51 protein-coding genes and 2 pseudogenes (1 of these 53 only partly in view) are annotated in these 56,666 nt (G+C 70.2%); 18 read left to right on the forward strand and 35 right to left on the reverse strand.

The window, feature by feature from the left end:
* Positions 1–117: 117 nt before the first annotated feature.
* The 4 genes from IE263_RS21015 to IE263_RS21030 are packed head-to-tail and all read right to left on the reverse strand — an operon-like array spanning position 118 to position 3,714.
* Positions 118–1,209 (reverse strand): amidohydrolase family protein, encoded by a 1,092-nt coding sequence (locus IE263_RS21015; RefSeq protein WP_189938842.1) that lies wholly within the window; start codon positions 1,207–1,209, stop codon positions 118–120.
* A 14-nt stretch (positions 1,210–1,223) separates the two neighbouring features.
* Positions 1,224–2,036, reverse strand: a complete 813-nt coding sequence (locus IE263_RS21020) for an amino acid ABC transporter ATP-binding protein (RefSeq protein WP_189938844.1) — start codon at positions 2,034–2,036, stop codon at positions 1,224–1,226.
* On the reverse strand, positions 2,033–2,866 hold the full coding sequence (locus tag IE263_RS21025; protein WP_189938846.1) for an amino acid ABC transporter permease: 834 nt from the start codon (positions 2,864–2,866) through the stop codon (positions 2,033–2,035). The genes IE263_RS21020 and IE263_RS21025 overlap by 4 nt, the downstream gene beginning before the upstream one ends.
* A complete protein-coding gene (locus IE263_RS21030; RefSeq protein ID WP_189938848.1) occupies positions 2,863–3,714 on the reverse strand; it encodes a transporter substrate-binding domain-containing protein in 852 nt (283 codons plus the stop codon). The genes IE263_RS21025 and IE263_RS21030 overlap by 4 nt, the downstream gene beginning before the upstream one ends.
* Positions 3,715–3,899: 185 nt before the next feature.
* On the opposite strand from IE263_RS21030, the gene IE263_RS21035 reads away from it, so the two are divergent.
* The 6 genes from IE263_RS21035 to thpD all read left to right on the forward strand — a co-directional run bounded on the left by IE263_RS21035 (position 3,900) and on the right by thpD (position 9,175).
* A complete protein-coding gene (locus IE263_RS21035) occupies positions 3,900–5,000 on the forward strand; it encodes a pyridoxal-phosphate-dependent aminotransferase family protein (RefSeq protein ID WP_189938850.1) in 1,101 nt (366 codons plus the stop codon).
* A 132-nt stretch (positions 5,001–5,132) separates the two neighbouring features.
* A complete protein-coding gene (locus IE263_RS21040) occupies positions 5,133–5,645 on the forward strand; it encodes a DinB family protein (protein WP_189938852.1) in 513 nt (170 codons plus the stop codon).
* A 308-nt stretch (positions 5,646–5,953) separates the two neighbouring features.
* A complete protein-coding gene (ectA, locus tag IE263_RS21045; protein ID WP_189938854.1) occupies positions 5,954–6,463 on the forward strand; it encodes a diaminobutyrate acetyltransferase in 510 nt (169 codons plus the stop codon).
* Positions 6,464–6,525: 62 nt separating this feature from the next.
* Positions 6,526–7,797: a diaminobutyrate--2-oxoglutarate transaminase gene (gene ectB / locus IE263_RS21050; RefSeq protein WP_189938856.1), complete on the forward strand. Its 1,272-nt coding sequence runs from the start codon at positions 6,526–6,528 to the stop codon at positions 7,795–7,797.
* A 63-nt stretch (positions 7,798–7,860) separates the two neighbouring features.
* Positions 7,861–8,265, forward strand: coding sequence for an ectoine synthase (locus IE263_RS21055; protein ID WP_189938858.1), 405 nt, complete (start codon positions 7,861–7,863; stop codon positions 8,263–8,265).
* A 7-nt stretch (positions 8,266–8,272) separates the two neighbouring features.
* Positions 8,273–9,175, forward strand: a complete 903-nt coding sequence (gene thpD / locus IE263_RS21060) for an ectoine hydroxylase (RefSeq protein ID WP_189938860.1) — start codon at positions 8,273–8,275, stop codon at positions 9,173–9,175.
* Between the two features lie 61 nt (positions 9,176–9,236).
* Here the strand turns inward: thpD and IE263_RS21065 are convergent, their stop codons facing one another.
* The 5 genes from IE263_RS21065 to IE263_RS21085 form a co-directional block, all read right to left on the reverse strand.
* Positions 9,237–10,289 (reverse strand): aminotransferase class V-fold PLP-dependent enzyme, encoded by a 1,053-nt coding sequence (locus tag IE263_RS21065; RefSeq protein WP_189938862.1) that lies wholly within the window; start codon positions 10,287–10,289, stop codon positions 9,237–9,239.
* 115 nt (positions 10,290–10,404) lie between these two features.
* Entirely contained in the window at positions 10,405–11,121 is a 717-nt protein-coding gene (locus IE263_RS21070; RefSeq protein WP_189938864.1) for a DsbA family oxidoreductase, read from the reverse strand.
* 75 nt (positions 11,122–11,196) lie between these two features.
* Positions 11,197–11,700, reverse strand: a complete 504-nt coding sequence (locus tag IE263_RS21075; protein ID WP_189938866.1) for a GNAT family N-acetyltransferase — start codon at positions 11,698–11,700, stop codon at positions 11,197–11,199.
* A 76-nt stretch (positions 11,701–11,776) separates the two neighbouring features.
* Entirely contained in the window at positions 11,777–12,385 is a 609-nt protein-coding gene (locus tag IE263_RS21080) for a DUF1349 domain-containing protein (RefSeq protein ID WP_189938868.1), read from the reverse strand.
* Positions 12,386–12,431: 46 nt separating this feature from the next.
* Complete coding sequence (locus IE263_RS21085; protein ID WP_189938870.1) at positions 12,432–13,961, reverse strand: aldehyde dehydrogenase (NADP(+)); 1,530 nt, start codon at positions 13,959–13,961, stop codon at positions 12,432–12,434.
* A gap of 110 nt (positions 13,962–14,071) precedes the next feature.
* Here IE263_RS21085 and IE263_RS21090 point away from each other — a divergent pair, with 110 nt between their 5' ends.
* The 3 genes from IE263_RS21090 to IE263_RS21100 all read left to right on the forward strand — a co-directional run bounded on the left by IE263_RS21090 (position 14,072) and on the right by IE263_RS21100 (position 16,863).
* Positions 14,072–14,845 (forward strand): IclR family transcriptional regulator, encoded by a 774-nt coding sequence (locus tag IE263_RS21090; RefSeq protein ID WP_189938872.1) that lies wholly within the window; start codon positions 14,072–14,074, stop codon positions 14,843–14,845.
* A gap of 3 nt (positions 14,846–14,848) precedes the next feature.
* On the forward strand, positions 14,849–15,325 hold the full coding sequence (locus tag IE263_RS21095; protein WP_189938874.1) for a GNAT family N-acetyltransferase: 477 nt from the start codon (positions 14,849–14,851) through the stop codon (positions 15,323–15,325).
* An 86-nt stretch (positions 15,326–15,411) separates the two neighbouring features.
* Complete coding sequence (locus IE263_RS21100; RefSeq protein ID WP_189938876.1) at positions 15,412–16,863, forward strand: peptidoglycan D,D-transpeptidase FtsI family protein; 1,452 nt, start codon at positions 15,412–15,414, stop codon at positions 16,861–16,863.
* 39 nt (positions 16,864–16,902) lie between these two features.
* Here the strand turns inward: IE263_RS21100 and IE263_RS21105 are convergent, their stop codons facing one another.
* On the reverse strand, positions 16,903–18,354 hold the full coding sequence (locus IE263_RS21105; RefSeq protein ID WP_189938878.1) for an NCS2 family permease: 1,452 nt from the start codon (positions 18,352–18,354) through the stop codon (positions 16,903–16,905).
* A 273-nt stretch (positions 18,355–18,627) separates the two neighbouring features.
* Between IE263_RS21105 and IE263_RS21110 the strand changes: the two genes are divergently transcribed.
* From IE263_RS21110 to IE263_RS21125, 4 genes are all read left to right on the forward strand, one after another.
* Entirely contained in the window at positions 18,628–19,197 is a 570-nt protein-coding gene (locus IE263_RS21110) for a SigE family RNA polymerase sigma factor (protein WP_189938880.1), read from the forward strand.
* Positions 19,194–20,063 carry a hypothetical protein gene (locus tag IE263_RS21115; protein ID WP_189938882.1) on the forward strand — a complete coding sequence of 290 codons (870 nt, stop codon included), beginning with the start codon at positions 19,194–19,196 and terminating at the stop codon, positions 20,061–20,063. Before IE263_RS21110 ends, IE263_RS21115 begins: the two co-directional genes overlap by 4 nt.
* Before the next feature lie 112 nt (positions 20,064–20,175).
* Entirely contained in the window at positions 20,176–21,006 is an 831-nt protein-coding gene (locus IE263_RS21120) for a pectate lyase (protein ID WP_189938885.1), read from the forward strand.
* 32 nt (positions 21,007–21,038) lie between these two features.
* Positions 21,039–22,721 carry a rhamnogalacturonan lyase B N-terminal domain-containing protein gene (locus IE263_RS21125; protein ID WP_189938886.1) on the forward strand — a complete coding sequence of 561 codons (1,683 nt, stop codon included), beginning with the start codon at positions 21,039–21,041 and terminating at the stop codon, positions 22,719–22,721.
* Between the two features lie 63 nt (positions 22,722–22,784).
* On the opposite strand, the gene IE263_RS21130 is transcribed toward IE263_RS21125, so the two are convergent.
* From IE263_RS21130 to IE263_RS21140, 3 genes are all read right to left on the reverse strand, one after another.
* The gene (locus IE263_RS21130; protein ID WP_189938889.1) at positions 22,785–23,939 is read right to left on the reverse strand and encodes a right-handed parallel beta-helix repeat-containing protein; all 1,155 of its coding nucleotides are present in this window, start codon (positions 23,937–23,939) and stop codon (positions 22,785–22,787) included.
* 167 nt (positions 23,940–24,106) lie between these two features.
* Entirely contained in the window at positions 24,107–24,763 is a 657-nt protein-coding gene (locus tag IE263_RS21135) for a caspase, EACC1-associated type (RefSeq protein WP_189938891.1), read from the reverse strand.
* Positions 24,760–25,101, reverse strand: coding sequence for an effector-associated constant component EACC1 (locus tag IE263_RS21140; protein ID WP_189938893.1), 342 nt, complete (start codon positions 25,099–25,101; stop codon positions 24,760–24,762). The genes IE263_RS21135 and IE263_RS21140 overlap by 4 nt, the downstream gene beginning before the upstream one ends.
* Positions 25,102–25,217: 116 nt before the next feature.
* On the opposite strand from IE263_RS21140, the gene IE263_RS21145 reads away from it, so the two are divergent.
* On the forward strand, positions 25,218–27,428 hold the full coding sequence (locus IE263_RS21145) for a glycoside hydrolase family 43 protein (protein ID WP_189938895.1): 2,211 nt from the start codon (positions 25,218–25,220) through the stop codon (positions 27,426–27,428).
* A gap of 4 nt (positions 27,429–27,432) precedes the next feature.
* On the opposite strand, the pseudogene IE263_RS21150 reads toward IE263_RS21145, so the two are convergent.
* The 20 genes and pseudogenes from IE263_RS21150 to IE263_RS21245 form a co-directional block, all read right to left on the reverse strand.
* Positions 27,433–28,536: pseudogene (locus IE263_RS21150) on the reverse strand (right-handed parallel beta-helix repeat-containing protein).
* Between the two features lie 63 nt (positions 28,537–28,599).
* Positions 28,600–29,760 carry a dienelactone hydrolase family protein gene (locus tag IE263_RS21155; RefSeq protein ID WP_189938897.1) on the reverse strand — a complete coding sequence of 387 codons (1,161 nt, stop codon included), beginning with the start codon at positions 29,758–29,760 and terminating at the stop codon, positions 28,600–28,602.
* Positions 29,747–30,775, reverse strand: a complete 1,029-nt coding sequence (locus IE263_RS21160) for a pectinesterase family protein (protein WP_189938898.1) — start codon at positions 30,773–30,775, stop codon at positions 29,747–29,749. The genes IE263_RS21155 and IE263_RS21160 overlap by 14 nt, the downstream gene beginning before the upstream one ends.
* 1 nt (position 30,776) lies before the next feature.
* Positions 30,777–31,913, reverse strand: a complete 1,137-nt coding sequence (locus IE263_RS21165) for a pectinesterase family protein (RefSeq protein ID WP_189938900.1) — start codon at positions 31,911–31,913, stop codon at positions 30,777–30,779.
* A 105-nt stretch (positions 31,914–32,018) separates the two neighbouring features.
* Positions 32,019–33,329: a pectate lyase family protein gene (locus IE263_RS21170; RefSeq protein ID WP_189938902.1), complete on the reverse strand. Its 1,311-nt coding sequence runs from the start codon at positions 33,327–33,329 to the stop codon at positions 32,019–32,021.
* A gap of 36 nt (positions 33,330–33,365) precedes the next feature.
* Positions 33,366–34,163, reverse strand: a complete 798-nt coding sequence (locus tag IE263_RS21175; RefSeq protein WP_189938903.1) for a rhamnogalacturonan acetylesterase — start codon at positions 34,161–34,163, stop codon at positions 33,366–33,368.
* A gap of 145 nt (positions 34,164–34,308) precedes the next feature.
* Positions 34,309–35,652: an ABC transporter substrate-binding protein gene (locus IE263_RS21180; protein ID WP_189938905.1), complete on the reverse strand. Its 1,344-nt coding sequence runs from the start codon at positions 35,650–35,652 to the stop codon at positions 34,309–34,311.
* Positions 35,653–35,706: 54 nt separating this feature from the next.
* A complete protein-coding gene (locus IE263_RS21185) occupies positions 35,707–37,692 on the reverse strand; it encodes a pectinesterase family protein (protein ID WP_189938907.1) in 1,986 nt (661 codons plus the stop codon).
* A gap of 33 nt (positions 37,693–37,725) precedes the next feature.
* Positions 37,726–39,279: a glycoside hydrolase family 43 protein gene (locus tag IE263_RS21190; RefSeq protein WP_189938909.1), complete on the reverse strand. Its 1,554-nt coding sequence runs from the start codon at positions 39,277–39,279 to the stop codon at positions 37,726–37,728.
* Entirely contained in the window at positions 39,276–40,124 is an 849-nt protein-coding gene (locus tag IE263_RS21195) for a DUF6807 domain-containing protein (RefSeq protein ID WP_189938911.1), read from the reverse strand. Before IE263_RS21195 ends, IE263_RS21190 begins: the two co-directional genes overlap by 4 nt.
* The gene (locus tag IE263_RS21200) at positions 40,124–41,302 is read right to left on the reverse strand and encodes a Gfo/Idh/MocA family protein (protein ID WP_189938988.1); all 1,179 of its coding nucleotides are present in this window, start codon (positions 41,300–41,302) and stop codon (positions 40,124–40,126) included. Before IE263_RS21200 ends, IE263_RS21195 begins: the two co-directional genes overlap by 1 nt.
* Before the next feature lie 32 nt (positions 41,303–41,334).
* Positions 41,335–42,627, reverse strand: coding sequence for a pectate lyase family protein (locus IE263_RS21205; protein ID WP_189938913.1), 1,293 nt, complete (start codon positions 42,625–42,627; stop codon positions 41,335–41,337).
* On the reverse strand, positions 42,624–43,523 hold the full coding sequence (locus IE263_RS21210) for a carbohydrate ABC transporter permease (protein WP_189938914.1): 900 nt from the start codon (positions 43,521–43,523) through the stop codon (positions 42,624–42,626). Before IE263_RS21210 ends, IE263_RS21205 begins: the two co-directional genes overlap by 4 nt.
* A complete protein-coding gene (locus IE263_RS21215; protein WP_189938916.1) occupies positions 43,520–44,455 on the reverse strand; it encodes a carbohydrate ABC transporter permease in 936 nt (311 codons plus the stop codon). The genes IE263_RS21210 and IE263_RS21215 overlap by 4 nt, the downstream gene beginning before the upstream one ends.
* A 148-nt stretch (positions 44,456–44,603) precedes the next feature.
* Positions 44,604–46,346 (reverse strand): L-arabinonate dehydratase, encoded by a 1,743-nt coding sequence (araD, locus tag IE263_RS21220; protein ID WP_189938918.1) that lies wholly within the window; start codon positions 46,344–46,346, stop codon positions 44,604–44,606.
* Positions 46,343–47,254, reverse strand: a complete 912-nt coding sequence (locus tag IE263_RS21225) for a dihydrodipicolinate synthase family protein (protein ID WP_189938920.1) — start codon at positions 47,252–47,254, stop codon at positions 46,343–46,345. The genes araD and IE263_RS21225 overlap by 4 nt, the downstream gene beginning before the upstream one ends.
* Positions 47,251–47,919 carry a GntR family transcriptional regulator gene (locus tag IE263_RS21230; protein WP_189938922.1) on the reverse strand — a complete coding sequence of 223 codons (669 nt, stop codon included), beginning with the start codon at positions 47,917–47,919 and terminating at the stop codon, positions 47,251–47,253. Before IE263_RS21230 ends, IE263_RS21225 begins: the two co-directional genes overlap by 4 nt.
* Before the next feature lie 158 nt (positions 47,920–48,077).
* Complete coding sequence (locus IE263_RS21235; RefSeq protein WP_189938924.1) at positions 48,078–48,830, reverse strand: MBL fold metallo-hydrolase; 753 nt, start codon at positions 48,828–48,830, stop codon at positions 48,078–48,080.
* A gap of 74 nt (positions 48,831–48,904) precedes the next feature.
* Entirely contained in the window at positions 48,905–49,528 is a 624-nt protein-coding gene (locus IE263_RS21240) for a TIGR03086 family metal-binding protein (RefSeq protein ID WP_189938926.1), read from the reverse strand.
* Positions 49,529–49,575: 47 nt separating this feature from the next.
* Positions 49,576–50,020: pseudogene (locus tag IE263_RS21245) on the reverse strand (DUF6010 family protein).
* Positions 50,021–50,161: 141 nt separating this feature from the next.
* On the opposite strand from IE263_RS21245, the gene IE263_RS21250 reads away from it, so the two are divergent.
* On the forward strand, positions 50,162–51,394 hold the full coding sequence (locus IE263_RS21250; protein ID WP_189938928.1) for an MFS transporter: 1,233 nt from the start codon (positions 50,162–50,164) through the stop codon (positions 51,392–51,394).
* On the opposite strand, the gene IE263_RS21255 is transcribed toward IE263_RS21250, so the two are convergent.
* Both IE263_RS21255 and IE263_RS21260 read right to left on the reverse strand, forming a co-directional pair.
* Positions 51,331–52,503: a hypothetical protein gene (locus tag IE263_RS21255; RefSeq protein WP_189938930.1), complete on the reverse strand. Its 1,173-nt coding sequence runs from the start codon at positions 52,501–52,503 to the stop codon at positions 51,331–51,333. The genes IE263_RS21250 and IE263_RS21255 overlap by 64 nt on opposite strands.
* Positions 52,504–52,516: 13 nt before the next feature.
* Positions 52,517–53,458, reverse strand: a complete 942-nt coding sequence (locus IE263_RS21260; RefSeq protein ID WP_189938932.1) for a 5-dehydro-4-deoxyglucarate dehydratase — start codon at positions 53,456–53,458, stop codon at positions 52,517–52,519.
* A gap of 250 nt (positions 53,459–53,708) precedes the next feature.
* Between IE263_RS21260 and IE263_RS21265 the strand changes: the two genes are divergently transcribed.
* The 3 genes from IE263_RS21265 to IE263_RS21275 form a co-directional block, all read left to right on the forward strand.
* Entirely contained in the window at positions 53,709–54,518 is an 810-nt protein-coding gene (locus IE263_RS21265; RefSeq protein WP_189938934.1) for an NAD-dependent epimerase/dehydratase family protein, read from the forward strand.
* A gap of 280 nt (positions 54,519–54,798) precedes the next feature.
* A complete protein-coding gene (locus IE263_RS21270; protein ID WP_189938936.1) occupies positions 54,799–55,581 on the forward strand; it encodes a DeoR/GlpR family DNA-binding transcription regulator in 783 nt (260 codons plus the stop codon).
* An 85-nt stretch (positions 55,582–55,666) separates the two neighbouring features.
* Positions 55,667–56,666: the 5' portion of an ABC transporter substrate-binding protein gene (locus IE263_RS21275; protein WP_189938937.1), read on the forward strand. 371 nt of this gene lie beyond the right edge of the window; 1,000 of the gene's 1,371 nt are visible here — the first part of the coding sequence; it begins with the start codon at positions 55,667–55,669; its stop codon lies beyond the right edge, outside the window.

Below are 56,666 nucleotides of genomic sequence, written 5' to 3' on the forward strand. Positions count from 1 at the left end.
CGGGTCCCCCTCATGTCTCGGAGTCGAGTGAGAGGAAGTTAAAACGCTTTCATGGGTCGGTCAACAGCCCTGACAGAGAAGGGCCGTTGACCGTGTGTCGAAAGTTTTCGAGTGCCTCTAGTCGACGACGCGTCCGTCGAGCACCACGCGCCGGGGCGCCGCCAGGACCCGTACGTCCGCACGCGGATCGGTCTCACAGACGACGAGGTCCGCCGCGGCTCCCTCTTCCAGCCCGGGCCGGCCGAGCCACCTGCGGGCCGCCCAGGTCGTCGCCCCGAGGGCGTCGACCGGGGGGATGCCCGCCGTGACCAGTTCGGCGACCTCGGCTGCCACCAGGCCGTGCGGCAGGCTGCCGCCCGCGTCGGTGCCGACGTAGACCGGGATGCCGGCGTCGTAGGCGTTGCGGACGGTGTCGTAGCGGCGGGCGTGGAGGCGGCGCATGTGGGCGGACCAGGTCGGGTACTTGCTCTCGCCGCCGTCGGCCAGCTTGGGGAAGGTCGCGATGTTGACCAGCGTGGGGACGATCGCCACCCCGCGGGACGCGAAGAGCGGGATCAGGTCCTCGGTCAGGCCCGTCGCGTGTTCGATGCAGTCGATGCCGGACTCGACGAGGTCCTGCAGGGAGTCCTCCGAGAAGCAGTGGGCCGTCACCCTCGCCCCCAGGCGGTGGGCCTCCGTGATCGCCGCCTCGACGGCCTCGCGCGGCCAGCAGGCCGACAGGTCGCCCGTCTCGCGGTCGATCCAGTCGCCGACCAGCTTGACCCAGCCGTCGCCGCGCCGAGCCTCCTGGGCGACGTACGCGACCAGGTCCTCCGGTTCGATCTCCCAGGCGTAGCCGCGGATGTAGCGGCGGGTGCGGGCGATGTGCCGGCCCGCGCGGATGATCTTCGGGAGGTCCTCGCGGTCGTCGATCCAGCGGGTGTCGGAGGGGGAGCCCGCGTCGCGGATCAGCAGCGTCCCGGCCTCCCTGTCCGTCAGCGCCTGCTTCTCCGCGACGTCCTCCGGCACCGGCCCGTGCGGGCCGAGGCCCACATGGCAGTGGGCGTCGACCAGGCCGGGCAGCGCCCAGCCCCGCACCGTGCGGATGTCACGGGCGCCGACGGGACGGTCGTAGGAGATCCGGCCGTCGACGACCCACAGTTCGTCACGGACGTCGTCGGGTCCGACCAGGACCCTGCCCTTCACGTGCAGCACCGCTCGATCGCTCATGTACTGCACCTTAGTCAGGCGCCGCTGCCGCCGACCTGGTCCGAGGTCTCCTCCTCCACCTCGGCCATCGCCGGGTCGAGGAGACGGGAGAGGAAGTGGCGGGTGCGTTCGTGGCGGGGGTTGCCGATCACCTGCTCGGGGGTGCCGTCCTCGACGATCACACCGCCGTCCATGAAGACGACCCGGTCGGCGACCTCGCGGGCGAAGGTCATCTCATGGGTGACCACCATCATGGTCATCCCGTCCCGGGCGAGCATGCGCATGACCGCGAGGACGTCGCCCACCAGCTCCGGGTCGAGCGCCGAGGTCGGTTCGTCGAACAGCATCACCTCCGGGCCCATGGCGAGGGCACGGGCGATCGCCACCCGCTGCTGCTGCCCGCCGGAGAGGGAGGCGGGGTAGGCGCTCGCCTTCTCCGACAGACCGACACGCTCCAGGTTCTCCGCGGCCACCTTCGCGGCCTGCGCCTTGTCACGCCGGAGCACCCGACGCTGCGGCAGCGTCAGGTTCTCGGTCACCGTCAGGTGCGGGAAGAGGTTGAACTGCTGGAAGACCATGCCGATCCGGCGGCGTACGGCGTCGATGTCGACGTCGGGGTCGGTCAGCTCGGTGCCACCCACGAAGACCTGGCCCTTCGTGGGCTCCTCCAGGAGGTTCACGCAGCGCAGCAGCGTCGACTTGCCCGAACCCGACGGGCCGATGACACAGACGACCTCGCCCTGGTTGATCTCCAGGTCGATGCCCTTGAGGACCTCGTTGGCGCCGAAGGACTTGTGCAGGCCGCGTACGTCGATCTCCGGACGCGCCGCAAGAGACTTCTCGCTCATTTCACGGCCTCCTGGGCCTTCGCCTCCATGCGGCGTACGACGAAGCCGAGCGGGATCGTCACCAGCAGGTAGCACAGGCCGGCGACGAGGATCGGCGTGGAGTTGGCGGTGGTGCTGGCCAGGTCGCGGCCGAACTTGGACAGTTCGCGCTCCTCCAACGTGACGCCGAGGAGCAGCACGAGCGAGGAGTCCTTGAAGAGGATGATGAACTCGTTCGTCATCGGCGGGAGGATGATCCGGAACGCCTGGGGAATGATGATCGAGATCATGGCCCGGGCGGGCGAGAAGCCGAGCGAACGGGCAGCCTCCATCTGGCCCTTGGGCACCGCCTGGATGCCGGCTCGGAAGGTCTCCGCCAGGTACGCGGCCCCGACCAGACCGAGCGCGATGGCGGCCTTGCCGTATGTCCCACCGACGATCTCCGTGCCCGGGAAGGCCAGGGGGACCGCCACGCCGATGAAAATGAAGATCAGCAGGGCGGGCAGGCCGCGGAAGATCTCGATGTAGACGCCGGCGACCCAGCGGTACGGCCCGACGGACGACAGACGCATCAGAGCGATCACCAGCCCGAGCGTCAGAGCGAAGACGAACCCGGACACGGTGTACAGCACGGTGTTCTTCAGCGCCAGCGTGATGACGTCCGGGAACATCTGCCGCGCGACGTCCTTCTGCGCGAACTGGTTCTGCAGCCGGTCCCAGTCGGCCGCGAGCGCGAAGGCGACCACGGCCGCGACGAAGACGACGTACTGGAGACCCCGCGACAGACTGCGCTTCTGGCGCCGGGTGAGGCCCTTCCTCCTGGGCTGTACCTCTATGTCCGTGGCGGTCATGAGGCGGCCGGGGAGGCGGCGGACTCGTCGTAGGGGCCGATCCACTGCTCGTACAGCTTCTTGTACGTGCCGTCGGCCTTGGCGTCGGCGAGCGCCTTGTCGATGGCGGCGAGCAGCTTGGTGTTGCCCTTCTTCACCGTGAAGCCGTACTGCTCGCCGGTGTTGAGGTTGTCGACGACCTCGAACTTGTCGGCGGTGGCCTTGTCCTTCAGCCAGCCCTGGACGACCGGGTAGTCGATGACGACGGCCTTGACCTGGCCGGTGCGCAGGCCGTTGAGGACAGCGTCGGAGGACTCGAAGGAGACCGGGTCGAAGCCCTGCTTCTTCGCGTAGTCCTCGCCGGTGGTCTGCGCCTGGGCGCCGAGCTTGACGTTCTTGGACTTGACGTCGGCGAGGGAGTTCACGCCGGCGTTCTTGTCGACCAGGACGGCCTGGGTGGCGTCGAAGTACGGGTCGGAGAAGTCGACGTTCTTCTTGCGCTCCTCGGTGATGGTCATGCCGGCCGCGGCCAGGTCGCACTCACCGGAGTTGAGGAAGGCGCCCGTCTTGAAGTTCTCGAAGGGCGTGTCCAGGATCTCCTGCTTCACGCCGAGGTCCTTGGCGACGAGGTCGACCAGCGCGACGTCGAAGCCCTGGACCTTGCCGTCGATCTCCGACTGGAACGGCGGGTACGGCAGGTGGGTGCAGGTGGTGAGCTGTCCGGCCTTGACGAGCTCGACCCCGCCGGCGGCGGTCTTGGAGCCGCTGCCGCCGTCGTCGGTGGAGGTACAGGCAGTCACGAGCATCAGCCCGGCCGTCGCGGTGATGGCGGCCAGGATGCGGGTCCGGCGCCCGGGGAGCGTGTTCACGGCGGGCCTTCCTGTAAGGGACGTAAGGGAACTATGGGTTCTGATTATAAGGAGGAGTTTGAGGCTCTCAAACCAAACCCATGGCTACAGGGCGGTGCCACCTAAGAAGTCGCCAGTCGGAATGGTGTGGAGCGTGCCGGTTACTCTCGTCACACCTCTACCCCGTGAGTGAAGAGAGCACCGCCGTGACACACCCGTTCCTGGACCTGACCCCGCTGAGTGCCGCCCACTTCGCGTCGATCGAGGACCGCGTGGCACGTCTGCTGAGCACCGAGCAGGACGTCGTGATCATGCAGGGCGAGGCGCTGCTGCCGCTGGAGGGCGCGATCCGCGCCACCGCCGGTCCGGGCACGACGGCGCTGAACGTGATCACCGGTCCGTACGGGCAGACCTTCGGCGACTGGCTGCGCGACTGCGGCGCCACGGTGGTCGACCTCGCGGTGCCCTTCCACACGGCGGTCACGGCCGAGCAGATCCGGGAGGCCTTCGCCGAGCACCCGGAGATCGACTTCGTGTCCCTGGTGCACGCCGAGGCGGCGACCGGCAACACCAACCCGGTCGCGGAGATCGGCGAGGCGGTGCGTGCGCACGGCGCCCTCTTCTACCTGGACGCGGTGGCGTCGATCGGCGCCGAGCCGGTGCTGCCGGACGCGTGGGGCGTGGACCTGTGCGTGATCGGGGCACAGAAGGCGATGGGCGGGCCGGCGGGCGTGTCGGCGGTGTCGGTGAGCGAGCGGGCGTGGGCGCGGATGGCCGCGAACCCGAGGGCGCCGCGCCGCTCGTACCTGTCCCTCCTCGACTGGAAGGAGCGGTGGGTCGACGGCGGCCGCAAGGCCCTGCTGCACGCGCCGGCGCAGCTGGAGATGCTGGCACTGGAGGCGTGCGTGGAGCGGATCGAGGGGGAGGGGCTGGATGCGGTGATGGGCCGGCACTCCTCCGCCGCTGCCGCGACCCGCGCGGGTGCGGCGGCCCTGGGCGGCGGCCTGGAGCCGTACGTGTACGAGGCGGCGGAGGCGGCTCCGGTCGCCACGACCCTGCGCTCGCCCTCGGGCGTCGTGGCCTCGGAGCTGGTGGCGCGCGCCCTGGCGGGCGACCCGGCGCTGCCGCTGGCGGCGGGCGGGGGCGCCCTGGCCAAGGAGATGATCCGGGTCAACCACTACGGGCCGGACGCCACACCGGGCACGGTGCGCAACAGCCTGACGGCCCTGGGGGCGGCCCTCGCGGAGAAGGGCCTGGACGTGGACCTGACGGGTGCGCTGCGGGCGGCGGAGGCGGCCTGGCGGTGACGTCGGGCCCGGAGGCGGCCCGGCGGTGACATCCGGCCCGGCGGTGACATCGGGCCCGGAGGCGGCCTGGCGGTGAGGTCCGCCCTGCGCTGAACGGACGGCCGTGTCAGTGGGTCCTGTCATGCTCCCCGCATGACTACTCTCCCCGACGGCCGCCCCATCCCCCTCATGACCGGCGACGAGCGTCCGATGCTCGAGAGCTGGCTCGACTTCCACCGCGCCACGCTGGAGCTCAAGTGCGCGGGACTGGACGACAAGCAGGTGCGGCTGGCGTCCGCCGAGCCGTCCGAGCTGACCCTGCTCGGGCTGGTGCAGCACCTCGCCGAGGTGGAACGCACCTGGTTCCAGCGGGTGTTCGCCGGCCTCGACGTGCCGCCCGTACACGAGGAGGAGACCGGGTACGTGCTCGATCCCGACCGCGGTCTCGACGAGGCGCTGACCGTCTGGCGCCGGGAGATCGCGCGCGGGCGCGAGCTGACCGCCGGGCGCTCACTGGACGACACCGGGCGGATCGCCGACGGACCGATGGCCGGGCTGGAGGTCAGTCTGCGGTGGGTGCTGATTCACCTCGTCGAGGAGTACGCACGGCACAACGGGCACGCCGACATTCTTCGGGAGCGCATCGACGGGGTTACCGGAGCCTGAATTCACCGTAATTCATAAGCAATTCGAGCGGGTAGATTTCCGTTACTCTTCTGCCCGCTTTCCCGAGTACTAAACGCAAAGATTTCGCGAACGCCGAGCGGTGTGATTCGGGTAGATCTCGTGAGGGTTTCCACTGTGTGACACGTTCCACAGGGCGCCCGTTTCACGCCTTTTGTCGCACACAAACCGGTACATATACCCCGCTCCTCGCGCTCGCCCACCCGCTCGCGCGAATAACACAGGAACAGCCATCACGTAACCCCATCCCCCCATGCATTTTTTAATTTCGCTCGGTAAATTCAATCTGCATGACTGCCACGCAAGCAGACCTGCAGATCGACCGCCCTTCGGTGGCGGACGGGGCCGCGCTCTGGCGTATCGCCAAGGAATCCGGAACCCTCGACCTGAACTCGTCCTACAGCTATCTGCTGTGGTGCCGTGACTTCGCCGGCACCACGGCGGTGGCGCGTGCGGAGGGCGGGGAGGCCGTCGGGTTCGTCACCGGATACATCCGGCCGGAGGCCCCGCACACCCTGCTGGTCTGGCAGGTGGCGGTCGACGCCGCGTACCGCGGCCGCGGCCTCGCCGCCGCGCTGCTCGACGGGCTGACCGCGCGGATCGCCGCCGAGCGCCCGATCACCACCGTCGAGACCACCATCACGCCGGGCAACACCGCCTCGGAGCGGCTGTTCACCTCCTACGCCGCCCGGCACGGGGCGGACGTCACCCGTGAGGTGCTGTTCGGCACGGGCCTGTTCCCGGACGGCCCGCACGACCCCGAAGTGCTGTACCGCATCGGCCCGTTGACCGCTTCCTGAACTCCCCCCCCACCCCCCATACACCCCCACCCCCACACCCTCGCATCGAGGAGCGATTCGCCGTGACCATCACCCAGCCCGACCTCAGCGTCTTCGAGACCCTCGAGTCCGAGGTGCGCAGCTACTGCCGTGGCTGGCCCGTCGTCTTCGACCGTGCCCAGGGCAGCCGCATGCACGACGAGGACGGCCATCAGTACCTCGACTTCTTCGCCGGCGCCGGGTCACTCAACTACGGACACAACAACCCCGTGCTGAAACGGGCGTTGATCGACTACCTGCTGCGGGACGGCGTCACCCACGGGCTCGACATGTCCACCGTCGCCAAGCGGTCGTTCCTGCAGACCTTCCAGGACCTGGTGCTGCGGCCGCGCGACCTGCCGTACAAGGTCATGTTCCCGGGTCCGACCGGCACCAACGCCGTGGAGTCCGCGCTGAAACTGGCGCGGAAGGTGAAGGGGCGCGAGGCGATCGTGTCGTTCACCAACGCCTTCCACGGGATGTCGCTGGGCTCGCTCGCCGTCACCGGCAACGCCTTCAAGCGGGCCGGCGCGGGCATTCCGCTCGTGCACGGGACGCCGATGCCGTTCGACAACTACTTCGACGGCACGGTCCCGGACTTCCTCTGGTTCGAGCGGCTGCTCGAGGACCAGGGGTCCGGGCTGAACAAGCCCGCCGCGGTGATCGTCGAGACCGTGCAGGGCGAGGGCGGCATCAACGTCGCCCGCCCGGAGTGGCTGCGGGCGCTCGCCGAGCTGTGCGAGCGGCAGGACATGCTGCTGATCGTCGACGACATCCAGATGGGCTGCGGCCGCACCGGCGCCTTCTTCTCCTTCGAGGAGTCCGGGATCGTCCCGGACATCGTCACCGTGTCGAAGTCCATCAGCGGCTACGGCCTGCCCATGTCGCTGTGCCTGTTCAAGCCCGAGCTGGACGTGTGGGAGCCGGGTGAGCACAACGGCACCTTCCGCGGCAACAACCCGGCGTTCGTCACCGCCACCGCCGCCCTCGAGACGTACTGGGCCGACGGCTCGGCGATGGAGAAGCAGACCCGGGCGCGCGGCGAGCAGGTCGAGCAGGGACTGATCTCGATCACCGAGGAGAACCTCCCCGACATCAAGGAGTACCGGGGCCGCGGTCTGGTGTGGGGCCTGGAGTTCCACGACAAGGACCGGGCCGGGCGGATCGCGCGGCGCGCCTTCGAACTCGGGCTGCTGGTCGAGACGTCCGGGCCCGAGAGCGAGGTCGTCAAGCTGCTGCCGGCCCTCACCGTCACCCCCGAGGAGCTGGACGAGGGCCTGAGCGTGCTCGCCCGCGCCGTACGGGAAACCGCCTGAGCCATCCCGGAACCATCCCTGACCCCACCCTGAAACCATCCACCTAGGAGGCATCGCACCACCGTGATCGTCCGTTCGTTCAAGGACATCGAGGGCACCGACCGGCATGTGAAGGCGGCGTCCGGCACCTGGGAGAGCAAACGCATCGTCCTCGCCAAGGAGAGGGTCGGCTTCTCGCTGCACGAGACGATCCTGTACGCGGGCACGGAGACGTCGATGTGGTACGCCAACCACGTCGAGGCCGTCGTCTGCGTCGAGGGCGAGGCGGAGCTGACCGACCACGAGGCCGGGCGGACCTACACCATCACGCCCGGGACCATGTACCTCCTCGACGGGCACGAGCGGCACACGCTGCGCGTCAAGGAGGACTTCCGCTGCATCTGCGTGTTCAACCCGCCGGTGACCGGGCGGGAGGACCACGACGAGAACGGCGTCTACCCGCTGCTCACCGAGCCCGAGGAGGTGTGACATCCCCATGACCACTGTCACCGACACCACTGTCACCGATCTCTACCCCAGCCGCGGCGCCGCCGAGGTGACCGTCCCCCGCCAGGACCCGGTCGTCTGGGGCGCCCCGGACGCGCCCGGCCCGTTCGAACCGCTGGACCTCCAGTCGTTCGAGCGCGACGGCTTCGCCGCCGTCGACCAGCTGCTCACCGACGACGAGGTCGCCGTGTACCGGCAGGAGCTGGACCGGCTGGTGGCCGACCCGGCGATCCGGGCCGACGAGCGGTCCATCGTCGAGCCGACGTCCCAGGAGATCCGGTCCGTCTTCGAGGTGCACCGGATCAGCGAGGTCTTCGCGAACCTCGTGCGCGACGAGCGGGTCGTCGGCCGGGCCCGGCAGATCCTCGGCTCGGACGTGTACGTCCATCAGTCCCGGATCAATGTCAAGCCGGGCTTCGGCGCCTCCGGCTTCTACTGGCACTCCGACTTCGAGACCTGGCACGCCGAGGACGGTCTGCCCCGCATGCGGACGGTGTCCGTCTCGATCGCCCTGACCGAGAACTACGACACCAACGGCGGGCTCATGATCATGCCGGGCTCGCACAAGACGTTCCTCGGCTGTGCCGGCGCCACGCCGAAGGACAACTACAAGAAGTCCCTGCAGATGCAGGACGCGGGCACGCCCTCCGACGAGGCGCTGACCAAGATGGCCTCCGCCTACGGCATCAAGCTGTTCACGGGCCCGGCCGGTTCGGCGACCTGGTTCGACTGCAACTGCATGCACGGGTCCGGCGACAACATCACGCCGTTCCCGCGCAGCAACGTCTTCATCGTGTTCAACAGTGTGGAGAACGCGGCGGTGGAGCCGTTCGCGGCGCCGGTGCGCAGGCCGGAGTTCATCGGAGCGAGGGATTTCACTCCCGTCCGGTGAGGTGAGCCCGAGGGGGCGGGCGGCGTCACCGCCTCACCGGTGACGCCGGCCGCCCCTGTGGTCACCCCGACAGCACATCCAGCAGGCGGTCCACGTCCGCGGCCGTGTTGTACAGGTGGAAGGCCGCGCGCAGGTTGCCCGCGCGGTTGGAGACCTGGATGTCCGCCCTGCCCAACTCGGGCTGGCGGTGGCCGAGTCCGGGCACCGAGACGATCGCGGAGCCGGGTGCGGGCATGGGCTCGTGGCCGAGGGCCGCGAGCCCGGCCCGGAACCGGTCGGCGAGGGCCAGGTCGTGGGCCTGGACGGCGGCCACGCCGAGTTCCTCGATCAGGTCGAGGGAGCGGCGCAGTCCCGCGAAGGTGAACAGGGCGTGGGTCAGGTCGAACCGCCGTGCGGAGTGGGCGAGTTCGGCCACGGGCCCGTAGCAGCTGTCCCACGGCTGCTCGGCCGCGACCCAGCCCGCGAGCACCGGGGTCAGTCCGCCGAAGTCCTCCGGGACCACGAGGAAGGCCCCGCCGTGCGGGCCGAGCAGCCACTTGAAGGAGACGGAGGCGGAGAAGTCGTACGCGTCGACGTCCATCGGCAGCCAGCCGGCGGACTGGGAGAAGTCGACGTAGGTGCGCGCCCCGTGCGTCCGCGCCGCCTCGCGCAGGGCGGGCAGGTCGGCGATCCGCCCGTCGGCGGACTGGGCGGCGCTGACCGCGACGAGCGCGGTGTCCGGGCGGACGGCCTCGGCGATCCGCTCCAGCGGGACCGCGCGGACCTTGAGGTCGCCGCGGACGTGAAAGGGGTTCAGCACGGAGGTGAAGTCGTCCTCGGCGGTGAGGACCTCGGCCCCCGCGGGCAGCGAGGCGGCGATGACCCCCGTGTGCGCGGCGACCGAGGCGCCGATCGCCACCCGGGTGACCGGGACGCCGGCGAGCCGGGCGTACGCGGCCCGGCAGGCCTCCACGTCCTCGTAGAGCGAGGTCAGCGGCCTGCCCTCGGCCCGAAGCATCGCCGCCTCGTGCAGGGCGGTGACGGTCCGGGCCGGCAGCAGGCCGTTGCTCGCGGTGTTGAGATAGGTGTTCTTCGGGGCGAACTCGGTGCGGACGAGGCTCTCGAAGGTCTCCATGGCTCCACTGTGCGGCCCGGAGAAGTCGAAGTCCATTGCCGATTCTTACGTGGTTTCCCTAAGGAACGCTTATGTATCGGCCCCTGCCTGCGCGTACGTCCCCTGCCCGCCCGTGTCAGTGCTGCGGGACCGCGCACCCGTCCGGGCCACAGGCCTCCGCGTCACCCTGGTCGACCAGCTTCAGCGGCGCCCGCTCGCCCCACGCCTGGGTCAGCGCCTGTGCGAAGACCTCGGCGGGCTGGGCGCCGGAGACGCCGTACGTGCGGTCGAGCACGAAGAAGGGCACGCCGCCCGCACCGAGCTCGGCGGCCTCGCGCTCGTCGGCGCGGACCTCGTCGGCGTACGCGGTCGGGTCGGCGAGCACCCCGCGGGTGGCGTCGGCGTCGAGTCCGGCCTCGACGGCCAACTCCACGAGCCGCTCGTCGCCCTCGGTGAAGAGGGACCGCTCCTCGGCGAAGTTGGCGCGGTAGAGGATCTGGATCAGCTCGTCCTGCCTGCCCTGCTCCTTGGCGAAGTGCAGGAGCCGGTGCAGGTCGAAGGTGTTGCCGTGGTCGCGGCCCCGGGTGCGGTACTCCAGGCCCTCGGCGGCGGCCTGGGCGCCGAGGTTCTCCTCACCGGCCTGGGCCTGGGCCTCGCTCATGCCGTACTTCCGGGTGAGCATCGTGATCACGGGCTGGACGTCGCCCTTGGCGCGGCCGGGGTCCAGCTCGAAGGAGCGGTGCACCACCTCGACCTGGTCGCGGTGCGGGAAGGCCTCGAGCGCCTTCTCGAAGCGGGCCTTGCCCACGTAGCACCAGGGGCAGGCGATGTCGCTCCAGATCTCGACGCGCATGTCTCGGCTCTCTTCAGGTCGTACGGGTACGGAGACGTCCTCCGGCTTGGTATGTGAACGTTCAAGCGGTCATCGTCATTCCCCGATCACCGCGTACCGCAGGAAAAGGTGGTGGTCCCCAGCGACGGGCGGGTTCTCGGGGTCCGGGGTCCAGCCCTGACGTGCGTAGAAGGCCTGGGCGCGCCGGTTGTCGACGTGCACGTCGAGGACGGCGGTCTCCTTGCCGTCCGCTCGCCACTGCTCGACGCAGGCCGTGTGCAGGGCCGTACCGAGGCCGGTGCGCCAGTGGTCGGGATCGACGTGGAACTGGAACAGCTTGACCGTGCCCATGGGCGCGCCCTCCGGGGTGCGGAAGGAGGCGAGGGCGACGATCCGGCCCCGCTCCACGGCGCACAGCACATGCCCGTCCGGCCGCTCGATGGCCGAGCGCCAGCCGGCGAGCCAGTCGGTGCCGTCCTGCGGGATCCCGTCCGGGTAGTACGTCGCCCGGGCGCGCGCGTGCAGCGCGACGACGGCCTCCGCCTCGGCGGGCACGACGGTACGGATCACTCGGCCTGCGGTCACTCGTTCCCTGATCATGCCACGGAGGACGTGACCTGCGCCGATCCGGTTCCGACACGGCCGAACCGGGCACGGTGGACGCCGGGGGCCGCGCTCAGCTTCCGTCGCGCAGGTCGTCCGGCCAGCTGGGCAGGAACTCCAGGTGGTCGTACGTGACCACGCACCCCTCCCCCATCGGCGCCTGCGCCATGAAGCCGACCAGGGCCGCACCCGTCTCCTTCTCGTCGCCCAGGGTGAACAGCCGGACGAAGGTCCAGCGCTTGCCGTCCCGGGAGGCGTGGAAGGCGAAGGCCCGCCCGGTCCGGCTCACCCGCAGCCAGACGGAACTGCCGTCCACGGTGAAGGAGTTGGCGTCGTCGGAGTGTCCCCGGGTGACCACCGTGCAGACGGTGGGCACGTCCGGGGAGTACTCCAGACAGAGCTTGGCCCAGGCCCGCTCGCCCACGTGGACGTACAACACCCCCGCGTCGAAGGCCCCGTTGAACCCGACGGTGACCCGTGCGACGAACTGGAAGTCCCCCTCGGGCGCCCCGAGCAGCCGGGGAGCGTCGGAGGCGGGCTCCAGCGCTTCCCCGGTGGGCGGCACGAACCGGTCCTGCCGCGGGCCGGCCCACGCCGTGAGGACACCGTCCTCGTAGGACCAGTGCCCGTCGGGCCCGTAGGTGCGGAGGGGGAAAGGAAGTTCGGGAAGTTCCACGTCCATCCTCAGAGTGTTCCAGTTCGCCTTTCCCGGTGTGGCCGTGGGGTGTTCAGCGCTCGAGGTTGTTGTTGAAGCGCCGGGGCAGGCCAAGCGGGTTGTCGTCGCGGAGCTCGGGCGGCAGCAGCGCCTCCGGAGCGTTCTGGTACACCACCGGCCGCAGCCACCGCTCGATCGCCGTGCCGCCGACGGAGGTGGACGTGGACGTGGTCGCCGGGTACGGCCCCCCGTGGTGCTGGGCCGGTGCGACGGCGACCCCGGTCGGCCAGCCGTTCACCAGCACCCGCCCGGCCAGCGGCGTCAGCTCGGCGAGGAGCTCGGCGCCCCGTCCCTGTCCGGCCGCCTCCTCCTCGGACAGCTGGACCGTCGCCGTGAGGTTGCCCGGCAGCCGCGAGAGAACGGCCTTGGCCTCGTCCTCGGACTCGTAGCGGGCGACGACGGTGACCGGACCGAAGCACTCCTCCAGGAGCAGGTCGTACGCCCCCTCACTGGCCAGCTTCTCGGCCGGAACCGTCAGGAAGCCGGCGCTGACCGTGTGCTCGCCGCCCGCCCCCGGCGTCACCGGCGACTCCACGTCGGGCAGTTCGGCGCGCTCGGCGACACCCGCGATGAAGTTGTCCCGCATCCGGTGGTCGAGCAGCACACCGGCCTCCGTGTCGCTCACGGCGTCCGTGAGCGACTTGAGCAGTCCGTCACCGGCGGCACCGGACGGCACCAGCACCAGCCCCGGCTTCACACAGAACTGCCCGACGCCCAGCGTCATCGACCCGGCGAGACCCGCACCGATCGCCTCGGCCCGCTCGGCGGCTGCCGCCTCGGTCACCAGGACCGGGTTCAGCGACCCCAGCTCGCCGTGGAACGGGATCGGCACCGGCCGGGCCGCCGCCGCGTCGAACAGCGCGCGTCCGCCCCGGATGGACCCGGTGAAGCCCGCGGCGGCGACCAGCGGGTGCTTGATGAGCTCGACGCCCGCCTCGAAGCCGTGGACGAGACCCACGACGGCCTGGTCGATGCCGTGCTCGGCGGCGGCCGCCCGCAGCACATGGGCGACCAGCTCGGACAGGGCCGGGTGGTCGGGGTGGGCCTTGACGACAACCGGGCAGCCCGCGGCCAGCGCGCTCGCGGTGTCGCCGCCGGCGACGGAGAAGGCGAAGGGGAAGTTGGAGGCCGAGTAGACGGCGACGACGCCCAGGGGCACCTTGTAGCGGCGCAGGTCCGGGACGGGCGGGGTGGCGGTGTCGTCGGGGTGGTTGATGACGACGTCGAGGAAGGCGCCCTCGTCGACGATGCCGGCGAACGCGCGCAGCTGGTAGCAGGTGCGGGCGAGCTCGCCGGTCAGCCGGACCGGGCCGAGCGCGGTCTCGGCGTCGGCGACCTCGACGAGCTGGTCCTTGGCCGCCTCCAGACGGTCGGCGGCGGCGCGCAGGAAGGCCGCGCGGACGGCGCGGTCGGCGAGGGCCTCGCGCGTGGCGTGCGCGGCGCGGACGACGGAGTCGACCTCCTGGGCCGTGGCCTCCACCGCAACCTGTTCACGCTGCTTCCCGGTACGGGGGTCGACACTCCAGACTGGTGCTGCTGCCACCGCGGGTCCCTCCACGCGCTCTGTATCAGGGTCGTTCGATATACTGAACGTTGTCTGTGATGCTGAATATGCTGGAGCGTATTTCCCGCCGAACGAAGGGGTCAAGGGCGATGTCGGCTGGCGAGACGGGGGGCGGCGCGCAGGTCAAGTCCGCGGTGCGGACGGTTGAGCTGCTGGAATACTTCGCCGGCCGCCCCGGCATGCACTCTCTCGCGTCGGTGCAGGAGGCCGTCGGGTATCCCAAGTCCAGTCTCTACATGCTGCTGCGCACGCTCGTGGAGCTGGGCTGGGTGGAGACCGACGCGACCGGCACGCGGTACGGCATCGGTGTACGGGCGCTGCTGGTCGGCACCTCCTACATCGACGGCGACGAGGTGGTCACAGCCGCCCGTCCGACGCTGGACCGTCTCTCGGACGACACCACCGAGACCATCCACCTGGCCCGTCTGGACGGCACCAACGTCGTCTACCTCGCCACCCGCCAGTCCCAGCACTACCTGCGCCCCTTCACCCGCGTCGGCCGCCGCCTCCCCGCCCACTCCACCTCGCTCGGCAAGGCGCTGCTGAGCACGTACACCGACGAGCAGGTCCGCAAGATGCTCCCGGAGACGCTGCCCGCGCTCACCGAGCACACGATCACGGACCGCGAGAAGCTCATCGAGGAGCTGCACCAGGTCCGCGAGCAGGGCTTCGCCGTGGACCGCGAGGAGAACACGCTCGGCCTGCGCTGCTTCGGCGTGGCGATCCCGTACCGCACGCCGGCGCGGGACGCGATCAGCTGCTCGGTGCCGGTGGCGAGACTGACGCCCGCGCACGAGCAGATGGTGAAGGACGCGCTGTTCGACGCGCGCGATCGGCTGACCCTGGCGACCCGGAGGCTCTGAACGGTGCAGGTGGTACTCCGCGAGGTCCACGACAGCGACCTGCCGGTCTTCTACCGGCAGCTGAACGACCCGGAAGCACTCCGGATGGCCGCGTTCACCCCCGAGGACCCGGCCGACCGGGACGCCTTCGAGGCCCACTGGAAACGCATCAGGTCCAGCGCCCTGGTCCGCACGATCCTGGCCGACGGGGATGTCGTCGGCAACGCGGCCGTGTACGGGGAGCCCGGCGAGCGCGAGGTGACGTACTGGGTGGACCGCGCCTACTGGGGACGGGGCGTGGCGACGGCCGCGCTGCGCGGGCTGCTGGCCGAGGTGCCGGAGCGGCCGCTGTACGCGCGCGCGGCGGCGGACAACGCGGGCTCACTGCGCGTACTGGAGAAATGCGGGTTCCGGGAGACGGCACAGGCCACGGGGTACGCCCCCGCGCGCGGCGAGGAGATCGACGAGGTCGTGCTGAAGCTGGAGCCCGCACCGGCCTGAGCCTCACCGGGCCGTAGATGAACGGACGATGAGAAAACCGGGCGGACGGGAACGATTCGCCTCCGCCTGTTCGTCTTCCGGACGTCATGAACAAGACGATCAGGCGCGCCTCGGTCTTCGCGCTGCTGCTGGTGTTCGCCCTGCTGATCCGGGCGACCTGGGTGCAGTTCTACGAGGGCCGGGCGCTGGCGGACGACCAGGACAACCGGCGCAACGCGATCGAGACGTACGCGAAGCCGCTCGGGAACATCATCGTGGCGGGCCAGGCGATCACCGGCTCGGCGGTCACGACGGACAGCGACCTCAGGTACCGACGCACGTACACGGACGGGCCCTTGTACGCGGCGGTCACGGGCTACGCCTCGCAGAGCTACGCCCCCACACAGTTGGAGGGCGTCTACGCGGATTTGCTCAACGGCACGGACAGCCGGCTGAAGAGCGTGATGGACACGGTGACGAACCAGCGGGCCGACCCGGGCGACGTGATCACGACGATCGACCCGGACGTGCAGAAGGCGGCCTACGACGCACTCGGCGACACCAAGGGCGCGGCCGTCGCGATCGACCCGACGACCGGCAGGATCCTCGCGGTCGTGTCCACGCCGTCGTACGACCCGTCCTCGCTCACCGACGCCAACACCGCCGGGACTGCCTGGAAGAAGCTCAACGCGGACGCGGACAAGCCGCTCACCAACCGCGCGCTGCGCCAACCGCTGCCGCCGGGCTCGACGTTCAAGCTGGTCGTGGCGGCGGCCGCGCTGGAGGACGGGCTGTACTCGTCGGTGGACGAGAAGACGGACAGCCCGGACCCCTACACGCTGCCGGGCACGACGACGGTGCTGCGCAACGAGAACACGTCCGCGCCCTGTGAGAACGCCTCGATCCGGGTCGCGCTGCAGTACTCCTGCAACAACGTCTTCGCGCGCATGGCCGTCCGGTTGGGGCAGGACAAGGTGAAGGCCATGGCCGAGAAGTTCGGCTTCAACGACGACGAGCTGGATGTGCCGGTGCGCGCCTACGCGAGCGTGTACCCGTCCGGCATGGACGAGTCGTCGACCGCCCTGACCGGCATCGGCCAGTTCGATGTGACCGCGACCCCGCTCCAGATGGCCATGGTCTCCGCGGCCATAGCCAACGGCGGCAAGCTCGAGTCGCCGCACATGGTCTCGCAGATCACCGACAGCGGCGGCGACGTCCTGACGAACTACGACGACGAGACCTCGTCCACGCAGGTCGTCAGCTCCGACACCGCCGAGCAGTTGCAGTCGGCGATGGAGACGGTCGTCGAGCAGGGCACGGGGACGAACGCGCAGATCGACGGGGTCACCGTCGGCGGCAAGACGGGTACCGCCCAGCACGGCGAGAACAACAGCAAGACGCCGTACGCCTGGTTCACCTCGTACGGCAAGGCCGACGGCAAGGAGGTCGCCGTGGCGGTCGTGGTCGAGCAGTCGGACGCGGCGCGGTCCGAGGTCAGCGGGAACGGGCTGGCCGCCCCCGTCGCGAAGGCGATGATGGAGGCGGCGCTCAAGAACTAGACAGGAGGGGCGGCTTCGAAGAAGCCGCCCCTCCTCACCTCACTGCACGCCCAGGATCTGCTCGATCGGGTCGATCGCGAAGTACACCGCGAACAGCGCCGAAGCCCCCCACAGCAGCCAGTGGATGTCCTTCGCCTTGCCCAGCACCGTCTTGATCACGACGTAGGCGAGGAAGCCCGCGCCGATGCCGTTGGTGATGGAGTAGGTGAACGGCATCACGGCGATCGTCAGGAACGCGGGGATGGCGATCTCGTACCTGTCCCAGTCGATGTGCTTGACCTGGGTCATCATCAGGAAGCCGACCGCGACCAGCGCGGGGGCCGCCGCCTGGAGGGGGACGATGGTCAGCAGCGGGGTCAGGAACAGGGCGAGGGCGAACAGGCCGCCGGTGACCAGGTTGGAGAAGCCGGTGCGGGAGCCCTCGCCGACGCCGGCCGCCGACTCGATGTAGGAGGTCGCGGAGGAGGACGAGGCCGCGCCGCCCGCCACCGCCGCCGCGCCGTCGATGAGCAGCACGCGGCCCAGGTTGGGCACCTTGCCGTCCTCGTCGAGCAGTTCGGCCTCGGCGCTGATGCCGACGACCGTGCCCATCGTGTCGAAGAAGTCGGACAGGATCAGGGTGAAGACGAGCAGGACGACCGTGATCGCGGTGGTCTCGCCGAAGGCGCCGAACAGGCTGAAGTGACCGATCAGCCCGAAGTCGGGGGTGTCGACGATCTTGTCGGGCCACTCGGGCGTGGTCAGGCCCCAGGACTTGATGTCGGCGATCGAGTTGATGACGATCGCGAGGAGCGTCATCGTCACGATGCTGATCAGGATGGCGCCCTTGACCTTGCGGGCGAGCAGTCCGATGGTCAGCAGCACGCCGAGGCAGAAGACGAGGATCGGCCACCCGGTGAGAGTGCCGGAGCCGCCGAGCTGCACGGGCACGGTGGTGTTGGCGGCGTCCGGGATACGGCTGACGAAACCGGCGTCGACGAACCCGATGAAGGCGATGAACAGGCCGATGCCGACGCTGATCGCCTGCTTGAGCGGCTGCGGGATGGCGTGCATGACGGCCTCGCGCAGACCGGTCACCACCAGGACGCAGATCAGCAGGCCTTCGAGGACGATCAGGCCCATCGCGTCGTCCCAGCTCATCAGCGGGGCGATCTGGAAGGCGACGACGGCGTTGAGGCCGAGGCCCGCGGCGAGCGCGAGGGGCAGGTTGCCGCCGACGCCCATGATGATCGTCATGACGGCGGCCACCAGGGCGGTGGCGGTGGTGAGTTGGACGGGGTCCAGGGACTCGCCGAACTTGTCCTTGGCGCTGCCCAGGATGATGGGATTCAGGACAAGGATGTAGGCCATCGTGAAGAAGGTGGCGAAGCCGCCACGTATCTCACGGCCGAAGGTCGACCCCCGTTCGGAGATCTTGAAGAACCGGTCGACGCTGTTCGCCGCCATGGGCGGGGGACTTGGCCGGCCGGTCACCTTCTGCGTTTCGGACATGGCGGACACTCCTTGTGACCTGGTTGATCAGTGTGCGGATGCTGGCTGGATTGTTCCCTTGTTGAACCCTCTTCAGGTTTTCGCCGTGTTACGGAATCAGAGTTCGGTCTGTCATACGGTGTTCGACCCCCCGTACCAAACCGACAAGTCGATCACTGCTACGCTTCCGGATCTCGTCCCGACCCCTCCCCGGGACATCCCCATGTCATACACATGACACGCACACCAGGCGCCCCGCCGGGTGCCGGAAGTCGCACCGAGAAGAGGTCACCCGTGGGCACAGTCGTCGACGACGCCGCCTCCGTGGAATTCCATGCCTTCTTCGAACGCCACTACGCCGAACTGTCCCGTCTCGCCCATCTGCTGACCGGCGAGGCCGACGCCGCCGACGATCTGGCGGCGGACGCGCTGCTGGCGTTGTGGCACCGCTGGGACCGGGTGCGCGCGGCCGACCATCCGGTGGCGTACGCGCGGGGCGTCGTCGCCAACCTGGCCCGCACCCGCATCCGCAGCGCCGTCCGCGAGCGCCGCAGGATCGCCCTGTTCTGGTCGCAGCGCGAGGAGAAGACGGAGAATCCGGATGTCGCGGGCGTTGTGGACGTCCAGTCGGCGCTGCGTAGACTCCCCTTCCGCAAACGGGCCTGCGTGGTGCTCCGGCACGCCTTCGACCTCTCGGAGAAGGACACCGCGCTCGCGCTGGGGGTCTCGGTGGGTACGGTGAAGAGCCAGACCTCGAAGGGAATGGCCGAGCTGCAGAAGCTGCTCGGCGCCAAAGGAGCTCCGCTGAAGGTGCATGCCGCGATGGCGGGGCGCACCGGTGAGTCCGTAGGAAGGGACCGATGACGATGCAGCGGGACGTGCACGACGAGCTGCGCGCCCGGCTGCACGGGGCGGCCGAGGCGCACGAGCCGAACCGGGCCCGCATCCTGGCCCGGGTCGAGCGGGGCATGGCGGGAGAGGATCGGGCCGATCACCGGGCGACGCGTCCGCCTCTGTGGGGCTGGGCGCGGATCGTGGGTGCCACGGCCGCGGTCGCGGGCATGCTCGCGGTCGGCGGCTACGCGGTGGCCTCCGCGGTGAAGGACGACACCCCGACGCAGCAGACGGTCGCCGTCTCGCCGGCGCCGGTGGAGTCCCCGGACGCGACGAGCCGTCCGCCGGCCTCTCCGAAGCCGACGCCCAGTTCCGGCGGCGGCGGGAAGCAGGAGCCCGAGCCGAGCAGCACCCCGCCGAAGAGCGCGCCGTCGACACCCTCCGCGCCGCCCGCCGCCACGGTGCTGCCGGGCACCGACGACACCGAGGACGGCCCGCTGTGGTCGGACGGCTCGGTGGACCCGCACAGCAACGACTTCTGGGCGCAGAGCAACATCACGCTCAAGGCATCCGAGCAACTCACAGAGCTGACCGTGCAGTTGAAGATCGCGCAGACCGGCGGGGTGTCCTCGGCGGGTGCCTGGCGGTCACTGCCGGAGGACGACTTCACGTTCACGGTCGAGGAGAAGGACGGCTTCCTGGTCTACACCTGGCTGCTCAAGGAGGGCCGTACGGTCCCGAAGGGCGAGTGGGTGTTCGCCGGGCAGTACGACCACGACCGCGGCGGCCGGGACGCCAAGGACGACCGCTACGCGATCACGGGCAAGTCGCAGAGCCAGGAGGGCTCCGTGGGCGGCGACTTCGCGGCCCAGGACGCAGACGAGGGCGACTCCTGAGGGAGCCCCTCAGGACATCCCCCCAAAAAAAGTTTCGACAACGCGGCAACCCCTTCCTCACCGGTGGCGACCACAAGGCGCAAGAGTCACCACCCACTTGAGGAATCGGTACATGACTGCTCCAGCAGAACCGCGCGTCCGGCACCGTCGCAAGGTCACCAGGCGGCGGGCGCTGATCGCGGGCTCCGCCGCGTTAGCGATCTCCGGCGCGGCGATCGTCACCACGACGATGCTCTCGTCCGCGGGCGCCGCGTCCGTCTGGCCGACCGCCAACGGCAGCAAGGCCGTGTCCTCGACGATCAAGGTCTCGGGCACGTACGACGGCAAGCTGAAGAAGTTCTACGGCGCCGGCGAGCTGGGCGGCAGCGGCCAGGAGGAGGGCCAGGACCCGGTCTTCGAGCTGGCCGACGGTGCCGTCCTGAAGAACGTGATCATCGGGACGCCGGGCGCGGACGGCGTCCACTGCAAGGGCTCCTGCACACTGCAGAACGTGTGGTGGCTGGACGTCGGCGAGGACGCCGCCAGCTTCAAGGGCAAGTCCGCCTCGTCCGTGTACAAGGTCATCGGCGGCGGCGCGAAGAACGGCTCGGACAAGGTGCTGCAGTTCAACGGCGCCGGCAAGCTCGTCGTGACCGGCTTCCGGGTGGAGAACTCCGGCAAGCTGGTCCGCTCCTGCGGCAACTGCAAGACGCAGTACAAGCGCACGATCGTGCTGAGCGACATCGACGTGGTCGCGCCCCTGAAGGCGATCGTCGGCGTGAACGCCAACTACGGCGACACCGCCACGCTGTCGAAGATCCGCATCCAGGGCGACAGCAAGAAGAAGACCAAGACCTGCGTCCGCTTCAAGGGCAACAACACCGGCAAGGAGCCGACGGAGCTCGGCACCGGCGCCGACGGAACGACCTGCAAGTTCGCGTCGTCCGACATCATGTACAAGTAAGTGAACTTTCAATAAGTGACGGAGCACGACCCTTGAGCACGCACAAGAGACACCTCACGCGCAGACGTGTGCTCGGGGCCTCCGCGATCGGCGTCGCCGCCACCGGCGCCGCCGTCGCGGGAGGCGCCGGCCTCCTCTCGTCCGCCTCCGCCGCCGCGTTCGGTTACTCGGACGACGGCAGGAACTACGTCGTCGACACCGGCGCCTCGCTGGTCTTCAAGGTCTCCAAGACGACCGGCGACCTCACCTCCCTGGCCTACAAGGGCAAGGAGTACGAGGGCTACGGCGGCAAGCACTCGCACGTCGAGTCGGGCCTCGGCGCCTCCACCGTCACGATCAGGCAGACAGGATCGACGATCCTGATCAAGGTCGTGCACGGCGCGATCACCCAGTGGTACGCGGCCCGCAGCGGCCAGAACAACGTCTACCTGTGGACGCACAAGGCGGACGCCTCCTTCACCGCGACCCGCTTCATCGTCCGCCTCAAGCCGGGGATGTTCCCCAACGAGGGCCCGGACTCCTGGATCGAGGCCTCGGACAAGGTCATCGAGGCGGGCGACGTCTGGCGGCGCGCGGACGGCACCACGCACTCCAAGCACTACTCGGGCAAGCGGGTCATCGACTACGACCACATCGGCTTCACCACCGGCTCGGTGGGTCTGTGGATCGTCCGCTCCAACCACGAGAAGGCCTCCGGAGGCCCCTTCTACCGCTCGCTCCTGCGCCACTCCAACGACCTCGGCGCCGGCCTGTACGAGATCCTGCACTACAACCAGGCCCAGACCGAGCCGGAACGTTTCGGCCTCCAGGGCCCGTACGTCCTCGCCTTCACCGACGGCGGCGCGCCCTCCTCCTCCCTGTCCCACGACAAGCTGGACACCTCCTGGGTGGACGGCCTCGGCATCACCGGCTGGGTCGGCAGGGCGGGCCGCGGCAAGGTGGCGGGCGTCGGCCTGAAGGGCATGGACGCGAAGTACGCCTACACCGTGGGCTTTGCCAACGCGGACGCCCAGTACTGGGCGAAGGCCGCGGCCGGCACCGGCGCCTTCTCCTGCAAGGGGATGCTGCCGGGCACGTACACCCTCACCGTCCACAAGGGCGAACTCGCCGTGCACACACAGTCGGTGAAGGTGACGGCGGGCGGCACCACCGCTCTGAACAGCATCACCCTCACCGGCGACCCCTCCACCGCGCGCACCCTGTGGCGGCTCGGCGACTGGGACGGCACGCCCGGCGAATTCAAGAACGCCACGCTGATGACGTACGCGCACCCCTCCGACGCCCGGGCGGCGAAGTGGACGGGGAACGTCACGATCGGCAGCGGCGACGCGGCCAAGTCCTTCCCGGCGTACCTGTGGAAGGACGTCAACGACGGCGTCCTCGTCTACTTCAGGCTCACCAAGGAGCAGGCGGCCGCCGCGCACACCCTGCGCGTCGGCGTCACGGACGCCTTCGCGAACGGCCGCCCGCGCGTCACCGTGAACGACTGGGTCTCCCCCGTCCCCGCGGCCCCCTCCCAGCCCTCGACCCGTTCCCTGACGACGGGTTCCTACCGGGGCAACAACCACACGTTCACCTTCAACGTCCCGGCCACCGCCTGGAAGACGGACGCCTCGCAGTACAACGTCCTGAAGCTGAACATCGTGAGCGGTTCGAGCGGCACGGCCTACCTGAGCCCGGGCACGTCGTTCGACTGCATCGACTTGCTGGCCTGAGCCCCTCTCGGGCCGGCAAGAGAAAGCCCCCGCCGGCGGTCACCGGCGGGGGCTTTCGCCTGCCTAGTTCATGGTGGAACCGATCGTCGTGGACCCGGTGGTCAGAAACGTCGTCGCCGGCAGCGAACCGTCCGGCTTCCGGGCGCCGTAAGCCGTCGTCGCGTCCGTCGACCTGAACGCCGGCGTCGACACCCCGCTGTCCCAGTTGTTCGCCGCGGACACCGTGGAGGAACCGAGCTTCGACAACCCGCCCTTGTTGCTCACGGCGAGGTTCCGAGCCAGCCGGGCCTTCCCCGTGGCGAAGTAGAACCCGGCCTGCGCGTTGGAGTACGCCGTGTTCCGGTTCAACGCGATCGCCCCGGTGTTGGAGTTCTCGGTGAACCCGTGCAAGGTGTTGTCCCAGGCGGCGTTGTTGTTGACCAGGTGCGCTACGGCGACGCCTCCACCGCCCAGTTTGAACCCGTTGCCGTTGCCCTCGAAGGCGGCGTCGCTCCACCGGTTCTTGCCGTTGCCGAAGGCCCACGAGTGCTCGATGGTGACCGGCGTGGAGAACTGCCACAGGTCGAGGCCGTCGTCGGAGTTGTTGTAGAGACGGGCACCGGTGATCCTGTTGCCGCTCCCCGAACCGAACTTGATGGCGATGCCGTCCGCGTTCTGCCCGTGCCCGGCGGCGTCGTAGTTGCCGTGACTGTCCAGGTTCTGCACGAGGTTGTCGACCGTGTTGTCGCCGCGCAGGGTGAACCCGGAGTCGCCGTTGTCGGCGGTGACGAGGTTCTTGAACACGCCACCCTTCGACGACGTCACCACGAAGCCCTGAGCCGGCGACTTCTGGAAGGTCAGGTTCTGGACGGTCCAGTAGCTGCCGTAGATCCCGGCGAGCCAGGAGCCGGCGGGCAGCTTGGACCCGTCGATCTTGACCTTCTCACTGCCGTACGCCTGGAGCGTGATCCGGTTCGACGAGGTGCCGCTGGCCGTCGACTTCAGGGTGGCCGCCGGGTAGTAGGTACCGCCACGGACCTGGATGACCGTACCGGCGACCGCGTTCTTCACGGCCGACTCCAGCTGAGCGGTGGTGGAGACGGTGACCGTCGACGTGGCGGCCTGCGCGCCGTCGTTCGTCAGGCCGAGGTAGACGCCGCCCGCCCCCGCGGCGACGGCCACCGCGGCGGCGATCGAGAGGGTCCGCGTCCTGCGGTGGCGTCCGGTGCTCAAGCGCACGGGGCGTTCCTTTCCTAGGGAAGTGGGAGGAAACGGGCCGGAGGGGCCGCCCCGGCCCGTTTCTGGAAAGCAGTCGCCGCCGTGGCCGGAAAGGGTTGCCGGGTTCCCGCGAAAGGATCGAAACTTTCACCTCGGAGCGGGACACCGTACGGCGTTCCGAGACTCCGTCAGACGCAGGCGTCCGCAGGCGAACCCGGGCGTTCGAGGGAGTCCGACGGCTCCTCCCCGGGCAGAAAGGCCCGGGCCTGCCGGAGCTCGTCCTCGCTCAGGTCCGCACGGGCGAGCAGCGGCCGCAGAACGGCTTCGGCGCCCCCGGAGGAGAAGCCGGCCGCGGTGCCGTCGGTGTGGTGTTCCAGCCAGAACAGGGAACACGAGACTGGAGTCGGCGCCTGGCCCATACGGAGAGCCAGGCCGCTGTAACAGCAGTCGACGATGACCACCTTGCGCCGGGCCCGGGACGTCTCCACGTACTCCCGGATCGCCTCGTACGGCACGGAGTGGTGGCGACGCGTGTGGCTGGAGGCCTCGGTGGCGAGGAGCAGGCTGCCGTCCCGGTCGTAGTGGCCGTGCCCCGCGTAGTAGACGAGGAGCAGGTCGTCGGCCTCCTCGGCCGCCTGGCACACGGCGTCGAGGACGTGGCCCCGTTCGCTGTGCGCGGGGAGGACGACGCAGTTCGCCTCGGGGAGGACTCCCACTTCCGGGTCGGTCACCTGTGCTCGCAGCGCGGGGATGTTCCGGCTGACGCCCTTGAGTTCCGGAAAGTGGCTGAAGGCGTGCACGCCGAAGAACACCGCGCGGGAGCCGCGCGTCTGCTGTTCGGTCATGGCCGGGGCGTACCGGTGTCCGTGCTCTCGCTCTCCAGACCGCGCAGCAGATCCGCCAGTTGTGCGGCGTCGAGGTGGCCGATGTCGACGGTCGTGCTGCCGTAGGTCAGCCTGCGCCCGCCGCGGAGGGCGGCACCGGCCTTGGCGACCCGCCAACTGGCATAGACGACGGCGGAGTTCGCGATGCTGATGCCGTGGCCGAGTACGACGTCGAGGGCGTCGAGCGCGCTCATCGTGGCACCGGGCGTGCTGACGGGGGTGACGGACAGCCGGCGGGCCTGCTGATCACGGCTCAGCCAGTCCTGAAGGTCCGTCAGAGCCTGGGTAACGGAATCCAACGGACGGAGAAGTGGTCTGAACACGTTCGCACTTCTTGACGCACGGACTCTCGCTGATGAGACTCCAAAGGCACCCCACCTTCAACAGAAACCCCCACACTCACACAGGATGTGTCATGCGACCCCACTCCGCCCGCACGCTCCTGATCCCCCTCTTCGCTCTTCTCCTGACCCTCCTCACCTCCCCGCCCAGTACCGCGAACTCCGGAGCCCCGCCTGTGCAGCAGACCCCGTACGCCGGTTACCTCTTCGCCTACTTCACCGGTGAGGGCACAGCCGACGGCGAGCAGATCCGCTATGCCCTCAGCCGGGGCAACGACCCCCTGCACTGGCGGGAGTTGAACGCCGGCAAGCCGGTCCTGACCTCCACGACCGGTGAGAAGGGTCTGCGCGACCCGTTCGTGATCCGCTCCCCCGAGGGCGACAAGTTCTACCTGATCGCCACCGACCTGCGGATGTACCAGAACAGCAGTGGCAGCTGGGACGAGGTCCAGCGCCACGGCAGCAAGTCGATCATGGTGTGGGAGTCGACGGACCTGGTCCACTGGACCGACCAGCGCCTGGTGAAGGTCTCCCCGGACAACGCGGGCAACACCTGGGCGCCGGAGGCCTACTGGGACGACTCGCTCGGTGAGTACGTCGTCTTCTGGGCGTCCAAGCTCTACGCCGACGACGACCCGAACCACACGGGCTCGACGTACAACAAGATGCTGTACGCGACGACCAAGGACTTCCGCACCTTCAGCGAGCCGAAGGTCTGGAACGACCCGGGCTACTCGGTCATCGACTCCACGGTCGTGAAGTACAAGGACACCTACTACCGCTATACCAAGGACGAGCGGGACCCGGCCTCCAGCTCGCCCTGCGCCAAGTTCATCACCGGGGAGAAGTCGACAGACCTGACCTCCACCACGTACGACTTCGTCGCGGACTGCATCGGCAGCGGGGCGATGGACCGCGGTGAGGGCCCGACCGTCTTCAAGTCGAACACCGAGAAGAAGTGGTACCTGTTCATCGACGAGTACGGCGGCCGCGGCTACGTCCCCTTCGAGACCACCGACCTCGACTCGGGCCGGTGGACCCCGTCCACCGACTACCAGCTCCCGGCGAGCCCGCGGCACGGCACGGTGCTCCCGGTGACGCAGGAGGAGTACGACCGGCTGCTGGCCGCGTATCCCTCCACGCCGGCCTCGGTCGTGGACGCGACAGCGAAGGACCAGAAGGGGTACGCGATCGTCACTGAGAGCACCTCCAAGGTGGTGCTCCCCCTGCAGCCCGACGCGGACCTCTCCCGCCTCGCCCCGAAACTCTGGGCCGCTGAGGGCGCGACCGTGAGCCCGAGGTCCGGCACGCGCCGCGACTTCCGCAAGCCGCAGACGTACACCGTCACGGCGGCGGACGGGACGAAGCGCACCTGGACGGTCGAGGCGGTGCGCACCCGCAGCCCGATCCTGCCCGGCCTCAACGCCGACCCGGACGTCCACTACCTGAACGGCGAGTACTGGATCTATCCGACGACGGACGGCTTCCAGGGCTGGAGCGGCACACAGTTCAAGGCGTACTCGTCGAAGGACCTGGTCCACTGGAAAGACCACGGCGTCATCCTCGACCTGGGTCCGGACGTGACCTGGGCCGACAAGTACGCCTGGGCCCCGGCGATCGCCGAGCGCGACGGCACGTACTACTTCTACTTCTGCGCCGAGCAGCAGATCGGCGTGGCGGTGGCGGACTCCCCCGCCGGCCCGTTCAAGGACGCGCTGGGCAAGCCGCTGGTCGCCAAGGGCGGGGCGCTGAGCGGCCAGATGATCGACCCGGCCGTCTTCACCGACGACGACGGCACGTCGTATCTCTACTGGGGCAACGGGCACGGGTACGTGGTGCCGCTGAACGACGACATGGTGTCGTTCGACTCCTCGCAGGTGAAGGACATCACCCCGGACAACTTCCGGGAGGGTTCCTTCGTGATCAAGCGCAAGGGCACGTACTACTTCATGTGGTCCGAGGACGACACCCGCAGCGAGAACTACCACGTGGCCTACGCGACGGGACCGTCCCCGCTCGGCCCGTGGACCAAGCGGGGCACGATCCTGTCGAAGCGTCCGGAGTACGGCATCCTCGCCACCGGCCACCACTCCGTGGTGAACGTGCCCGGCACCGACGACTGGTACGTCGTCTACCACCGGTTCGGGCTGAACGGCCCCGGCCGGCCGGGCGGTGACGGCATGCACCGGGAGACCACGATCGACCAGCTGCGGTTCGCCGCCGACGGGACGATCGAGCCGGTGGTGCCGACCCTGGAGTCGATCAGGCCGGTACGCACCGGCTGATCCGTCAGTCCATCGTCGCGCCGATGGTGGTGCTGCCCGTGGTCAGGAACGTGGTCACGGGCAGCGCCCCGTTGGACTGGCGGGCGTTGTAGGTGCTGGAGGCGTCCGTCGACCGGAAGGCGGGCGTCGCGATCCCGGAGTCCCAGTTGTTGCCGGCCGAGACCACCGAGGAGCCCTTGTTGACCAGGCCGCTGCCGTTGCTCACGGCGAGGTTCTTCCCGAGGCGGGCGGCGCCGGTGGCGAAGTAGTAGCCCCATTTGCCGTTGGCGTAGGCGGTGGTGCGGTTGATGACGATGGCGCCCTTGTTGGAGTTCTCGGTGAAGCCGTTGCCGGCGTTGCCCCAGGCGGCCGAGTTGTTGACGACGTGCGCGACGACCTCGCCGTCGCCGCCCAGCTTGTAGCCGTTGCCGTCGCCCGCGAAGGCCGAGTCGGACCAGCGGTTGACGCCGTTGCCGAAGGCCCAGGTGTGCTCGACGGTGACGGGCGAGGAGAAGGACCAGAAGTCGAGGCCGTCGTCGGAGTTGTTGTAGAGGCGGGCGCCGGTGATGAGGTTGCCGGTGCCGGAGCCGTACTTCACGGCGATGCCGTCGGCGTTCTCCCCGTGGTTGGCGGGGTCGTAGTGGCCGTAGGAGTCGATGTTCCGGACCGTGTTGTTCACGGTTCCGTCTCCGGTGAGGGTGAAGCCGGAGTCGCCGCCGTTGATGGTCTTGATGGTGTTCCAGTTGGTGCCGGTGCAGGACTGGCAGACGACCGCGCTGTCCGGGGAGTTCTGGAAGGTGATGTGGGAGACGTTTCAGTAGTCGGCGGTCAGCTTGAAGATCCAGTCGCCGTCGGGGAGGTTCGACCCGTCGATCTTCACGGTCTCCGAGCCGTACGCGGTGAGCGTGATCGGGCTGGAGGAGGTGCCGTTCTTCGTGGACTCCAGGGTGGCTGTCGGGTAGTAGGTGCCGCCGCGGACCTGGATGACGGTGCCGGCGGTGGCGTTCTTGAGGGCGTTGGACAGGTCGGTGGAGTTGCTGACGACCACGGTGGCGGCCTGCGCCTGGGTGGGGAGGACGGCGAGGCCGGCGCCGAGGGTGAGGGCCGTGAGAGCGGTACGACGAGACATGGAGTGCGGGTCCCTTCCGTCGTCGTTGGGGGATGAGGGGGTGGGGGGTTTACGGGACGGGGTTCACAGGACCGTGTCCAGCCAGGTGAAGACCTCGTCCTGCATGCGGTCGACGAAGACATGGCCGAGGTCGGGCCAGGTCTTCAGGTGCAACCGCTCCTCGGCGTGGCGCGAACGCCAGACGGCGCGCAGCTTGTCGTGGGCCACGCGGACGCCGTCGGCGGGGAACAGCGGATCGAGTCCGCCGTCGAAGAACAGCATCGGCCTGGGTGCGGCGATGCTCGCCACGTCGGGGAAGTCGAGATGGCGGGGCAGTCCGGGATGGAGCATGTAGTAGGCGGACTGGCCGCGCAGGGTGTTGTTGCCGGGCACCATCATTTCCCTGAGCCCGGTCATCCAGCAGACGGCGGCCGCGGCGGCGAGGTCGTCGCTCAGCGCGGCCGCCTGCCAGGCGCGGAAGGCGCCCATGGAGAAGCCGACGGCCGCGATCCGCCGCCGGTCCACACGGTCGAGCTGGGCGAGGAAACCGGCGGCCCGGGCGTCCTCGCGGGCCATGAGGCCGGCGAGCGACGAGCCCAGGTTGTAGAAGTTGCTCGCCAGGGCCTGCTGCTGGTCGTAGGCGAGGGGTCCGCGGTCGCCCCAGCCGAGGGCGTCGGTGGCGAGCACGACATAGCCGCGCCGGGCCAGCTCGTCGCCGACGAAGCGCCCGCTGAAGTACCGCGCCGCCCAGGCCTCGGCGGACGCCAGCCGGGTGTCGTCGTACCAGGGCCGGACCAGCTTCTCCTTGCCGATGTCGAACTTCGCCCCGTGGTCGTGCAGGAGGAGGACGGCCGGGAAGGGGCCGGGGCCGTGCGGGGTGAGCAGGGCGGCACGGACGCGTTCGTGACGGGTGAGAGAGAGGGTGACCAACTCCCTTCTGTAGCCGTCGTGTTCGTCACGTCGGCCGAACTCGGGGGCGTACGGGGTCCCGTCCTCCCGGTCGACGATCAGGGCCTCCTCGACCTTGGCGCGAGCGGCCCGGCGCCAGGCGCGGAAGTCGCGGATCGGGGAGTTTCCCCAGGCGAGCGGGAAGGTGAGCGCGGCCTTCAGCGCGGGATGGAAGTCGGGCAGCGGCCCGTCGACGACCGCGGCCTGCGCGCCGGTGGTGGCGACTCCCCCGGCGAGCAGGGCGGCCCCCGACCCGACCACGAACGCCCTCCGCCCCACCCGGTCATGGACACTCATACGGCCTCCAGTCCCCGAGGTAGGTCCGCCGGGTGTGCGCGGCGGCCTCCTCCGCCGTCAGCTGCGGCCGGTTCGCGGGCTCCGAGATCACCGCGCCCGGCCCGGAGTTGGCGTGCTCCCGGAACCGCATGGTCTGCCAGGGGTAGGCGTCCCGCATGTTGGTGTAGGGGGCGACCGCGTCGATGCCGGGCCCGATCCAGGTGTCCCGCACGACCAGCGAGGGCCAGGCGGTCGTCTCGTACGACGGCACCCAGGGCCGGGCCAGCTTGTACGCGGCGTCCTCGGCGCCGGAGGTGATCCGGCCGCGGACGGCGAGGAAGCCGTAGGGGTTGGCGCGGGCGGTGGAGGGGGCGAAGACCATGCCCTTGGGGGTGAAGGTCACGTCCCGCTGGAGGGTGTGGAAGTGGCAGGCGTCGAAGACGGCCCGTGCCCGTCCGAAGACGAAGTCGACGTCGCCCTCGATGTAGCAGCGCCGGTAGTACTGCCGGCCGAAGGCGTCCAGGGCCGTGGTGTCCGCGAAGAGCGTGTCCTGGTGGGCCAGGAAGCGGACGTTGTCGAAGCTCGAGCGGTCACCCGTCACGTACGCGGCCACCGCCTGGGTGCCGGTGATGTCCGGGTGGTCGGCGCGCAGCCAGTCGTTGGCGAGGGTGAGGTCGCGGACGGTGAGGCCGGGGGCGGCGGAGGCGAAGGTGGCGGACCCGGCCGTGCCGTACGTGGTGCCGTCGGGCTTCTTCGTGCCGTTGGCGTTGTCGTGGACGAGGACGGCGGCGCGGGGGTCGCGCGAAGCGCCCCGCAAGGTCAGCTCGCGCTTGTCGGCCGGGACGCTGACGACCTCCCGGTACGTGCCGGGGTGCACGACGATCGTCCAGCCGGGCCCGTCGACCGCGTCCACGGCGGCCTGGACGGAGTCTCCGGGGCGGACGTGCAGGACGCGGCGGGAGTGGGCGTGGGCGGGAGTCGCCACCGTGCTCAGTGCGCCGGCGGTGAGGCCCGCCAGGAGGGTGCGCCGGCGCATGTCAGCAGGCCTCCTTCCAGGGCGTCCAGTCGCCGAGGTGGGCCTCGCGGGTGGCCGACTCGGCCTGCTCGGGGGTGAGTTGGGGCCGGTTCTCGGGGACCGTGACGCGCGCGCCGGGCCCGGTGTTGCGGTACTCGGCGAACCGCTGGTTCTGCCAGGGGAAGGAGGCCGACATGTTGGTGTAGGGGGCGACCGCGTCGATGCCGGGGCCGAGGTGGGTGTCGCGGACCGTGAGCATGGGGCGGGCGGTGGTGTCGGAGCTGGGCACCCAGGGGCGGGCCAGCTTGTAGAAGGCGTCCGGGGCCTCGCTCGTCACGCGGCTCTTCGTCACCAGGTAGCCGCGCGGGTTGGCGCCCGCGGTGGAGGGGGCGAAGACGAAGCCGTAGGGGGCGGCGGCCAGGTCGGTGCGGTTCAGGGTGCGGAAGTGGCAGTGCTCGAAGACAGCGGTCGCCCGGCCGAAGACGAAGTCGACGTCACCCTCGGCGTAGCAGTGCGTGAAGTACTGGCGGGCGAAGGTGCCGAGGGCGATCGAGTCGGCGTAGAGGGTGTCCTGGTGGCCGAGGAAGCGGCAGTGGTGGAAGGAGGAGCGGTCGCCCTGGACCTTGATGGCGACGGCCTGGGTGCCGGTGACGCCGGGGTGGTCGGCGCGCAGCCAGTCGTTCGCGAAGGTGATCCAGCGGGCGGTGAAGCCGTCGGCCTGCACGGTCGTGGTGGCCGATCCGGTGGTGCCGTAGGTGCCGCCGCCGGGTTTGGGGGTGCCGGCCGCGTTGTCGTAGACGATCACGACGTCCCGCGGGTTCTCCGAGGCGCCGATCCAGGTCGCCTCGGTGCGGGTGGCGTCGACGGCGACCGTCTCGCGGTAGGTGCCGGGCGCGAGGACGAGGGTCCAGCCGCTGCCGACGGCCGCGGCCACGGCGTCCCGGACGGAGGTGAAGTCGCCGCGCCCCTGGGGGTCGACGTACAGGGTCTGCGGGGTGAGGCGGGCGGACGGGGTGCCGTAGCGGCCGAACGGGCGAGGCGGGCGGGTGGCGGCCCGGGCGGTGGGCGCGGCCAGGAGGCCGAGGGCGGCGCCCGCGCCGGCGCTCGCCGTCAAAAATCCCCTTCTGGACAGGGGGAGTCGGGGGTGGGGCGAGGGCATGCGGGTGCCTCCTTGGAGTACGTGCGGCTCGTCAGACGGGGTTCCTCGAGGGCGTGGGGGGTTGCGGGCCGGGGCGTCGGCCCCGGCCCGGTCACGGTGTGGAGGTCAGCAGATCTTTCCGGCGCCGGCGCGACCGCCGACGATCCCGGGGACGGCCTTGGGCGAGTCGACCTTGGTGCGCAGGGTCGGCGTCCAGCCGGCGCCCGACTGGAGGGTCTCGCCGGGGATCTCGGCGTTGTGCACGGCGATCAGGTCGGTCAGCTTGCCGTTGACGTAGTTGTTCTCGGCGGTGAGCGGCGCCTCGTTCCACTTCTTCAGCACCTTGCCGACCTTCGCGCCGGCCGGCAGCGAGATCGCGTTGTCGCTGGCGTGGAGCTGAGAGGAGATGCCGACACCGAAGATGTAGTAGTCGTCCTTCTGGTCCTCGGTCACCACGTAGTGGTTGTTGTAGACGTCGACCTGTCCGAACCGCACCCGCGGAGAGCGCTGGAGGATCCCCTCGAAGCGGTTGTGGTGCATGGTGACCTTGAGCTTGCCGGAGTCGAGGGCGGCGGTGCTGTCGCTGTTCCCGATCAGCATGTTCTTGTCGTGGTCCTGGAAGCGGTTCCAGGACACGGTCACGTAGTTGGAGCCGCGCACGATGTCCGTCAGCCCGTCGTGCTGCTGGAAGACCTTGCCGAAGTAGACCGGCCGCTCGCTGTCGGGGTAGCGCCCGTCGGTGAACGTGTTGTGGTCGATCCACACGTGATCGGTGCCGTAGACGACCACCGCGTCGTACTCGGAGTTCCAGTTGCCGGTGTTGTTGTCGTCGGTCGGGTCCCACTTCGGGAAGCAGTCGAGGGGGGCCTCGATGGTGAGGTTGCGCAGGATGACGTTCGAGACGCCCTTGATCTGGAGGCTGCCGCCGAGGATGCCGGAGTTCTTGCCGACGCCGACGATGGTGGTGTTGCTCGGAATGTTGGCCTTGATCGCCGAGTCCTGGTTGGCGGCGGACGCGACCCGCGCGTCCTCCTGCGGACCGCTGGCGACCTCGTCGTTGCCCCAGACGGCCGGGTCGTAGTCCTTGAGGTACTGCTGGAGGTCGTACCCGCCGGTGGCGAAGGCGTCGCAGCCCTCGGAGACGGCGTCGATCATGCCCTTGACCTTGATGATCTTGGGCGCGTCACCGCCGTCCGCCAGTGCGGCCTTGAACTCCGCCCACGTGGTGACGGTGTAGACGTGCTCGGCGTCGGCGGCGGCCCCACCGGTGGTGCCGGTCCCGTGCGACGCCCAGCCGTCGTTGGCCGGGAGGGTCTGCCGGGCGACATCACGCGAGGACTGGGCCTGGGCGGTGGTGCTGGTGACCGCCAGGGCGAGGGTGGTGCAGCCGACGACGGCGACGGCCATGACATGCCCATGCCATCTCTGTGCGTTCATGGTGCGGCTCTCTTTCGACGAGAAAAGGGGTGATGTTTACGCGGTGGCCGGCGGCCAGGTGATCCAGGACTCCGGGATCTCCGCGTCGAGCCGGCGCACGTCCCGGGGCGCCAGCACCCGGCGGTGCAGCAGCTCGCCCGCGACGAGCCGGGCCACGGCGATCGCGCCCGGCGGATTGAAGTGCGTGTTGTCCTGCTCGGTCTCGGTCCAGTTGAAGTACGTCTTCGTCCCCTCGACCCCGAGCTTCTGCCACAACGCGAGCGACAGCGCCTGGATGTCGAGCAGCGCGACGCCCTCCTCCTCGGCGAGCGCACGCATCGCCGCGGGATAGTCGCCGTGACTCGGCACGGCGTCGCCCGCCGCGTCGAACCTCCGCCGCTCGACGGGAGTCGCCAACACGGGCCGCGCCCCACGCGCCCGCGCCCCGTCCACGTACATCCGCAGATAGTCCTGGTACGTCGTCCAGGGCTCGGTGTAACGGGTGGGGTCGGTGGTCTTCTCGTCGTTGTGCGCGAACTGGATGAGGAGGAAGTCACCCGGCCGGATCGAGGCGAGGATGACGTCCAACCGCCCCTCGTCGACGAAGCTCTTCGAACTCCGCCCGTTCACCGCGTGATTCGCGACGGGCCGGTCCTTGTGAAGAAAGAAGGGAAGCGCCATTCCCCACCCGGTCTCGGGCGCGGCGTCGGCGAATTTCTGAGCGGCGGTGGAATCACCGGCTATGTAGAGGGTGCGGGGGCGGTGGGAGGAGGCGCGAGCGGGAGCAGTTCCCGAAACGCCGAGTGGAATGGCGGCAACGGCCGCGGAAGTAACCTGTCTGCGGGTAAGGGACACAGAGGTGCACCTTTCAACAGGGATGAGTGTCCTGACCAGGGGGCGCGGGGCTGTATCCATGTGCGGCTCCGCCGCGTGGGCGCGACCAGCCAGGGACGGCCTGCAGCCTGCACACCACAGGCCGCCCCACGGCGAAACCCGGCAATTAACCGGCCTGCTGCTTCCACTCCTCCTGAGCCTTGTTCAGCTGATCGGCCAACGTGTCCAGGAATTCCTTCGCGCTCATCTTCCCGAGCAGCACCTTCTGGAAGTTCGGCTCGTTGTCCGCCTTGGAGATCGTGTTCCAGTCCGGCAGGTAGTACGGCAGCTGCACGATCGTCGTGGACCCGTCCGTCAGCGCCTGCGCGGCCAGCTTCGTCGGCTCGGCCTTCTGGATCCACGCGTCCGACGCGGCCTCGTTGTTCGCGGGCACCTGCCCCGCCGACTCGTTGAACTTCGAGTTCTCCGCCTTCGAGGTGGCGAACTCGATGAACTTCCAGGCGGCCTCCTTGTTCTTCGAGCTCTTGAACAACCCGAGCCCGTCCACGGGGTTGGACACCTGGACCCGCTTACCGGTGGCGCCCACCGGCTGCGGAATGCCGCGGAACTTGTCGACCCCGAGCGCCTTCACGTGGTCCTGGTACGAGCCCAGGTTGTGGTTCAGCATGCCGATGGTGCCCGAGTCCCACTGGGCGACCATCTTGGTGAAGTCGTTGTTGAGGTCGGCGGCCGGCGTGTACTTCTTGTAGAGGCCGACGTACTTCTTCAGCGCCTCGACGTTCTTCGGGTCGTTGACCGTGGTCTTGTCCCCGTTCCAGAACGAGGTGATCCCGCTCTGCCCGTACATCGCGTCCAGCGCCTGCGCGATGGAACCGGCGCCACCACGGATCGTGTAGCCGAACTCGTTCTTCTTGGCGTCGGTCAGCTTCTCGGCCGCCGCGTAGAACTTGTCCCAGGTCGTCGGCTCCTCCAGACCCGCCGCCTTGAACAGGTCGGTGCGGTAGTACAGGACACCGTTGTTCGCGGAGGTCGGGATCGAGTACAGGGTGCCGTCGCCACCGCCGGAGGCCTTCAGCACCTTGACCATGTCCTCGTTGAGCTTGCCGTTGAGGGAGGACTTGCCGAGCCGGTCGTCCAGCGGATCGAGCGCTCCCTGCGCGGCGAACCCGGCGATCATCGCCGCGCCGACGCCGCCGACGTCCGGCAGGCCACCGCCCTGGATGGCGGTGTCGACCTTGGACTGGTACTCGGTGGAGGCGATACCGACGTACTCGACCTTGATGTCCGGGTTGGCCTTCTCGAAGTCGGCGATGATCTCCTTCCAGATGTCGGTGCGGACACCGCCGTTGTTGTCCCAGAAGACGATCTTGCCCTTGCCGCTGCCCTCCTCGCCCTTGTCGCCGCCGGCGCCGCTCCCGTCGTCACCGCAGGCGGTGGCGGTCAGGGCGAGCACGGCACCCAGGGCGACGGCCGTGGCGGCGCGCCTGCTTCTGCGGATGCTGATCTTCATTGGTCGGCTCTCTTCTTCTGGATCCAACGAGGGTTTCTGTGAAGTTGTGGGGGGTCAGTGGTCGCGGGCGTACGGAGCCCAGTCGTCCGTGCCCTTGAGGTAGTGCGCGACGGTGTGGGTCCGTGCGTCGGCGTCGCTCATCTGCGGCCGGTCCGCGGTCACGCCCGCCCCCGGCCCGAAGTTCCGGTACTCGGCGAACCGCGCGTCCCGCCAGGAGAAGCCGCTCATGTCGGTCCACGGGGCGGACTTGACCGCGGCGGGCAGCTCGGTGTCGCGGATCAGCACCTGGGCGACGGCCGCCGGTTCGCCGCCCGGGTGCCAGGGCCGCCCGAGGTGGAAGGTCCCGGCGGGCGCGTCGCTCACGATCCTCGACCGGGTGATCAGGAACCCGTACGGGTTGCCCGTCCAGGTCGAGGCGGCCGTGATGTACCCGTTGTTGGTGGCGGAGCCCCGGCTCAGCGCCCGGATGACGGAGCGCTCGATGACGGTCGTCGCCCGTCCGTAGACGAAGTCGACGTCGCCCTCGATGTAGGAGTCGCGGATGTAGACCCGGCTGATGACGTCCAGCTTGGGGCTGTCGGTCATCAGGGTGTCCTGGTTGCCCAGGAAGGCGGTGTCCTCGAAGACGATCCGGTCGCCGGTCGTCTTCACGGCCAGCGCCTGCTCGCCGTTCAGCTCGTGCGCGGCCTCGTCGAAGTCGTTGCTGAAGGTCAGGTTGCGGGCGGTGACGTCGTTCGCCGCGATGCGCACCGTGGCGCTCCCCGTCGAACCCCCGTACGCCGCGGGCGTGTCGTAGACGATGACGGTGTCCGAGCGGTCCTGTCCAGTCCCCCGCAACAGGATGTTCGGCTTGGTCGCCGGGATGAACACCTTCTCGCGGTAGGTGCCGGGGGCGACGGCGACGGTCACCGCGGAGGCGTTGCCCTCGGGCACGGCGTCCACGGCGGACTGCACGGTCGGGTAGTCGCCCGGGACGCGCAGCGTCACCGAGTCGCCGATCCGCTTCTGCGGCCCGGAGAAGCGGGACACCAGCGCGGGCACGGCCGCCGCCGGATCCAGCCGGTACGGGTAGAAGTCCCGCGGCTCGAAGGCGGTGCCCCACTCCTCGTGCCGGCCCGTCGTGTTCCTCAGGATGGATCCGCGCTCGACCAACTCCGCGGTGGTGTCGGCCTGGTAGGGGTGCTGAACGTCCCGGTAGTAGCTGTTCTCGATGACCATCTTGGTCCGGCCGCGCGACCAGTTGCCGTAGGTCCACACCGGGTCGCCCGGATCCGCCTGTGCCGTCAGGTAGTTGTTGTAGAGGTGCGCGTAGGCCGCGTTGTCGACGGACGGGTTGCGCTGCTTGGTGTGGGCGAACAGGTTGTGGTCGATGGTGATCTGCGTCTTGACGTTGGTGGTCCAGCCGAGGCCGAACGTCTTGTTGTTGTTCTCGAACCGGTTGTAGGAGACGGTGACGTACTCGCTGTCCTTGCGGACGTCCAGCTGCCCGTCGCAGATGTTCGAGAAGCGGTTGTGGTCGACCCAGACGTGGTGGACGGTGTCCATCTGGATGCCGTCGAAATCGGTGTCCTTGCAGTCCCAGTTGCCCTCGATCGCCGAGTCGCGGATCGTCAGGTTGCGGATGATCACGTTGTGCGTGCCGGGGTTGAGGTGCAGCTCCCCGTGCACGATCTCGCCGGTGTCACCGACGCCGATGACGGTCTTGTCCGAGGCCACCACGATGTCCGCGCCGAACGGCTCGACGGCGATGGACCCGGCGACCCGGATGACGTACGGCTCCTCGGCTCCGGCGTACTTCGCCAGTGAGGCCTGGTCGGTGACCGTGACGACCTTGCCGCCGGCGCCTCCGGTGGTGCCACCGGCCAGGGAGGCGAAGCCGTGGGCCCGGTCGGTCCAGCGGTCGGCGACGGCCGCCTCGGTCGTGACGTCGGCGGCTTTCGCCTCGCCGACCGCCCCGAGCCCCAGCGCGGCGACCAGGCCGGCTACGGCGGCCAGCACGACAGCAGGTCTCGGCAAGCGCTTGCTCTGGAAGTGCGTCATTGCGGCTCCCAACAGGCGTACGAATGCGATGAGTCAGAGGGGTCTGATCCGGAATTCCGTGAACGTGGCCGCCCCGGCGTGCCCCGGTCCGTCGGGGGCGAGGGCGAACAGGCCCAGCAGGGCGCCGACCCAGCGCCAGGGGGTGGCGGCGAAGACGGGGCCGGAGGAGCGGAAGCCCTCGCCGAGGTCGCAGAAGAAGCGACAGCGGGCGCCGGTGCCGATCTCGATGCGGAGGCGGGCGCGTCCGTCGGGGGCCGGCCGGGGGTGGTCGGCGTCCCGTTCCTGCTCGGCCACGGCCTCAGCGAACCGGTGCACGAGGTGGACCGCTCCGTCGGCCCCGCGTTGCAGTCCGATCCAGCCGAAGGCGTCCCCGAGGACCGCCAGCCCGGCCCGCGCGCCCGGTTGCTCGCCGTGCAGTGCCAGCTCCACCTCGACGGCGGACGGGGTGCCGGGCAGCCGCTGGGTGAGCACGTTCGGCAGTTTCCGCAGGTCGTGGGCGTCGGCCGTACGGACGCAGCTCAGGCGCAGTCCGTCGCCGGAGTGCTGGGTGGCCCAGCCGTCCTGCGGGTTGGCCGTCCACTGCCACTGCCGGCCGAACCGTCCGCCGGGGAAGTCGTCGTCGGTGGCGGGCGCGGCGGGCGGCTGCTGAGGCAGGTCGGGCCTGCGGTGGACGGTGGCGGGGGCGCCGTCGTCCCCGATCACCGGCCAGCTGTCCGTTCCCCAGCGCATCGGCTGGAGATGGACGACCCGGCCGTAGGCGCCGCGCTGCTGGAAGTGCAGGAACCAGTCCTCGCCCGACGGGGTGCGCACCCAGCCGCCCTGGTGGGGGCCGTTGACGGCGGTGTCCTTCTGCTCGAGGACGATTCTCTCCTCGTAGGGGCCGAAGAAGTCCCGGGAGCGGAAGGCGCCCTGCCAGCCGGTCTCCACTCCCCCGGCGGGCGCCAGGATCCAGAACCAGCCGTCGTGGCGGTAGAGCTTGGGGCCTTCCAGGGTGAACCAGCCGGGGATGCGGTCGCCGTCCACGATCAGCTTGCCCTCGTCGAGCAGGGAGGTCCCGTCGGGGTGCATCCGGTGTCCCGTGAGGCGGTTCTTGACCCCCGCGCGGGACTTGGCCCAGGCATGGACCAGGTAGGCCTCGCCGGTCTCCTCGTCCCAGAGGGGGCAGGGGTCGATCAGGCCCTTGCCCTCCTTGAGCAGGTGCGGGCGGGTCCACGGGCCCCTGATCTCCGGGGCGTTGACCTGGAAGATGCCCTGGTCGGGGTCGCCCCAGAAGATCCAGAAGCGGTCGTCGTGGTGCCGGAGCGAGGGTGCCCAGACCCCGCAGTCGTGGCGGGGCTTCTTGAACTCGCCCGCCGGTTCCAGGCGTTCGAGGGCGTGGCCGACCAGGGTCCAGTTGACCAGGTCGCGCGAGTGCAGCAGCGGCAGGCCGGGGGCGCGGCCGAAGCTGGACGCGGTGAGGTAGAAGTCGTCGCCGACGCACACGACGTCCGGGTCGGACCAGTCGGCGTTCAGGACGGGGTTCTCGTACGTCTCGGAGGTTTCCTGCGTCCCGGAGGTTTTGTACGTCTCGGGAGTCTCGTGGGTCACTGGCTGACCGCCTTCCGTACGAGGGCCGCCGCCTCGTCGCGGCCCAGGCGGCCGTCGGCGACGACGGTGACGATGCGGCGGACGGCGGTGTCGCCGGGGGCGATCGCCAGCCGTTCCTCGGACGCCAGGGAGGAGCCGACGCCCGGGTACTCGGCGGTGCGGACGAACCAGGGGTCGCGGCGGGTGGTGTCGGTGGCGCCCGCGAAGACCAGCGTCCAGCCGGCGCCGGCCAGGGCGAGCCAGTCGGCACGGTGGCCGTGGATCTCCGCCTCGCCCTCGGTGCCGGCGGTGAAGACGTCCGGGGCCCGGTCCTCCTTGCGGGCGCGCCAGAAGAAGCCGCCGTAGGCCGCGCCGGGGCGTCCGTTGGTGGCGGGGCTGCCGATGGTCACCGGGTCCGGGGTGACGTTGGTGAGGGAGAAGGTGAAGTCCAACGCCCAGGCTGTGTCGGTGAGTTCGGTAGCCGCAACCGTACGGCGCTCGCGCAGCAGCTCGGCCCCGGCGGCGACCCAGCGCAGCTCCTCCACGAAGCCGTCGGGGTCGCGCAGCTGGAACCCGGTGTGCCGCTGGGCGCCGTGGTTGTCGAGCTCGGTCGGGCCCTGGTCGCGGACGAAGGTGCGTCCGCCCCAGAAGTTGTGCCCCTCGACGTCGGGAACGGCGACACCGACGCCGAGGTGGTGTGTGTGGTCGGCGGGGCTGAGCTCGGTGACCACCGTGCCGGCCAGGGTGGTGACGGGGTGCAGACAGGGGCGCGGGGAGAGCCGGGCGGGCAGCTCGGGCCGGGTGACGTAGCGGCCGACGGGGCGGCCCGCGACGCGCAGGACGACCGGTGAGTCGGGTGCCGTCATCAGGTGCTCACCTCTTTCGGATGCGCGGTCGGGGACGCCCAGGGGGCGCCCAGTTCGGAGAAGAGGGCGAGGGTGTCGGCGGCGGCCGCGACCAGCCCGTCGACGCCGGGGACGACCCGGCGGTCCTCGTCGGGCAGCAGGTGCCAGGCGTCCTCGGGCAACCGCACCGGGTCGGGGGCGACCCGGATCGCCTCGACGACCCGCATGAACGCCTCGGTCGCGGTCGGCGGGACGAGCAGCTCGGCCCCGTCGGTGAGGTGGTCGACGAGGTTCTCCAGCAGGTCGGTACGGCCGTACTCGAACTCCTCGGGGCCGTGGTCGGCGCGCTGGAGCAGGACGCGGTCCTGCTTGTACCAGAAGGTGATCCGGCCGCGGCTGCCGTGGACCAGGACGTACGGGTCGTCCGGGTCCACGGCGCACAGGGTCGCGGCGACGGTCACCGGGAGGCCCGCGGTGGTCGTGACGCGGACGCAGGAGGTGTCGTCGGACTCGATCGCGTTGGCGTGCGCCAGTTCGGTCTCGATGCCGCCGACGTCCTCGGCGCGGGTGGCGCCGGCCAGTGCGAGGGCGGTGGCGACGGCGTGCGCGAGCGGGTTGGTGAGGGCGCCGTCGATCACGTCGACCCCGTTCAGCCGCCGCTTCCCGGCCCAGGGCGCCCGACGGTAGTAGGCCTCCGCGCGCGCCCAGGCGCCGGCCCCGCCGACTCCGGCGATCTCGCCGATCACCCCGTCGTCGATCAGCCGGCGGATCGCGGGCAGCGCGTGCGAGCCCAGCGACTGGAAGCCGATCTGACAGACCACGCCCGCCTCGGCGACCCCGTCCGCCATCCGGCGGAACTCCGTGTACGACGGCGCCGGCGGCTTCTCCAGCAGCAGGTGCACACCCTTGCGGGCCGCGGTCAGGGCCAGGTCGGTGTGGGTGGGGATCGGGGTGCAGATGACGGCGATCCGGGCGCCGGTGGCATCGAGCAGCGCGCCGAAGTCGGCGGACTGCTCGGGCGTGCCCAGGCCCTCCGGGATCTCGTCCGGGGTGAGCGGGGTCAGCTCGCAGATGCCCGCGAGGTGGACGATGCCCTTGTCCTGGAGCCGGCGGATGTTGTCCAGGTGCCAGCGGCCGTGACCGCGCGCGCCGGCCAGGACGATCGGCACGGCCCCGCTGATCGGCTCGGCGGTGCTCATGGGTTCGGCGGTGCTCATGGGTTCGGCGGTGCTCATGGGATCCTCCCTGCGCCCGCGCCGCGTGCCACCTCGCGGTCGGCCACCGCGGCGCTGTCGATCTTTGTGTGCAGGTTAGGTGTCCAGCCGACGTCCGCCGTGAGATCACGCTCGCTGCCGGAGTTGTAGGCGTTGTGGATGGCGAGAAGGTCGACCGGATAGCCGTTGAAGAGGGTGCCGGTCTGGTGCAGTGCGGTGCCGTTCCAGCTCTTGACCAGGTCGGCGACCTCCACATGACCCGGGGTGGTGAAGGCGTTGTTCTCGGCGTAGATCCCGGACTCGGTGGAGACGCCCAGGGAGTAGCGGTAGTCGGCGTCGTCCTCGTCGACCACGTACCGGTTGTTGTAGAGGTGCACCTGTCCGAAGCGGACGCGGGGTGCGCGCTGGACGACGGACTCGAAGGTGTTGTGGTGCAGGGTGACCCGCAGCCTGCCCCGGTCGCCGGTGGCCGTGTCGCCGTTGCCGATCAGGATCGCCTTGTCGTGGTCGGCGAACCGGCTCCAGGAGACGGTGACCAGGTCGGAGCCGTTGGTGATGTCCAGCAGGCCGTCGTGGCGGAGGTAGTTGCGGGCGAACCAGGTGGGCTCGGCCGCGTCCGGGTGACCCTTGTCGGAGGCGGTGACGTGGTCGATCCACACGTGTGTCGCGCCGGCCAGCCAGATGTTGTCGTACGCCGTCTTCCAGTCGCCGAGGCCGCCGGTGTTGGGCTGCCAGACGGGGAAGCAGTCGTAGGCGTCGCGCAGGTCGAGGTTGCGGAGGATGACGTTGTCCGCGTCCTTGACCTGGAGACTGGCGCCCTTGAGGACGGCGCCCTTGCCCAGGCCGACGATGGTGGTGTGGGAGCCGACGCGCAGGACGACCCGCTCGGCCTGCTTCGCCGCCGACGCCTGGCGGGCCTCCTCCTGCGGGCCGCTGGGCTTGGCCGAGCCCCAGGTGCGGGGATCGTAGGCGGCCAGGTACTTCTTGAGGTTGTAGCCGTCGGTGGCGTAGTCGGCGCAGTCCAGGTGCTCGCCGTCGTCGTCGGTGTTGGCGTCGATCGTCCCGGCGATCTTGATGATCTTCGGGGTGTCGCTGCCGTTGTCCAGGGCGCGGACCAGGCCGGCGCGGTCGGTGACCGTGTACACGTGCGCGTCGTCGGCGGCCGCGCCTCCGGTGGTGCTGGTGCCGTACGACGCCCAGCCGTCGTTCGCGGGAAGGGTGTCGCGGCTGACGTCGCGGGCCTCGGCGTGCGCGGGGACGCACAGGAGAGCCAGTGTTCCTGCCACCGCTCCGATGTGACGTGCCCTCATCCCTTCACCGCCCCCGCGCTGAAGCCCGTGATCAGCCACTTCTGGATGAAGGCGAAGACGAGCACGACGGGGACGGCCGCGATGATGCCGCCCGCGGCGAGCGCGCCGAGGTCGACGCTGTCCGCGCTCATCAGGGTGTTGAGGCCGACGGGGATGGTCTGCTTGTCCTGGTTGTTCAGGAACATCAGGGCGAACAGGAAGTGGTTCCAGGAGTGGACGAAGGCGAAGGAGCCGACGGCGATCAGACCGGGCCGCAGCAGCGGCAGCACGACGATCCGGAAGGCCGTCATGCGGTTGCAGCCGTCGACCCAGGCCGCCTCCTCCAGCGAGTACGGCACGTTCTTGATGAAGTTGCTGATCAGGATCATCGACAGCGGCAACTGGAAGACGGTCTCCGCGATGATGACGCTGCCCAGCGAGTTGATCATCTGCAGCTCGGCGAAGATCTCGAACAGCGGGACCAGGAGCAGCGCGCCCGGCACGAACTGGGAGCAGAGCAGGGCCAGCATGAAGGCCTGCTTGATCTTGAAGTCGAACCGGGCGAGGGCGTAGCCGCCGGCCAGGGCGACGACGGTCGTCATCACCAGGGTGGCGAGGCCGACAAGCAGGCTGTTCTGGAAGTAGGTGCCGAAGCTGCGCTCCGTCCACACCTTCTCGAAGTGGTCGAAGGTGATCGGCCAGGGCACGAGCGAGGTCGAGCCGGCCGGGCGCAGGGCGAAGAGCAGGATCCAGTAGAAGGGGATCAGGGTGAAGACGAGGTAGATCGACAGGGGCAGGTAGATCTGCCAGCGCGGGACCTCGTCCCAGGAGCGGTTCCTCCTGCGCGGCCGCGGGTCGGTCGCGGTGGGGGCGCTCACGGGCGTGGGCGCCGCCTCGGTGGCCTCCTTGGTGATCACTTGGCCTCACTTCCGAACTTGCTCAGCCGCAGATAGACCATCGAGCAGAAGAGCAGGATCACGAACGCGACCGTGGTCAGGGCGGACGCGTAGCCGAAGTTGTGGGCGTCGACGGAGGTGTTGGCGATGTAGAGCGGGAGGGTCGTGGTCTCGCCCGCCGGGCCACCGCCGGTCAGCGTGTAGAGCAGGTCGACGTTGTTGAACTCCCACACCGCGCGCAGCAGCGTGGACAGGATGATCGCGTCCTTCAGGTGCGGCAGCGTGATGTGCCAGAACTGCTTGAAGCGGCTGGCCCCGTCGACCTCGGCGGCCTCGTACAGGTCCTTCGAGACGGACTGCAGGTCGGCGAGGATGAGGATCGCGAAGAAGGGGACACCGCGCCACAGGTCGGCGACGATCGCCGCCGGGAACACCGTGGAGGTGTCCGACAGCCAGCTGGTGCCGTAGGAGCCGATGCCCATGTCGGCGAGGTAACGGGTGATGCCCGTCTGGGAGTTGTAGAGCAGCACCCAGATCGCGGAGGTCAGCACGCCGGAGACGGCCCACGGGGAGAAGACCAGGGCGCGTCCCAGCGCCCGGCCCACGAAGGTCTGGTTGACGATCAGCGCCAGCGCCAGACCGAACAGCAGCTGCAGCCCGACCTCGACGAAGACCCACTTGGCGCTGAAGGTCAGCGTGTCCCAGAAGACCGGGTCGTCGGTGAAGGCGTGGACGAAGTTGTCGAAGCCCGCGTAGCCGTTCCGCCACGGCTTGGTGGGATTGTAGTTCTGCAGGCTGTAGTAGAAGACGCTGATGACCGGGTAGGCGATGAAGCCCAGCATGAGCAGGGCCGCCGGGGCGATCAGCAGGTACGGGAGCCTGCGCGGCGTGGCGGAGGCACGGCGCCGCCGGGGTGGCGCGGGCGGTTTCGCCACGGCTGCGGCTTGGGCCATGACTGTTCTCCGTTCTGGTACGTCATGCGTGCGTCGTGCGTGCGTCGTGCGTTGTCGTGCGTCGTCGTACGGGAAGCGCTTTCTCTCTGCGCAGGGGTCTGTGCGGTCTCTCTCTGCGCAGGGGGCTGCGCGGTCGTGCTGCTGCGGCTCAGCCGGCGTACGGGTCCTGCACCTTGCCCGGCCGGGCCAGGAACTCGAAGTCGCAGCCCGTGTCGGCCTGGGTGATCTGTTCGTTGTAGAGCGCGCCGTAGCCGCGCTCGTACCGGGTGGGCGGCGGCGTCCACTCCGCCCTCCGCCGCTCCAACTCCTCGTCGTCCACGTGGAGGTGGAGAGAGCGGGCCTCGACGTCGAGGGTGATCGAGTCCCCCGTGCGCACGAGAGCCAGGGGTCCGCCGATGTACGACTCGGGCGCCACGTGCAGCACGCAGGCGCCGTAACTCGTGCCGCTCATCCGGGCGTCGGAGATCCGGACCATGTCCCGCACGCCCTGCTTGAGCAGGTGGTCGGGGAGGGGGAGCATGCCGTACTCGGGCATGCCCGGGCCGCCCTTGGGGCCGGCGTTGCGCAGGACGAGCACACTGTCGGCGGTGATGTTCAGCGCCGGGTCGTTGATGGTCCGCTGCATCGTCCTGTAGTCGTCGAAGACGACCGCGGGACCGGTGTGCTTGAGCAGGTGCTGCTCGGCCGCGATGTGCTTGATGACGGCACCGTCCGGGCAGAGGTTGCCGCGCAGCACGGCCACCCCGCCCTCGCTCGCGACCGGGTTGTCCCGGGGCCGGATGACGTCGTCGTTGTGCACCTGCGCGCCGGCGATCTGTTCGCGCAGGGTGTCGTGGGAGACCGTCGGCCGGTCCAGGTGGAGCAGGTCCGGGATCCGGGAGAGGAATCCGGGCAGGCCGCCGGCGAAGTGGAAGTCCTCCATGAGGTACTTCTGGCCGCCGGGGCGGACGTTGGCGAGGACGGGGACCGTGCGGGCGATGCGGTCGAAGTCGTCGAGGGTGAGCTTGACGCCGGCGCGGCCCGCCATGGCGATCAGGTGGATGACGGCGTTGGTGGAGCCGCCGAGGCCGAGGACGGTCGTCACCGCGTCCTCGAAGGCGTCACGGGTGAGGATCTCCGAGAGGATCCGCCCCTTGTGGACTTGTTCAACGATCCTCATGCCCGCCGCGGCGGCCATCCGATCGTGTCCGGAGTCCACGGCGGGAATGCTCGACGCACCCGGCACCGTCACCCCCAGCACCTCCGCCGCGGCGGTCAGCGTGGACGCCGTCCCCATCGTCATGCAGTGACCGGGCGAGCGGGCGAGGCCGTTCTCCAGCTCGGCCATCTCGCAGTCGCCGATGAGGCCGGCCCGCTTGTCGTCCCAGTACTTCCACATGTCGGTGCCGGAGCCGAGGACCTCGTTGCGCCAGTGGCCGGGCAGCATGGGACCGGCGGGCACGAAGACGGCCGGGAGGTCGGCGGAGGCCGCTCCCATGAGCAGGGCGGGCGTGGTCTTGTCGCAGCCGCCCATGAGCACGGCCCCGTCGACCGGGTAGGAGCGCAGCAGCTCCTCGGTCTCCATCGCGAGCATGTTGCGGTAGAGCATCGGGGTCGGCTTCTGGAAGGTCTCGCTGAGGGTGGAGACCGGGAACTCCAGCGGGAAGCCGCCCGCCTGCCACACCCCGCGCTTCACGGCCTGGGCGCGGTCGCGCAGGTGGACGTGGCAGGGGTTGATGTCCGACCAGGTGTTGAGGATCGCGATGACGGGCTTGCCGAGGTGCTCCTCGGGGAGGTAGCCGAGCTGGCGGGTGCGGGCGCGGTGGCTGAAGGAGCGCAGGCCCTCGGTGCCGTACCACTGGTGGCTTCTGAGCTCTTCGGGGCGCTTGCGCTGCTGAGGCGTGTCGGTCATATGGACCACCCGGCGGCGATGGCGGCGACCTCCGCGCGCTCGCCCTCGGGCAGCGGCCGGCTCGGCGGGCGGACCTCGCGGCGGCACAGTCCGAGGGAGGCGAGGGCCTCCTTGACGACGGTGACGTTGTTGGCGGAGCCGTTGGCGGCGCGCAGTTCCTCGAAGCGGCGGATCTGCTCCCAGACCTTCATGGCGGCCGGATAGTCACCGGATCGAAGCGCTTCGATCATGTTCAGCGAAACGGCCGGGGCGACGTTCACCAGGCCCGAGGTGAAGCCGGTGGCACCCGCGGAGAAGTAGGAGGGGGCGTACGGTTCGGCGAGGCCGGCGACCCAGACGAACCGTTCCAGCCCGGCGTCGCGGGCGAAGGCGGCGAAGCGGGCGGCGTCCGGGACGGCGTACTTCACACCGATCACGTTCGGGCAGGCGTCGGCGAGTTCGGCGAGGCGGACACCGGCGAGCTGCGTGTTGCGGATGTACGGGACGACGCCCAGCTCGGGCACGGACTCGGCGATGGCGCGGTGGTAGTCGACCCAGCCGCTCTGCGAGACGTAGGGGTGGACGGGCTGGTGGACCATCACCATCTGTGCGCCCAGCTCGAGGGCGTGGCGGGCGGAGGCGACGGCGGTGGGCACGTCATGACCGACCCCCACGAGGATCGTTGAACGATCGCCTGCCTCATCGATCGTCAGCTCCGTCACGAGCCGCCGCTCCTCCGGCGTGAGGGCGTAGAACTCACCGGTGTTGCCGTTGGGCGTGAGGGTGGTGATCCCGCCGTCGAGCAGACGGCGCAGCAGGGCCCGGTGGGCGTCCTGGTCGACGGAGCCGTCCTCGGCGAAGGGGGTCACCGGGATGGCCACGACATCGGCCAGGGCCGCACGTTGGGTCTCGAACGCCACGCTGCTCATTCCTGACCTTCCTGTTCCGGGGCCTCGCCCCCCGCTTCGGGGAACGCCCGCCGCACGAACGACGCGATATGGGCGTAGAGAGCGCTTGCTGCACCGTCGGCGTCGCCCGCCAGCGCGAGCCGCAGGATCTCGCGGTGTTCGCCGGCCTCCCGTTCCCAGGAGGGCGAGGCCGCCCAGGCGACGGCGGAGACCAGGGCGGCCTGGTCGCGGACCTCGTCGAGCATCCGGCCGAGCAGCGGATTGCCGCACGGCAGGTAGAGGGCGCGGTGGAACTCCCGGTTGGCCAGCGACCGTTCGGCGGTGTCGGTCGCCTCGTCGGCCCTGGTCAGCGCCGCGCGGGCGGCGTCCAGGGAGGCGCCGCGCCGCACGGCCCGCTTGAGCGCCTCGGGCTCCAGCAGCAGCCGCACGTCGTAGACCTCGCGCGCCATGTCCGCGTCCACCATGCGCACCGTGACGCCCTTGTACTGGCTCATGACGACCAGTCCGGTGCCGGCGAGCGTCTTGAGCGCCTCGCGCACCGGGGTCTTGGACACCCCGAACTGCGCGGCCAGCTCGGTCTCGACCAGCGCCTGACCCGGCGTCAACTGCCCGGTGAGGATGCGGCGTTTGATCTCCTCCAGCACGTACTGCGTGCGGGACGGGATCGGCGTGGGCACAGAGGTCATGCGCGCCTCTCGGATGTCGCGTAGCTCATGTCGCGTATCTGATCTCGCGTATCGCGTCTCATATATGACGTACGAAGTACGACGCGTTGAAGGTAGGAGGGGCCCCGTGTTTCGTCAATGCTTCTGACAAAGGAAGTTGAGGTTGCGCTGAGGGGCAGTCAGAGCGAGACGGTGGCACCTTCGACCGCGGCGCTGGTGGGACCGCCGAACGCGGCGGCGGCGCGCGCGGTCGCGGACTCCCTGGTCAGCGTGGGTCCGACGTGGGTGACGGCCAGTTCGCGCACACCGGCCTTGCGGGCGGCGTCGCCTGCGTCCTCCGGCGTCAGATGCACCTGTTCGCCTTCGCGATGCCGGTCGATGTCCGCCTCGCACAGGAACAGGTCGGCGCCCAGGGCGAGTTCGGTGAGCGCGTCGCACGGCCCGCTGTCCCCGGAGTACGCGAGGACGCTGCCCTGGCACTCGGCGCGCAACCCGTACGCCTCGGTGTCGTGCGTGACCGCGCGCGAGGTGAGCCGGAGGTTCCAGTGCCGGACGGCATGGCCGTCGTACAGCGGCCGGAAGTCCAGGACGCCGCTGAGGAACCGTACGTCCGGCCGTCCGAGGAACCCGGCCAGGCGCCGGGCGCAGTCGGTCGGCGCGTACACCGGGATCGGTGCCGGCGGGGTGAGGCCGCCGTAGGCGAACGCGTAGACGGCGGCGAGCAGATCGGCGCTGTGGTCGGCGTGCAGATGGGAGATCCAGATCGCCGTGAGCCGCCGCGGATCCGTGTGCCGCTGCAACTCCGCGAACGTCCCCGTCCCCGCGTCCACCCACACCTCCGCACCCCCGCCGCGCAACAGGTACCCGGAACAGGGGCGACCCGGGCCCGGGTGCGGGGAGGCGGTACCGAGGACGGTGAGGCTGAGGGGCATGGTGGGGAGCGTACGGTCCCCCCTTGCCGGACGTGCATGGATTACGCCCGTCTACGACGGGCTCATGCGGCCGTCTACGGCGCCTGGCCCGCCCCGTCCGCCCGTCCGGGCCGCCACCCCGGATCACGCCCGCTCAGCCCGACCGTCCGGTCGAGCAGCGGGGCGTCCTCCGGGACGGGGACGACGGGGCCGAAGATCCCGCCGCCGCGGTCGGACTCCTCGGCGGCCGCCCACAGGAACGCGTACGAGGCCCGCAGCGCCGCCGGGTCGGGGGCGTACTCCTGGCCGGTGGCCCGCGCCAGGTCCCAGCCGTGGACGACCAGCTCGTCGGCGGCGACGGCGCCCGCGACCGCGCCGGGCAGGTCGATGCCGCCCGCGCGGGTCATGCCGGTCCAGGCGTCGGGGTCCCGCCAGGCGCCGGCGAGTTCGTCGAGCACCCTGGGCAGCTCCTCGCGCCAGCCGGGCCCGACGTCCGGCACGGCGGCCTCCGGGCTGGTGTCGGTCGTGACGCCCAGGTCCTTGCGCCCGGCGTCACGGAAGGCGACGGCCAGCCCGGCCAGGTGGCCGAGCATGTTGCGCACCAGGTATTCCGGGCACGGTGTCCGATCCGCCAGTTGCTCGTCGGTCACGCCCTCGGCGAGGCGCGCCACGATCCGGGTCTGCGGTCCGAGGTCGAGAGTGGTGGTCGTGTCAGTCATACAGGGTGGACCGGTCGCGCGCCGGAAACTCATCGTGCCCGGGACACTCATCGCGCCCCGGCCGCCACCCGCCAGGTGCGCAGCAGCTCGGCCGGTGTCCGTCCCCCGGCCAGACACCACAGGGCGATCACCGGATCGCAGATCGCGCAGCCCAGGGAGGAGGTGTGGTCGAAGGGGACGATCGGGTTGCCCCTGACGTGGTGGACGGCGTCCCAGGCGGTGTGCAGCAGCCAGCCGATGCCGATGAAGGTCCACGAGTCCAGGCCCCGGTAGGCGACATAGGTGGCCACCGCGGTGAACGCGAACTCCCAGCCGCCCAGACCGCCGCCGCTGAGATGGGCGGCGCCCGCTCCGCCCACCTCCCCCAGTCTCGGCTTCGCTCGACCGGGCGGTGCCCCCATCCGCGTTCAGGCGGCGTCGGTGCGGCTCACGCACGAGGCACATGAGAAGGACGTAGAGGACCCCGATGAAGACGGGAACGACATAGATCATGGCCTCGACGCCAGGGCCGGTGCCGTACGCGCCCCAGGGGCATGACCGACGGCTTCCGACGGCTTCCCGCCGGGCCGCCGTCCGTGCCTAGGAAACCTGACCGATGCCCGCCTACCCGCCTTAGAACCACGATGACCAGGCATGATGACGAACTGGACCGTGACGCGTGTGCTGCGGGACCGCAACGCGGGGCTGTATCTGGTGGGCGTGGTGGTGTCCGCGTTCGGTACCTCCGCGCTGGGGCTGGCGGCCGGTGTGTGGGTCAAGGATCTGACCGGGTCGGACGGGCTGGCCGCGCTGTGCCTGCTGGCCGTCTGGGCGCCGACCCTGGCCGCGCCGGCGCTCGGCACGATCGCCGACCGTGTGCGCCGCAGGCCCCTGCTGATCTGGACGAACCTCGGCCTCGGCGGGCTGCTCCTCAGCCTCTTCGCCGTCGACTCCAGGGGTGACCTGTGGCTCCTGTTCGCCGTCCTGGTCGTGTACGGGGCCACTGTCGTCGTCCACGATCCCGCCGAGTCGGCCCTGCTCACCTCCGTCGTCGACCCGGACCTGCTCGGCGACTTCAACGGGCTGCGGATGACGGCCGTGGAGGGCACGAAGCTGGTGGCCCCGCTGACGGGCGCGGCCCTCTACGCAGCGCTCGGCGGGGCGACGGTCGCCCTTCTGGACGCGGTCACGTTCGCGGTGGCCGCGGGGCTGTGGATGCTCGTCCGCGTCCACGAGGAGCGGCCGGAGCGGCCCAGCGGCGGCTGGCGGGAGCAGACCGCCGAGGGGGCCCGCCACCTGTGGGCGCACCCCGGGCTGCGCCCGCTCGTGCTGGCGGGCGGCGCGACGATGCTCATGAGCGGGCTGAACGCCACCACGACCTACGCCGTCGTGGACGGCCTCGGGCACGCCCCCGCCTACACCGGCGTGCTCTACGCCGTGCAGGGCGTCGGCTCGGTGGCGGTCGGGCTGGTCTCCGGGCCTGCGCTGCGACGGCTCGGCGAGCGCCGGTTCGCGGCGGGCGGGATCGCCCTGCTGGCCGTCGCGGTGGCCGCGCGGGCGGTCCCGTCCGAGCCGGTGGCACTGGCGGGCAGCGCGGCGATCGGGCTGGGGCTGCCGTGCGTGCTGATCGCCGCGTTCACCGCCGTACAGCGCGAGACGCCAGGACCGCTCCTCGGTCGCGTGACCGCCACCGCCAACACCCTGGTCTTCACGCCGAACGTGATCGGGCTGGCCGTGGGGGCCGCGCTGGTCGAACTCGTCGACCACCGGCTGCTGCTGGTCCTGGTCGGCCTGGCGCTCCTCGCGACGAGCACCGCCCTGGCTCAGAGCACCGCGAGCGCCTCCCGCACCGCCGCCAAGTCGCCGTCCGACGCCAACCCGGCGTGATAGAGCCGGATCTCCGTGGCCCCGAGCTCACGCGCGCGGGCCGCGTCCGCCGCGAGCGTGCCCGGGCTGCCGCCCATCCCGGAGACGATGCCGAGGTTGGCGGCGAGGACGGCGCCCTCCCTGCGCTGCTCGGCGAAGGGCGTGAGCAGTCCGGGGCCGCCGGCGCAGGGCACGACCACGCCGTCCGCGACGGACAGGATGTGCGCGGGGTCGACGCCGGGGTTGGCGCCGACGTGGTAGGTCACGGGGTCGGCGTGCAGCAGGATCTGGAAGCCCTGCGGTGCGGCCGCGCGGACGGCGGCGACCGCTGCCTCCTGGAGCGTGCGGGCGGTTTCGTCGCGCCACGCGCGCGTGGCCCTCGCCGTCTCCTCCCCGAGCAGCTTCTCGACGCCCGCCCAGCCCCCGTCGTCGGGCGCCCCCTGCCACACCGGCTCCAGCGCGGTGCGTACGGCCGCCGCCAGCTCGTCGGCGTCCAGGCCCTGCGCGCCGTAGCCCTTCCGGCAGGCCGGGCAGAAGCAGAGCGCCATCAGGTACTGCCCGGCGTCCCCGAGGCCGACCCCGCCGGTCTTGTCGTGGGCGTGCAGATGCTGGAGGCCGTACCAGCCGAGGGACTCCAGCTCGGTGCCGGCCGCGCCGGGCCGTACGGCGGCCTCGGCGGCCAGGTCGACGAGGTACGCCCGCGTGGCGGGCTGCGCGATGCACGGGGCCCACGGATAGCGGTCGCCGTAGGCGTTGACGACCGAGGTGTCCGGGTGCTCGGCGCCCAGGCGGGAGTTGTGCGCGAGGACCACCCAGGAGTGCACCTCCAGGCCGGCCTCGGCGAGCGCGGCGGCGGCCTCCCCATAGGCGTCGCCGGGGGCCCAGTCTCCGGCCGGGCAGGGGCGCAGGGTGCGGCCCGCCCAGCGGCCGCCCGCCAGGTCGGTGGGGTACAGCACGGCCGCGTGTTCGGCGGTGACGATGCGGTGGCGCGGGTGGCGGGGCGTGAGGGCGCGGGTGGAGTGGTAGGCGGCGGCGAGCGTCACCTGTCGCACGCCGAGCGCGGCGATGCGGCCCGGGGCCTCCGGGTCCCCGTTGACGTCCCAGGGGTAGACGAAAGTCGACGCCTTCACTTGTCCTCCGCCTTCACTTGTCCTCGTCGAGCAGGGCGTACCCGCGCTCGATCACCTGAGCGAGCTGCTTGACATGATCCTCGCCCGGCTCGTGCAGCGGGGGTCGCACCTCCCCCACGTCGAGTCCGCGCAGTCGTACGCCGGCCTTGACGAGGGAGACGGCGTAGCCGCGGCCCTGGGCGCGCAGTTCGACGAACGGGCGGTAGAAGCCGTCCAGCAGGCGGTGCGCGGTGGACTCGTCGCCGGTGGTGAGCGCCCGGTGGAAGGCGAGGGCGATCTCGGGGGCGAAGCAGAAGACGGCCGACGAGTAGAGGGTGACGCCGATGCCGTGGTAGGCGAGCTGGGTCTGCTCGGCGGTCGGCAGGCCGTTGAAGTAGAGGAAGTCGCCGGGGACCTCGGTGCGGACGGCGCTGACGATCCGCTGCATCAGATCGAGGTCGCCGAGTCCGTCCTTGAGGCCGATGATCCCCTCGGTGCGGGCGAGTTCGACGACGGTCCCGGGGGTGAGGACGACGTTGTCGCGCTGGTAGACGATCACCGGGAGCGGGGTCGCGGCCGCCACCTCGCGGTAGTGGCGCAGCAGCCCCTCCTGCCCGGCGACGACGAGGTACGGCGGCATGGCGAGCAGCCCGTCCGCGCCGGCCCCGTGCGCGAGGCGCGCGTAGCGCACGGCCAGCGCGGTCCCGTAGCCGGCGCCCGCGACCACCGGTACGCGCCCGTCGGTCTCCTCCACGGCCGCCCGGACGCACCGCTCGAACTCCTCCGGGGTGAGCGCGTGGAACTCCCCCGTGCCGCAGCACGCGAAGACGGCGGCGGCCCCCGCCTCGACCCCGCGGCGGACGTGCGCCCGGTAGGTGTCGAGGTCGACGGAGCCGTCGGGGCCGAAGGCGGTGACGGGGAAGAACAGCGGTCCGCTGGGGACGCGCAGGCGTGCGGCGAGCGGGGCTGGCGTCACGGGCTCTCCCTAGGACGACGCGTGCGTTCTTCTGACTGACGTCCACATTTATGAACGCACTCACCCTATGAAGGCCCCCGAGGCGCGGTCAAGCGCGCAAACCACCTGACAGGAGCGGATTTCCGAGCTCCGCGCGACACTTGACGGAGACACGAGTGATCCTTAGCGTGTCCATGAATGTGAATAACGTCCACGCATACGGCCGCCGGGCCACTCATCCGTCGCCCCGCCGATCCAAGGAGACCCGAGGATGCCCGCTCCGCGCACCGTCCTGCTCACCGGCGCCGCCGGTGGCCTCGGCACCCTGATGCGGGACCTGCTCCCCGACTACGGCTACGAGCTGCGCCTGCTCGACCTGCGCCCGATCGAGGGCGAGCCGGACGCGATCACCGCGGACCTCGCCGACAAGGACGCCGTCCGGGAGGCCGTGCGGGGCGTCGACGCGATCATCCACCTCGCGGGCATCTCCCTGGAAGCCCCCTTCGAGAAGATCCTCAAGGCGAACATCGAGGGGACGTACAACGTGTACGAGGCCGCCCGTGAGGAGGGCGTCGGCCGTGTCGTCTTCGCCTCCTCCAACCACGCGGTCGGCTTCACCCCGCGCCCCCGGGGCGACGACCCCCTGATCCCCGTCGACACCCCGCGCCGCCCGGACACCTTCTACGGCCTGTCCAAGTCCTTCGGCGAGGACCTCGCCCAGTTCTACTGGGACAAGTACGGCCTGGAGACGGTGTCCGTGCGGATCGGCTCCTGCTTCCCGGAGCCGACCAGCGTCCGCATGCTCTCGGTGTGGATGAGCCCCGCCGACGGCGCCCGCCTCTTCCACGCGGCCCTGACCGCCGAGAACGTCGGCCACACGGTCGTCCACGGCTCCTCCGCGAACACCCGGCTGTGGTGGGACCTGAGCACCGCCCGCGCCCTCGGCTACGAGCCCCAGGACGACTCCGAGCCGTACGCCGAGAAGCTGATCGCCGAGCAGGGCGAGCTCGACCCGGAGAACATCGCGCACGCCTACCTGGGCGGCCACTTCGTGAGCGACCCGCCGATCTGGCCGTACTGACGGGCCGCCCGCACGGCGGAAAACCACCGTTCGCGCGGCGGGCGGGCACCGAACGGGCCCGCCCGCCGCCGCATTCGGGCATCCGCGCTGCCCGTTCTCACGCCCTCCCCCACGGCTTTGCAGGTCCGAGGCGGGCACCCCTCGCCGTAAACGGGCAGACACGGGCAGCATCGGACCCGCAACAGACCTGGTCAGTGCCGCACCCCCGCTGTAGAACTTCCCCCATGGGCCCCATCGGGCCCGAACGGGCACTCGGCACGAGGGGAAGCGAGGTGACGGCATGACCCCGAACACAGCTCCGCGGACAGCGGAGGAACGCCAGCGGGAGATCGTGCGGGCCGCGCGCGCCACCGGCTCGGTCGACGTGGCCGCGCTCGCCGCCGACCTGGGCGTGGCCAAGGAGACCGTCCGGCGGGATCTGCGCGCCCTGGAGGACCACGGCCTGGTGCGCCGCACGCACGGCGGCGCCTATCCCGTGGAGAGCGCCGGTTTCGAGACGACGCTCGCCTTCCGCGCCACCAGCCATGTGCCCGAGAAGCGCCGGATCGCCGCCGCGGCGGCCGGACTCCTCGGGGACGCCGAGACCGTCTTCGTCGACGAGGGCTTCACCCCGCAACTCATCGCCGAGGCACTGCCCAGGGACCGGCCGCTGACCGTGGTCACCGCGTCTCTGCCGGTCGCGGGCACGCTCGCGGAGGCCGGCAACGTCTCGGTCCTGCTGCTGGGCGGCCGGGTCCGCGCCGGGACCCTGGCGACCGTCGACCACTGGACGACGAAGATGCTGGCGGGCTTCGTCGTCGACCTCGCCTACATCGGCGCCAACGGCATCAGCCGCGAGCACGGCCTGACCACCCCCGACCCGGCCGTCGGCGAGGTCAAGGCGCAGGCCGTGCGGGCCGCGCGACGCACGGTGTTCGCGGGCGTGCACACCAAGTTCGGAGCGGTCAGCTTCTGCCGGTTCGCCGAGGTCGACGCACTGGAGGCGATCGTGACGAGCACCCTGCTGCCCGCGTCCGAGGCCCACCGGTACTCGCTGCTGGGGCCACAGGTCATCAGGGTTTGAAAATCCAACCCACTGTTCACGGGCACCCCTTGCCCTGCGCCGCCCCTTATCTACACTTATCTCCGTTTATCTCCAGGAGCGATCCATGCGTATCCCGAGCCGACGGAGGCCGCGAGCGACGCTCGCCACGGCCGCCGCTGGGACGCTGCTCGCCCCGCTGCTCTCCGGCTGCTGGGTCGGGGCGGGCGGGTCCGGTTCCGGCGGCGACTCCATCAACGTCCTCATGGTCAACAACCCCCAGATGACCGAGCTGCAGAAGCTCACCGCCGCCCACTTCACCGAAGAGACCGGCATCAAGGTCAACTTCACCGTCCTGCCCGAGAACGACGTCCGCGACAAGATCAGCCAGGACTTCGCCAACCAGGCCGGCCAGTACGACGTGGCGACCCTCTCCAACTACGAGATACCGATCTACGCCCGCAACGGCTGGCTGCACGAGATGAACTCCTACGTCGCGAAGGACCCGTCGTACGACGAGCAGGACGTCCTCAAGCCGATGCGGGAGTCCCTCACCGCCGACGACGGCAAGCTCTACGGCCAGCCCTTCTACGGCGAGTCGTCCTTCCTGATGTACCGCAAGGACGTCTTCGCGAAGGAAGGCCTGACGATGCCGGCGCACCCCACCTGGACCCAGGTGGCCGGCCTCGCCGCCCAGGTCGACGGCGCCGAGCCCGGGATGAAGGGCATCTGCCTGCGCGGCCTGCCCGGCTGGGGCGAGGTCATGGCGCCCCTCACCACCGTCGTGAACACCTTCGGCGGCACCTGGTTCGACAAGGACTGGAAGGCACGGCTGGACTCCCCCGAGTTCGAGAAGGCGACGAAGTTCTATGTCGACCTCGTCCGCGAGCACGGCGAGTCCGGCGCCGCCCAGTCCGGCTTCGCCGAGTGCCTGAACAACATGACCCAGGGCAAGGTCGCCATGTGGTACGACGCCACCTCCGCCGCCGGCTCCCTGGAGGCGGCGAAGTCCCCGGTCAAGGGCAAGGTGGGCTACGCCCCCGCCCCCGTCGAGAAGACCGACTCCTCCGGCTGGCTCTACACCTGGGCCTGGGGCGTCCAGAAGGCCTCCCGCAACACCGACAAGG

It is taken from the genome of Streptomyces aurantiogriseus (assembly GCF_014649375.1).
Lineage (GTDB): Bacteria > Actinomycetota > Actinomycetes > Streptomycetales > Streptomycetaceae > Streptomyces > Streptomyces aurantiogriseus.

Excerpts from the sequence above, each read along its gene's own strand:
- IE263_RS21015 (WP_189938842.1), bottom strand. The coding sequence starts at position 1,209 with ATGAGCGATCGAGCGGTGCTGCACGTGAAGGGCAGGGTCCTGGTCGGA.
- IE263_RS21020 (WP_189938844.1), bottom strand. The coding sequence starts at position 2,036 with ATGAGCGAGAAGTCTCTTGCGGCGCGTCCGGAGATCGACGTACGCGGC.
- IE263_RS21025 (WP_189938846.1), bottom strand. The coding sequence starts at position 2,866 with ATGACCGCCACGGACATAGAGGTACAGCCCAGGAGGAAGGGCCTCACC.
- IE263_RS21040 (WP_189938852.1), top strand. The coding sequence starts at position 5,133 with ATGACTACTCTCCCCGACGGCCGCCCCATCCCCCTCATGACCGGCGAC.
- ectA (WP_189938854.1), top strand. The coding sequence starts at position 5,954 with ATGACTGCCACGCAAGCAGACCTGCAGATCGACCGCCCTTCGGTGGCG.
- thpD (WP_189938860.1), top strand. The coding sequence starts at position 8,273 with ATGACCACTGTCACCGACACCACTGTCACCGATCTCTACCCCAGCCGC.
- IE263_RS21065 (WP_189938862.1), bottom strand. The coding sequence starts at position 10,289 with ATGGAGACCTTCGAGAGCCTCGTCCGCACCGAGTTCGCCCCGAAGAAC.
- IE263_RS21070 (WP_189938864.1), bottom strand. The coding sequence starts at position 11,121 with ATGCGCGTCGAGATCTGGAGCGACATCGCCTGCCCCTGGTGCTACGTG.
- IE263_RS21075 (WP_189938866.1), bottom strand. The coding sequence starts at position 11,700 with ATGATCAGGGAACGAGTGACCGCAGGCCGAGTGATCCGTACCGTCGTG.
- IE263_RS21080 (WP_189938868.1), bottom strand. The coding sequence starts at position 12,385 with ATGGACGTGGAACTTCCCGAACTTCCTTTCCCCCTCCGCACCTACGGG.
- IE263_RS21090 (WP_189938872.1), top strand. The coding sequence starts at position 14,072 with ATGTCGGCTGGCGAGACGGGGGGCGGCGCGCAGGTCAAGTCCGCGGTG.
- IE263_RS21100 (WP_189938876.1), top strand. The coding sequence starts at position 15,412 with ATGAACAAGACGATCAGGCGCGCCTCGGTCTTCGCGCTGCTGCTGGTG.
- IE263_RS21105 (WP_189938878.1), bottom strand. The coding sequence starts at position 18,354 with ATGTCCGAAACGCAGAAGGTGACCGGCCGGCCAAGTCCCCCGCCCATG.
- IE263_RS21115 (WP_189938882.1), top strand. The coding sequence starts at position 19,194 with ATGACGATGCAGCGGGACGTGCACGACGAGCTGCGCGCCCGGCTGCAC.
- IE263_RS21120 (WP_189938885.1), top strand. The coding sequence starts at position 20,176 with ATGACTGCTCCAGCAGAACCGCGCGTCCGGCACCGTCGCAAGGTCACC.
- IE263_RS21135 (WP_189938891.1), bottom strand. The coding sequence starts at position 24,763 with ATGACCGAACAGCAGACGCGCGGCTCCCGCGCGGTGTTCTTCGGCGTG.
- IE263_RS21145 (WP_189938895.1), top strand. The coding sequence starts at position 25,218 with ATGCGACCCCACTCCGCCCGCACGCTCCTGATCCCCCTCTTCGCTCTT.
- IE263_RS21155 (WP_189938897.1), bottom strand. The coding sequence starts at position 29,760 with ATGAGTGTCCATGACCGGGTGGGGCGGAGGGCGTTCGTGGTCGGGTCG.
- IE263_RS21160 (WP_189938898.1), bottom strand. The coding sequence starts at position 30,775 with ATGCGCCGGCGCACCCTCCTGGCGGGCCTCACCGCCGGCGCACTGAGC.
- IE263_RS21165 (WP_189938900.1), bottom strand. The coding sequence starts at position 31,913 with ATGCCCTCGCCCCACCCCCGACTCCCCCTGTCCAGAAGGGGATTTTTG.
- IE263_RS21170 (WP_189938902.1), bottom strand. The coding sequence starts at position 33,329 with ATGAACGCACAGAGATGGCATGGGCATGTCATGGCCGTCGCCGTCGTC.
- IE263_RS21180 (WP_189938905.1), bottom strand. The coding sequence starts at position 35,652 with ATGAAGATCAGCATCCGCAGAAGCAGGCGCGCCGCCACGGCCGTCGCC.
- IE263_RS21185 (WP_189938907.1), bottom strand. The coding sequence starts at position 37,692 with ATGACGCACTTCCAGAGCAAGCGCTTGCCGAGACCTGCTGTCGTGCTG.
- IE263_RS21195 (WP_189938911.1), bottom strand. The coding sequence starts at position 40,124 with ATGACGGCACCCGACTCACCGGTCGTCCTGCGCGTCGCGGGCCGCCCC.
- IE263_RS21200 (WP_189938988.1), bottom strand. The coding sequence starts at position 41,302 with ATGAGCACCGCCGAGCCGATCAGCGGGGCCGTGCCGATCGTCCTGGCC.
- IE263_RS21205 (WP_189938913.1), bottom strand. The coding sequence starts at position 42,627 with ATGAGGGCACGTCACATCGGAGCGGTGGCAGGAACACTGGCTCTCCTG.
- IE263_RS21215 (WP_189938916.1), bottom strand. The coding sequence starts at position 44,455 with ATGGCCCAAGCCGCAGCCGTGGCGAAACCGCCCGCGCCACCCCGGCGG.
- araD (WP_189938918.1), bottom strand. The coding sequence starts at position 46,346 with ATGACCGACACGCCTCAGCAGCGCAAGCGCCCCGAAGAGCTCAGAAGC.
- IE263_RS21225 (WP_189938920.1), bottom strand. The coding sequence starts at position 47,254 with ATGAGCAGCGTGGCGTTCGAGACCCAACGTGCGGCCCTGGCCGATGTC.
- IE263_RS21230 (WP_189938922.1), bottom strand. The coding sequence starts at position 47,919 with ATGACCTCTGTGCCCACGCCGATCCCGTCCCGCACGCAGTACGTGCTG.
- IE263_RS21235 (WP_189938924.1), bottom strand. The coding sequence starts at position 48,830 with ATGCCCCTCAGCCTCACCGTCCTCGGTACCGCCTCCCCGCACCCGGGC.
- IE263_RS21240 (WP_189938926.1), bottom strand. The coding sequence starts at position 49,528 with ATGACTGACACGACCACCACTCTCGACCTCGGACCGCAGACCCGGATC.
- IE263_RS21250 (WP_189938928.1), top strand. The coding sequence starts at position 50,162 with ATGATGACGAACTGGACCGTGACGCGTGTGCTGCGGGACCGCAACGCG.
- IE263_RS21265 (WP_189938934.1), top strand. The coding sequence starts at position 53,709 with ATGCCCGCTCCGCGCACCGTCCTGCTCACCGGCGCCGCCGGTGGCCTC.
- IE263_RS21270 (WP_189938936.1), top strand. The coding sequence starts at position 54,799 with ATGACCCCGAACACAGCTCCGCGGACAGCGGAGGAACGCCAGCGGGAG.